54 protein-coding genes (2 of these 54 running past the window's edge) are annotated in these 55,952 nt (G+C 70.8%); 35 read left to right on the top strand and 19 right to left on the bottom strand.

Annotated elements, in window-relative coordinates:
- The 7 genes from ACT2CW_RS25835 to ACT2CW_RS25805 form a co-directional block, all read left to right on the top strand.
- On the top strand, window positions 1-132 hold the 3' portion of the coding sequence (locus ACT2CW_RS25835; RefSeq protein ID WP_445518405.1) for an MFS transporter. The gene continues 1,113 nt to the left of window position 1, outside the view; the window shows 132 of its 1,245 coding nt (coding positions 1,114-1,245); the start codon falls outside the window, past its left edge; its stop codon occupies window positions 130-132.
- Window positions 101-1,273, top strand: a complete 1,173-nt coding sequence (locus ACT2CW_RS25830; RefSeq protein ID WP_445518404.1) for an acetoin utilization protein AcuC — start codon at window positions 101-103, stop codon at window positions 1,271-1,273. The genes ACT2CW_RS25835 and ACT2CW_RS25830 overlap by 32 nt, the downstream gene beginning before the upstream one ends.
- Window positions 1,274-1,660: 387 nt before the next feature.
- Window positions 1,661-2,476, top strand: coding sequence for a phosphatase (locus ACT2CW_RS25825; RefSeq protein ID WP_414082262.1), 816 nt, complete (start codon window positions 1,661-1,663; stop codon window positions 2,474-2,476).
- Between the two features lie 129 nt (window positions 2,477-2,605).
- A complete protein-coding gene (locus tag ACT2CW_RS25820) occupies window positions 2,606-2,815 on the top strand; it encodes a helix-turn-helix domain-containing protein (protein WP_014053989.1) in 210 nt (69 codons plus the stop codon).
- Window positions 2,816-2,943: 128 nt separating this feature from the next.
- Window positions 2,944-3,042, top strand: coding sequence for a 30S ribosomal protein bS22 (locus ACT2CW_RS25815; protein WP_003948845.1), 99 nt, complete (start codon window positions 2,944-2,946; stop codon window positions 3,040-3,042).
- A 212-nt stretch (window positions 3,043-3,254) separates the two neighbouring features.
- Window positions 3,255-4,298 (top strand): NAD-dependent epimerase/dehydratase family protein, encoded by a 1,044-nt coding sequence (locus tag ACT2CW_RS25810; protein ID WP_137978961.1) that lies wholly within the window; start codon window positions 3,255-3,257, stop codon window positions 4,296-4,298.
- Between the two features lie 14 nt (window positions 4,299-4,312).
- Window positions 4,313-5,359 carry a lysophospholipid acyltransferase family protein gene (locus tag ACT2CW_RS25805; RefSeq protein WP_037955294.1) on the top strand — a complete coding sequence of 349 codons (1,047 nt, stop codon included), beginning with the start codon at window positions 4,313-4,315 and terminating at the stop codon, window positions 5,357-5,359.
- Window positions 5,360-5,410: 51 nt separating this feature from the next.
- Here ACT2CW_RS25805 and ACT2CW_RS25800 read toward each other — a convergent pair whose 3' ends face one another.
- The 4 genes from ACT2CW_RS25800 to ACT2CW_RS25785 all read right to left on the bottom strand — a co-directional run bounded on the left by ACT2CW_RS25800 (window position 5,411) and on the right by ACT2CW_RS25785 (window position 9,535).
- Window positions 5,411-6,655 carry a DUF5667 domain-containing protein gene (locus tag ACT2CW_RS25800; RefSeq protein ID WP_445518403.1) on the bottom strand — a complete coding sequence of 415 codons (1,245 nt, stop codon included), beginning with the start codon at window positions 6,653-6,655 and terminating at the stop codon, window positions 5,411-5,413.
- A 217-nt stretch (window positions 6,656-6,872) separates the two neighbouring features.
- Window positions 6,873-7,679: an ECF subfamily RNA polymerase sigma factor, BldN family gene (locus tag ACT2CW_RS25795; protein ID WP_086884617.1), complete on the bottom strand. Its 807-nt coding sequence runs from the start codon at window positions 7,677-7,679 to the stop codon at window positions 6,873-6,875.
- 537 nt (window positions 7,680-8,216) lie between these two features.
- A complete protein-coding gene (locus ACT2CW_RS25790; RefSeq protein ID WP_445518402.1) occupies window positions 8,217-9,140 on the bottom strand; it encodes an HAD family hydrolase in 924 nt (307 codons plus the stop codon).
- A 116-nt stretch (window positions 9,141-9,256) separates the two neighbouring features.
- A complete protein-coding gene (locus ACT2CW_RS25785; RefSeq protein WP_037955290.1) occupies window positions 9,257-9,535 on the bottom strand; it encodes a glutaredoxin family protein in 279 nt (92 codons plus the stop codon).
- Between the two features lie 385 nt (window positions 9,536-9,920).
- Here ACT2CW_RS25785 and ACT2CW_RS25780 point away from each other — a divergent pair, with 385 nt between their 5' ends.
- The 5 genes from ACT2CW_RS25780 to hemB are packed head-to-tail and all read left to right on the top strand — an operon-like array spanning window position 9,921 to window position 15,922.
- The gene (locus ACT2CW_RS25780) at window positions 9,921-10,742 is read left to right on the top strand and encodes a redox-sensing transcriptional repressor Rex (RefSeq protein ID WP_445518401.1); all 822 of its coding nucleotides are present in this window, start codon (window positions 9,921-9,923) and stop codon (window positions 10,740-10,742) included.
- A complete protein-coding gene (locus ACT2CW_RS25775; RefSeq protein ID WP_445518400.1) occupies window positions 10,739-12,274 on the top strand; it encodes a glutamyl-tRNA reductase in 1,536 nt (511 codons plus the stop codon). The genes ACT2CW_RS25780 and ACT2CW_RS25775 overlap by 4 nt, the downstream gene beginning before the upstream one ends.
- A complete protein-coding gene (gene hemC, locus ACT2CW_RS25770; protein ID WP_445518399.1) occupies window positions 12,271-13,260 on the top strand; it encodes a hydroxymethylbilane synthase in 990 nt (329 codons plus the stop codon). Before ACT2CW_RS25775 ends, hemC begins: the two co-directional genes overlap by 4 nt.
- A complete protein-coding gene (locus ACT2CW_RS25765) occupies window positions 13,257-14,921 on the top strand; it encodes a bifunctional uroporphyrinogen-III C-methyltransferase/uroporphyrinogen-III synthase (RefSeq protein WP_445518398.1) in 1,665 nt (554 codons plus the stop codon). Before hemC ends, ACT2CW_RS25765 begins: the two co-directional genes overlap by 4 nt.
- Window positions 14,918-15,922 carry a porphobilinogen synthase gene (gene hemB, locus ACT2CW_RS25760; RefSeq protein ID WP_182467505.1) on the top strand — a complete coding sequence of 335 codons (1,005 nt, stop codon included), beginning with the start codon at window positions 14,918-14,920 and terminating at the stop codon, window positions 15,920-15,922. The genes ACT2CW_RS25765 and hemB overlap by 4 nt, the downstream gene beginning before the upstream one ends.
- Before the next feature lie 104 nt (window positions 15,923-16,026).
- Here the strand turns inward: hemB and ACT2CW_RS25755 are convergent, their stop codons facing one another.
- Window positions 16,027-16,647, bottom strand: a complete 621-nt coding sequence (locus tag ACT2CW_RS25755; protein WP_414082258.1) for a nucleoside/nucleotide kinase family protein — start codon at window positions 16,645-16,647, stop codon at window positions 16,027-16,029.
- Between the two features lie 210 nt (window positions 16,648-16,857).
- Between ACT2CW_RS25755 and ACT2CW_RS25750 the strand changes: the two genes are divergently transcribed.
- Both ACT2CW_RS25750 and ACT2CW_RS25745 read left to right on the top strand, forming a co-directional pair.
- Window positions 16,858-17,757: a hypothetical protein gene (locus ACT2CW_RS25750; RefSeq protein ID WP_445518397.1), complete on the top strand. Its 900-nt coding sequence runs from the start codon at window positions 16,858-16,860 to the stop codon at window positions 17,755-17,757.
- Between the two features lie 177 nt (window positions 17,758-17,934).
- Window positions 17,935-18,816, top strand: a complete 882-nt coding sequence (locus ACT2CW_RS25745; RefSeq protein WP_051573346.1) for a D-alanyl-D-alanine carboxypeptidase family protein — start codon at window positions 17,935-17,937, stop codon at window positions 18,814-18,816.
- A gap of 86 nt (window positions 18,817-18,902) precedes the next feature.
- Here the strand turns inward: ACT2CW_RS25745 and ACT2CW_RS25740 are convergent, their stop codons facing one another.
- Window positions 18,903-19,490, bottom strand: a complete 588-nt coding sequence (locus ACT2CW_RS25740) for an AMIN-like domain-containing (lipo)protein (protein ID WP_445518417.1) — start codon at window positions 19,488-19,490, stop codon at window positions 18,903-18,905.
- 214 nt (window positions 19,491-19,704) lie between these two features.
- Between ACT2CW_RS25740 and ACT2CW_RS25735 the strand changes: the two genes are divergently transcribed.
- On the top strand, window positions 19,705-21,198 hold the full coding sequence (locus tag ACT2CW_RS25735; protein WP_445518396.1) for an alpha/beta hydrolase: 1,494 nt from the start codon (window positions 19,705-19,707) through the stop codon (window positions 21,196-21,198).
- Window positions 21,199-21,264: 66 nt separating this feature from the next.
- Here ACT2CW_RS25735 and argS read toward each other — a convergent pair whose 3' ends face one another.
- Entirely contained in the window at window positions 21,265-23,052 is a 1,788-nt protein-coding gene (argS, locus tag ACT2CW_RS25730; protein ID WP_445518395.1) for an arginine--tRNA ligase, read from the bottom strand.
- A gap of 176 nt (window positions 23,053-23,228) precedes the next feature.
- Here argS and lysS point away from each other — a divergent pair, with 176 nt between their 5' ends.
- Window positions 23,229-24,977 (top strand): lysine--tRNA ligase, encoded by a 1,749-nt coding sequence (gene lysS, locus ACT2CW_RS25725; RefSeq protein ID WP_164433359.1) that lies wholly within the window; start codon window positions 23,229-23,231, stop codon window positions 24,975-24,977.
- A 75-nt stretch (window positions 24,978-25,052) separates the two neighbouring features.
- Here the strand turns inward: lysS and ACT2CW_RS25720 are convergent, their stop codons facing one another.
- The 3 genes from ACT2CW_RS25720 to ACT2CW_RS25710 all read right to left on the bottom strand — a co-directional run bounded on the left by ACT2CW_RS25720 (window position 25,053) and on the right by ACT2CW_RS25710 (window position 28,431).
- A complete protein-coding gene (locus tag ACT2CW_RS25720; RefSeq protein WP_445518394.1) occupies window positions 25,053-26,534 on the bottom strand; it encodes a DUF2637 domain-containing protein in 1,482 nt (493 codons plus the stop codon).
- A 97-nt stretch (window positions 26,535-26,631) separates the two neighbouring features.
- Entirely contained in the window at window positions 26,632-27,336 is a 705-nt protein-coding gene (locus ACT2CW_RS25715; RefSeq protein ID WP_164433355.1) for a hypothetical protein, read from the bottom strand.
- Window positions 27,337-27,483: 147 nt separating this feature from the next.
- A complete protein-coding gene (locus tag ACT2CW_RS25710) occupies window positions 27,484-28,431 on the bottom strand; it encodes a DUF3558 domain-containing protein (RefSeq protein ID WP_445518393.1) in 948 nt (315 codons plus the stop codon).
- Between the two features lie 163 nt (window positions 28,432-28,594).
- On the opposite strand from ACT2CW_RS25710, the gene ACT2CW_RS25705 reads away from it, so the two are divergent.
- A complete protein-coding gene (locus ACT2CW_RS25705; RefSeq protein ID WP_164433353.1) occupies window positions 28,595-29,788 on the top strand; it encodes an RtcB family protein in 1,194 nt (397 codons plus the stop codon).
- 26 nt (window positions 29,789-29,814) lie between these two features.
- On the opposite strand, the gene ACT2CW_RS25700 is transcribed toward ACT2CW_RS25705, so the two are convergent.
- The 4 genes from ACT2CW_RS25700 to ACT2CW_RS25685 form a co-directional block, all read right to left on the bottom strand.
- Window positions 29,815-31,053 carry a cytochrome P450 gene (locus ACT2CW_RS25700; RefSeq protein ID WP_445518392.1) on the bottom strand — a complete coding sequence of 413 codons (1,239 nt, stop codon included), beginning with the start codon at window positions 31,051-31,053 and terminating at the stop codon, window positions 29,815-29,817.
- Between the two features lie 95 nt (window positions 31,054-31,148).
- A complete protein-coding gene (locus ACT2CW_RS25695) occupies window positions 31,149-32,537 on the bottom strand; it encodes an NAD(P)/FAD-dependent oxidoreductase (RefSeq protein ID WP_445518391.1) in 1,389 nt (462 codons plus the stop codon).
- Window positions 32,527-32,763 carry a ferredoxin gene (locus ACT2CW_RS25690; RefSeq protein WP_182467495.1) on the bottom strand — a complete coding sequence of 79 codons (237 nt, stop codon included), beginning with the start codon at window positions 32,761-32,763 and terminating at the stop codon, window positions 32,527-32,529. Before ACT2CW_RS25690 ends, ACT2CW_RS25695 begins: the two co-directional genes overlap by 11 nt.
- A gap of 162 nt (window positions 32,764-32,925) precedes the next feature.
- Window positions 32,926-33,681, bottom strand: a complete 756-nt coding sequence (locus ACT2CW_RS25685; RefSeq protein WP_445518390.1) for an SDR family NAD(P)-dependent oxidoreductase — start codon at window positions 33,679-33,681, stop codon at window positions 32,926-32,928.
- A 256-nt stretch (window positions 33,682-33,937) separates the two neighbouring features.
- On the opposite strand from ACT2CW_RS25685, the gene ACT2CW_RS25680 reads away from it, so the two are divergent.
- Entirely contained in the window at window positions 33,938-35,374 is a 1,437-nt protein-coding gene (locus ACT2CW_RS25680; protein ID WP_445518389.1) for a hypothetical protein, read from the top strand.
- Here the strand turns inward: ACT2CW_RS25680 and ACT2CW_RS25675 are convergent.
- Complete coding sequence (locus ACT2CW_RS25675) at window positions 35,364-35,696, bottom strand: YnfA family protein (RefSeq protein WP_020869425.1); 333 nt, start codon at window positions 35,694-35,696, stop codon at window positions 35,364-35,366. The genes ACT2CW_RS25680 and ACT2CW_RS25675 overlap by 11 nt on opposite strands.
- A 127-nt stretch (window positions 35,697-35,823) precedes the next feature.
- A complete protein-coding gene (locus tag ACT2CW_RS25670; protein ID WP_445518388.1) occupies window positions 35,824-36,849 on the bottom strand; it encodes an AsnC family transcriptional regulator in 1,026 nt (341 codons plus the stop codon).
- Between the two features lie 116 nt (window positions 36,850-36,965).
- Between ACT2CW_RS25670 and ACT2CW_RS25665 the strand changes: the two genes are divergently transcribed.
- Window positions 36,966-38,519, top strand: a complete 1,554-nt coding sequence (locus ACT2CW_RS25665) for an AbgT family transporter (RefSeq protein ID WP_445518387.1) — start codon at window positions 36,966-36,968, stop codon at window positions 38,517-38,519.
- A gap of 72 nt (window positions 38,520-38,591) precedes the next feature.
- A complete protein-coding gene (locus tag ACT2CW_RS25660) occupies window positions 38,592-39,764 on the top strand; it encodes a M20 family metallopeptidase (protein WP_445518386.1) in 1,173 nt (390 codons plus the stop codon).
- Window positions 39,765-39,907: 143 nt separating this feature from the next.
- Here the strand turns inward: ACT2CW_RS25660 and ACT2CW_RS25655 are convergent, their stop codons facing one another.
- The gene (locus ACT2CW_RS25655; protein ID WP_445518385.1) at window positions 39,908-40,456 is read right to left on the bottom strand and encodes a hypothetical protein; all 549 of its coding nucleotides are present in this window, start codon (window positions 40,454-40,456) and stop codon (window positions 39,908-39,910) included.
- 117 nt (window positions 40,457-40,573) lie between these two features.
- Here ACT2CW_RS25655 and hemL point away from each other — a divergent pair, with 117 nt between their 5' ends.
- The 7 genes from hemL to ccsB all read left to right on the top strand — a co-directional run bounded on the left by hemL (window position 40,574) and on the right by ccsB (window position 48,430).
- On the top strand, window positions 40,574-41,890 hold the full coding sequence (gene hemL / locus ACT2CW_RS25650; RefSeq protein WP_445518384.1) for a glutamate-1-semialdehyde 2,1-aminomutase: 1,317 nt from the start codon (window positions 40,574-40,576) through the stop codon (window positions 41,888-41,890).
- An 8-nt stretch (window positions 41,891-41,898) separates the two neighbouring features.
- Complete coding sequence (locus tag ACT2CW_RS25645) at window positions 41,899-42,585, top strand: histidine phosphatase family protein (RefSeq protein ID WP_182467490.1); 687 nt, start codon at window positions 41,899-41,901, stop codon at window positions 42,583-42,585.
- A 242-nt stretch (window positions 42,586-42,827) separates the two neighbouring features.
- A complete protein-coding gene (locus ACT2CW_RS25640; RefSeq protein ID WP_164433331.1) occupies window positions 42,828-44,015 on the top strand; it encodes a hypothetical protein in 1,188 nt (395 codons plus the stop codon).
- A gap of 120 nt (window positions 44,016-44,135) precedes the next feature.
- Window positions 44,136-44,753: a TlpA family protein disulfide reductase gene (locus ACT2CW_RS25635; protein ID WP_445518383.1), complete on the top strand. Its 618-nt coding sequence runs from the start codon at window positions 44,136-44,138 to the stop codon at window positions 44,751-44,753.
- A 6-nt stretch (window positions 44,754-44,759) separates the two neighbouring features.
- Window positions 44,760-45,524, top strand: coding sequence for a cytochrome c biogenesis CcdA family protein (locus ACT2CW_RS25630; RefSeq protein WP_164433327.1), 765 nt, complete (start codon window positions 44,760-44,762; stop codon window positions 45,522-45,524).
- Window positions 45,525-45,527: 3 nt separating this feature from the next.
- A complete protein-coding gene (gene resB / locus ACT2CW_RS25625) occupies window positions 45,528-47,339 on the top strand; it encodes a cytochrome c biogenesis protein ResB (RefSeq protein ID WP_445518382.1) in 1,812 nt (603 codons plus the stop codon).
- Complete coding sequence (gene ccsB / locus ACT2CW_RS25620; protein WP_182467486.1) at window positions 47,336-48,430, top strand: c-type cytochrome biogenesis protein CcsB; 1,095 nt, start codon at window positions 47,336-47,338, stop codon at window positions 48,428-48,430. The genes resB and ccsB overlap by 4 nt, the downstream gene beginning before the upstream one ends.
- 85 nt (window positions 48,431-48,515) lie before the next feature.
- Here the strand turns inward: ccsB and ACT2CW_RS25615 are convergent, their stop codons facing one another.
- Window positions 48,516-49,010 (bottom strand): PLD nuclease N-terminal domain-containing protein, encoded by a 495-nt coding sequence (locus tag ACT2CW_RS25615; protein WP_445518381.1) that lies wholly within the window; start codon window positions 49,008-49,010, stop codon window positions 48,516-48,518.
- Window positions 49,011-49,101: 91 nt separating this feature from the next.
- Between ACT2CW_RS25615 and ACT2CW_RS25610 the strand changes: the two genes are divergently transcribed.
- The 3 genes from ACT2CW_RS25610 to ACT2CW_RS25600 all read left to right on the top strand — a co-directional run bounded on the left by ACT2CW_RS25610 (window position 49,102) and on the right by ACT2CW_RS25600 (window position 52,229).
- Complete coding sequence (locus ACT2CW_RS25610) at window positions 49,102-50,553, top strand: menaquinone biosynthesis decarboxylase (RefSeq protein WP_164433321.1); 1,452 nt, start codon at window positions 49,102-49,104, stop codon at window positions 50,551-50,553.
- Complete coding sequence (gene mqnP / locus ACT2CW_RS25605; protein ID WP_164433319.1) at window positions 50,550-51,473, top strand: menaquinone biosynthesis prenyltransferase MqnP; 924 nt, start codon at window positions 50,550-50,552, stop codon at window positions 51,471-51,473. The genes ACT2CW_RS25610 and mqnP overlap by 4 nt, the downstream gene beginning before the upstream one ends.
- A gap of 81 nt (window positions 51,474-51,554) precedes the next feature.
- Window positions 51,555-52,229 (top strand): UbiX family flavin prenyltransferase, encoded by a 675-nt coding sequence (locus tag ACT2CW_RS25600; protein ID WP_138915985.1) that lies wholly within the window; start codon window positions 51,555-51,557, stop codon window positions 52,227-52,229.
- A gap of 11 nt (window positions 52,230-52,240) precedes the next feature.
- Here the strand turns inward: ACT2CW_RS25600 and ACT2CW_RS25595 are convergent, their stop codons facing one another.
- Window positions 52,241-52,417, bottom strand: coding sequence for a hypothetical protein (locus ACT2CW_RS25595; protein WP_166484023.1), 177 nt, complete (start codon window positions 52,415-52,417; stop codon window positions 52,241-52,243).
- A gap of 112 nt (window positions 52,418-52,529) precedes the next feature.
- Between ACT2CW_RS25595 and ACT2CW_RS25590 the strand changes: the two genes are divergently transcribed.
- The 5 genes from ACT2CW_RS25590 to ACT2CW_RS25570 form a co-directional block, all read left to right on the top strand.
- A complete protein-coding gene (locus ACT2CW_RS25590; protein WP_020869409.1) occupies window positions 52,530-52,991 on the top strand; it encodes an Lrp/AsnC family transcriptional regulator in 462 nt (153 codons plus the stop codon).
- Between the two features lie 46 nt (window positions 52,992-53,037).
- Window positions 53,038-54,216 (top strand): aminofutalosine synthase MqnE, encoded by a 1,179-nt coding sequence (gene mqnE / locus ACT2CW_RS25585; protein ID WP_164433317.1) that lies wholly within the window; start codon window positions 53,038-53,040, stop codon window positions 54,214-54,216.
- Window positions 54,217-54,279: 63 nt separating this feature from the next.
- Window positions 54,280-54,939, top strand: a complete 660-nt coding sequence (locus ACT2CW_RS25580; RefSeq protein ID WP_445518380.1) for a UdgX family uracil-DNA binding protein — start codon at window positions 54,280-54,282, stop codon at window positions 54,937-54,939.
- Between the two features lie 128 nt (window positions 54,940-55,067).
- Entirely contained in the window at window positions 55,068-55,592 is a 525-nt protein-coding gene (locus ACT2CW_RS25575) for a GNAT family N-acetyltransferase (RefSeq protein ID WP_182467896.1), read from the top strand.
- Window positions 55,593-55,701: 109 nt separating this feature from the next.
- Window positions 55,702-55,952: the 5' portion of a DUF4229 domain-containing protein gene (locus tag ACT2CW_RS25570; RefSeq protein ID WP_445518379.1), read on the top strand. It continues 37 nt past the right edge of the window; the window shows 251 of its 288 coding nt (coding positions 1-251); its start codon is at window positions 55,702-55,704; the stop codon falls past the right edge of the window.

The raw sequence follows: 55,952 nt of genomic DNA, 5'->3' as shown, positions 1-55,952 counted from the left end.
AACTACCGTGCGGCGATGCTGGTGCCGATGGCGCTCGTGCTGATGACGATCCGGTATGCGAGGTCGTTCAGCCCTGTACCAGCCGGATACGGTGACGGGCATGAGCGGCCGCGCACAGTTGATGTGGGATGAGGAAGTAACCGGATACGACTTCGGCGCCGGGCATCCGATGGACCCGGTGCGGTTGGCGCTGACCATGGGGTTGGTGCGGGCGTACGGGCTGGACCGGGCGGTCCGGGTGGTGGCCGCCAAGCCGGCCGGGGAGTCGACGCTGCGCCTGGTCCACGGGCAGGAGTACATCGAGGCGGTACGGCGCGCCTCGGCCGCCCCGGAGGCGGCGGACGGCTCGTACGGCCTCGGGACGATCGACGATCCGGCCTTCGCGGGGATGCACGAGGCATCCGCGCTGATCGCCGGGCAGTCGGTGGGCGCGGCCGAGGACGTCTGGAGCGGGGAGGCCCTGCACGCGGTGAACTTCGCGGGCGGGCTGCACCACGCGATGCCCCGGGGCGCGTCCGGGTTCTGCATCTACAACGACGCGGCGCTGGCGATCGCGCGGCTGCTGGAGCTGGGGGCCGAGCGGGTCGCGTACGTGGATGTGGACGTCCACCACGGGGACGGGGTGCAGGCGGCGTTCTGGGACGATCCGCGGGTGCTGACGATCTCGCTGCACGAGCACCCCCGGACGCTGTTCCCGCAGACCGGCTGGCCGGAGGAGGCGGGCGGGGAGGGCGCCGAGGGCTCGGCGGTCAATCTGGCGCTGCCGGCCGGGACCTCGGACGCGGGCTGGCTGCGGGCCTTCCACGCGGTGGTGCCGGAGCTGCTGGCGGCGTTCCGCCCGCAGGTGCTGGTGACCCAGCATGGCGCGGACACCCATGTCGAGGACCCGCTGGCCCACTTGGCGGTGACCGTCGACGCGCAGCGGGCGGTCGCCGAGAGCTGTCACCGGCTGGCGCACGAGCACGCGGACGGGCGGTGGGTGGCGCTCGGGGGCGGCGGCTACGCGGTGGTGGACGTGGTGCCGCGGTCCTGGACGCATCTGGTGGCGATCGCGGCGGGGCGGCCGGTGGAGGCCACGATGGCGGTGCCGGAGGAGTGGCGGCAGGAGGTGTATCGGCGGACTCGGATGGATGCGCCGCGGCGGATGACGGATGGGCGGGAGCCGGAGTGGGAGGACTTCCACGAGGCGGGGTACGACCCTGCGGATCGGTTGGACCAGGCGATTTTGGCGACGCGGCGGGTGGTCTTTCCGCACCATGGGCTGCTGCCGTAGATCGGCCCGTACGACGGCCGCGGCCCGGGGGTGGCCGGCGTTCCGGGACGCCTGCGGCGGGCTGCTCCCCTCCCCGCCCCTTCCCGGCACCTGACGATATGCGGCTCCGCCGCGTGGGGGGCTCCGCCCCAGACCCCGCTCCTCAAACGCCGGAGGGGCTGGAAGGTGGGGCTCCGCCCCGGACCCTGCTCCTCAAGCGCCGGAGGGGCTGGAAGGCGCGGCTCCGCCCCAAGGCCCCGCTCCTCAAGGGCCGGGGGCTGGAAAGCCCGGGGCCAGGGGCGAGGGCACTGCCGTGCGGTGGACGACCCGTAGTGGCCGTTACGCCAACCGTGGGGTCTGCTTGCGTATTCGGGCGGCCGACGGGGTGGGTCCGCCAGCATCGGGGGTGTGTTGAGTACCGCGGCGCTGCGTGCGCATCTGCTGGCGGCGCGGCTCGCCGGGCCCGTGGCCACGAGCCGGGAGGAGAGCCTGCGCCGCTATCGGCTCTTCGCGGCCCGGGACCCCCGGGTGCTGCTCGGGCTGGAGCCCGATGACGACTGGTCCTTTATGGAATTGCTCGGTCTGATGGGCGAGAAATGCGGGGTTTCGGTCGACCCGGCCCATGTTTCGGGGCCGGATGTGATCGATCCGGAGCTGACGATCGCCGCGTTGGACGCCTTCGCGGACCGGCTGCGCGGGGCCGCCCGGGACCGGGTCCCGGTGCTCCTCGGCACCGGCCATCCCCACCGTCTCCTCGGCTTCTACGCCGCGTTGGCGTCGGCGCTCTCGGCGGCGGGCTGCCGTGTCCTCACCCCCGCAGAGGGTAGATGTATCGACATAACGACGCGGTTCGGCGTACGTACCCACCGGCTCGCCTACGTACGAGGTGTCGCGATGGTGCGGGCGCCCGGCGCTCGTCCGACCGCGAGTGAGCCGGGCGCCCACAGCCATTCGCCGCTCCCGGTTCGGGTCGCTCTCGGCTGTGCCGCGGAGTCCGGCGGGCCCCTGCCGGGACTGGTCATCGGGGACCACGGATGGGTCTGCGGAGCAGGTCAGCTGGGCTTTGAGGCCATGGGTCCGGGTGACACGGACGACCCCGCGCTGTTCGTCGGGGAGGCCGAGGGACGGGTGTCCGTCGCCGTTCCGCTTGATGACGGTGTGCGGTCTGGTTACTACCGGCCGATTACTCGCTATGTACTCAATCGAGCGTGTCTGTCACAGTAGGCGTCCGATCGCTACTCCTCTTCCCCACTTGCATCACCCGCCCCTAACCTGGGGTGGAGCGCGCATGCGACAAGGAGTCACCGGAGGGGAAGCCGGTGCCCGACATGTGCGGAAGGTTCAGGTGTTGTCATGGCTGCTGGCGAACGGCCTCTGAACGAGGTTCAGTTTCTGACCGTGGCGGAAGTCGCCTCGGTGATGCGAGTGTCCAAGATGACCGTGTACCGCTTGGTGCACAGTGGTCATCTGCCGGCGATCCGGGTGGGCAGGTCTTTCCGGGTCCCAGAGCAAGCGGTTCATGAATACCTCCGCGAATCGTATGTGGGGGTGGAGTCCGCCTAGGCCGTTTCCGGGCCCGGGGAGGACCCTCGGATTACGTGGTTCGCTCGGCGCCGGGTAGGCTGGCCCGATGTAGGTCGTGTGGGCTCGGACGCCCCGCACCGAGTGAATCGAAGTGAGCGAGGGTAGTCGTGGGCTCTGTTATCAAGAAGCGGCGCAAGCGGATGGCGAAGAAGAAGCACCGCAAGCTGCTCAAGCGCACGCGCGTCCAGCGTCGCAACAAGAAGTAAGCAAGCGACGCTGTGTTCGTCCCGCAGCCCTTCCACCACCGGTGGGAGGGCTGCGGTGCGTGGGTGGCACCGGTCTGAAGCCACCCTCGCCCCTCCGGCCCCGGCTCAAAACGTCGCACCGCGCGGCGAGTGGTCATCACAGCGCAACACCGAGCGGTTACGGTGTTCGGCACAGCCCAGCTCGGACGAGGGTGGGAAGGAAGGCGCTGATCTTGGGAAAGGTCGTGCTCGTCACCGGAGTCGCTCGCCGGCTGGGAGGCCGTTTCGTCCGGCGCATACAGCGCGAACCCGATGTGGAGCGGGTGATCGGCGTGGACGCCGTACCGCCCGAACACCACCTCGGCGGCGCCGACTTCGTCCGGGCCGATATCCGTCATCCCACGATCGGGAAACTGCTCGCCGAATACGGCGTCCACACCGTCGTCCACATGGATATCAACGGCACTCCGCTGGGCGCGCGCGGCAATCGCGCCTCGGTCAAGGAGACCAATGTCATCGGCACCATGCAGCTGCTCGGCGCCTGCCAGAAGGCCCCGTCGGTGCAGCGGCTGGTGGTGAAGTCCAGCACCAATGTGTACGGCTCCGCGCCCCGCGACCCCGCCGTCTTCAGCGAGACCACCCCGCCCAAATCCCTCCCCAGCGGCGGCTTCGCCAAGGACACCGTCGAGGTCGAGGGGTATGTCCGGGGTTTCGCCCGGCGTCGCCCCGATGTCGCGGTGTGCGTGCTGCGCTTCGCCAACATCCTGGGGCCGTGCGCGGACTCCCCGCTCGCCGAGTACTTCGCGCTGCCGGTGCTGCCCACCGTCATCGGCTACGACCCGCGGCTCCAGTTCGTCCATGAGAAGGACGCCATCGAGGTGCTGCGGATCGCGGCCTCCGAGCCGCGCCGGTCCACGCTCAACAGCGGCACGTTCAACATCGCCGGAGACGGGGTGCTGCTGCTCTCCCAGGCCGCCCGGCGGCTCGGCCGTCCGACCCTGCCGCTGCTGCTGCCCACTCTGCGCTGGGCCCGCACCGCACTGCGGTCCCTCGGCATCACCGACTTCTCGCCCGAGCAGATCCGGCTGCTCACCCACGGCCGGGTCGTGGCCACCACCCAGATGCGCGAGACCCTGGGATTCGAACCCGAGCACACCACCGCCGGCGCCCTCGCGGACTATGCGCACAGCCGTGGCCCCGGGCTGCTCCCGCCCGAGACCCTCGCCCGTACCATCGACCGGCTCGCCGCGCTGCTGCCCGCCGGCGCCCAGCCTTAAGGAGCGCAACTACCATGGCGGACGCCAAGGTCATTCCGTTCGGCGAGGAACCCCGGTCGTCCCGGAGGAAGGTCCCCCGGCTGGGCCGTGGCGGCCGCTCCCAGGGCTCGCTCAAGCCCGTACCGCAGCAGCGCGACGAGGCGCTCGAGCAGCGCCCCCAGACGGCGGCCGCGGCCGTGCCGCCGCTGCCGCCCGACCCGCCCAAACCCGCTCCGGGCAGCGGCGACTGGGAGCGCAAGCTGGCCCACGGGCTGAGCTTTCTGCGCCGCCGGATCACCGGGGACTACGAGGTCGACGACTTCGGCTACGACCACGATCTGACCGAGCAGGTGCTGATGTCCCTGCTGCGCCCGCTGTCCGACAAGTACTTCCGGGTCGAGGTGAAGGGGATCGAGAACATCCCCGACAGCGGCGGCGCGCTCGTCGTCGCCAACCACTCCGGGGTGCTCCCGCTGGACGGGCTGATGCTCCAGGTGGCCGTGCACGACAACCACCCCGCCAAGCGCCATCTGCGGCTGCTCGCGGCCGACCTGGTCTTCGTGCTGCCGGTCATCAACGAGCTGGCCCGCAAGGCCGGGCACACCCTCGCCTGCGCCGAGGACGCCCAGCTGCTGCTGGAGCGCGGCGAGGTGGTCGGGGTGATGCCGGAGGGCTTCAAGGGGATCGGCAAGCCGTTCTCGGAGCGGTACAAGCTCCAGCGCTTCGGGCGGGGCGGCTTCGTCTCGACGGCGCTGCGCGCGGGGGCGCCGATCGTGCCGTGCTCGATCGTGGGCGCGGAGGAGATCTATCCGATGGTGGGGAACGCGAAGACCCTGGCCCGGCTGCTCGGCATTCCGTACTTCCCGATCACGCCGACCTTCCCGCTGCTCGGGCCGCTGGGCGCGGTGCCGCTGCCGACGAAGTGGACCATCCAGTTCGGCGAGCCCATCCCCACGGACGGGCATCCGCCGGAGGCGGCGGACGACCCGATGCTGATGTTCAACCTGACCGACCAGGTACGAGAAACGATCCAGCACACGCTCTATAAGTTGCTCGTGCAGCGGCGGTCGGTGTTCTTCTGAGGGCTTGCTCCCGGGGGGTGGTGTGCGCTGTACACCACCCCCCGGGCTTTTTCACCTCGTGTCGTCGCCGTCGATGCTCAGGCCCGGCAGCAGGTCCGGCAGCAGCGGGGGAATCGTGATGTCCGGCTGGGACGGCTTGCTGCCCTGGTCGCCCTTGCCCGTGGACGGACTGGGGCTTGATCCGCCGCCGAGCGGTGGGTCCAGCAGATCGCCGGCCCCGCCCACCAGGCCGCCGCTCTGGCTGTGGGTGCTCGCCGAGGACGACGGGTGCGGGCGGGGGGCCGTCTTCTCGTCCGTGCGGCTGCCGCTCGGGGTGGCCGAGGCGGACGCCGGGCGGTCGTCCGGGTCCGGCCCGCCCGCGCGCTGCGGTGCATGGCCGGTCTGCGGACCGGACTGGGCCTGCTGCTCCTTCTTCGTGGGCAGCAACGCCCGCAGCGGACCGACCTCTTGGTCTATGGCGTCGAAGACCGAGCTCACCTCGTCGCCCACGTCCATGAGCTGGACCGGCAGCTGCTCGCGCAGCCGGCTCCAGCCGTCGCGGTGGGCCTGCGAGAAGGTGGACAGCTGCTGGATCGGGCCGAGCGAGCCGTCGCGCTCATAGACCTGGTGCAGCAGCCGGTGGCCCTCTGAGGCGTCATGGCGCATTCCGGCGAGGACCCGGCGGATCTCGCCCAGCGAGTCATGGTCCAGATCGCCGGTGCGGGTCCGCTCCATCAGCCGGCGCGCCTCGCTCATCCGCGTGGACGCCTGGTCCAGATAGATCCGGCCCCGGTCGGCGTCGCCGTCCGCCATCTCCAGCTTGAGGTCTTCCATACCGCGCTTGAACCCGTAGAGGGTGTCGCCCGGCAGCGCGTTCGAGCTGGCCGCGGCGACGCCGCCGAACGCGCCCGCCGCCACGCCGACCGTGAGCCCCCCGGCCGCGAGCCCCTTGGACCAGCGGGAACGGGGGCGGAATCTTGCCACCGGAGGTTTGGCCCGGTGGGCGCCGCTGGGGCGGCGGCGCTGCTCGGGCACGCGCGGCGCCCCCTCGGCGAAGGCCGCCTCCATGGCGGCGAGCAGCTGCGCCCGCTGGGTGGCGCGGACCTCCGGGTCCAATGTCGGTGCCGGCAGCTCGCCCAGCCCGCTCGCCAGGGCCAGCAGCCGTCTCCGCTCGGCGCTCTCCGCCGATGGGGAACCTGGCTGTTGCTGCGGCGTCTCGTCCCGGGCGGCCTGGTGGTTGCTCTCCAGGGCCTCCAGGGCCTCCAGGGCCTTGGCGAAGGCGTTCGCCCGCCGGTGTGCCGATACGTTCGCGATCACAGGCGGCACCTCCTCTCGTCGTGACGGTCGACTCCCCAGGACACCCGAGGGTTCCGTGCCATGCGCGCGTCCACCCGATCGAGTGAGTGGATCACTGGCAGGGTACGACCACAAGGCGCCTGCATCCCCCACAACGAGCGGCGCAGCACCCGGGTTACGCCCTCCCCGAGGGCCCTCCCGGCGGGCGGACGTACCGTGGCCGGGAGGCTACGGGCGGTCAGCGGGCGTCGTCCGGAAGAAGCCGGGCCAGCGTGCGTACGGCCCGGTACTGAAGCGTTTTGATCGCGCCCTCGTTCTTCCCCATGACCCGGGCGGTCTCGGCGACCGAGAGGCCCTGGAGGAAGCGGAGCGTCACGCACTCCTGCTGCTGCGGGTTGAGTTTTCGCACCGCTTGGAGCAGGGCGGCGTTGGACAGCGATTCGAGGACGGAGTCCTCGGGGCTGCGCTCGACCTCGTTGGCGTCCAGCATCTCGCCGGTGGTGACCTCCAGCCGGAAGCGGCTGGACTTGAAGTGGTCGGCGACGAGGTTGCGGGCGATGGTCACCAGCCAGGCGCCGAAGTCGCGGCCCTGCCAGGTGAAGGTGCCGATGCGGCGCAGGGCGCGCAGGAACGTCTCGCTGGTGAGGTCCTCGGCCGTGGCCCGGCCGCCCACGCGGTAGTAGATGTACCGGTAGACCGTGTCGGCGTACTGGTCGTAGAGCCGGCCGAACGCCTCGGCCTCCCCGGACTGGGCGCGCTCGACGAGGTCCATCATGCGGCGGCTGTCGCTGTCGGCGCCGGGGCGCCGGGCGGTGGGGGTGGAGCCGCGGGAACGTCTGCCGACCGCGGCGCCGCCGTCCGCCAGGGCGTAGCACGGACCGGCCTGGCCGGGGCGGTCGACCGTGCCGACGGCCGGGCTGACGGGCTGTGGGGTGGCGAGGGCGGGAACGGCATACGCGGTGGGGACGAAGCCGCGCAGACAGTCGAGGACCGTTGCGCGCAGCGTAGCCAGGCCCGAGGCGTCAACCCCGACGTGTGGGTACACGGGACTCCCAGAGGCAGAGCTTCCATCACGTGCAGTACGGGACCGTCACCCGCCGTAGGGACGCGTGGGTACCGGTTTGCGTCTAAGGAGAATAACGCTTCGTACAGGCGGCACTACACCCAGTTGCTCAAATCATCGTTTCCGTTCGCTCTGTTATGGATTGATGACGCATCAAGTATCGAACGTGTACCGCCAATTGACCGGAACCGTTCGTGGATTGTGCGATTGTGTGGCGTGTTGTGACAAAGCGGCGGTAAGGGGACTGGCGGGGGCGCTGTGGGGTAGGAAGCGCGGAATGACCGAAACAGGGCGGGTGCGTTCGGTTGGTGACCCTGTGCATCGATGGGCACGTCGTCACGGAGCGCGATCGGCGGTCAGGCTTGACCGTCCTCGGTCACGGTCGTACGAAGGCGGTCAGCACCGCCCGAACGGGGCACTCCGCAAGGGGTTCAACGGGAGGTCAGGCAGGGGGTCGGCGATGACGCCAGGCGGGCGAGCGGGCCTCGGCCGCCGACGGTCAGCGGAAGCCGCCGGTGGTCAGCGGCGCCTGCGGTGCAGGGCCACGGCGGCCGCAGTACCGCCCGCCACCGCGCCCACCCCGGCCGCCGCCGGGATGCCGATCTTGGCCGCTTTACGCCCGGTGCGGTAGTCGCGCAGCCGCCAGCCGTGCTCTCGGGCGTGCCTGCGCAGCCGTGTGTCCGGATTCACCGCGTACGGATGGCCCACGATCGACAGCATCGGGATGTCGTTCGCGGAGTCGCTGTAGGCCGCGCAGCGGGTCAGGTCCAGCCCCTCGGCCCCCGCCAGCGCCCGTACGGCCTCGGCCTTGGCCGGGCCGTGCAGCGGCTCGCCGACCAGCCGGCCGGTGTAGATGCCGCCCACCGACTCGGCCACCGTGCCCAGCGCCCCGGTCAGCCCCAGCCGCCGGGCGATGATCGTCGCGGTCTCGACCGGCGCGGCGGTCACCAGCCAGACCCGCTGCCCGGCGTCCAGATGGGCCTGGGCGAGGGCCCGGGTGCCGGGCCAGATGCGGTCGGCCATGTACTCGTCGTAGATCTCCTCGCCGATCGACATCAGCTCGGAGACCCGGTGGCCCTTGACGATGGACAGGGCGCTGCTGCGCACGTCCTCCATGTGCGCCGGGTCCTCGACCCCGGCCATCCGGAACCAGGCCTGCTGCCAGGCGAAGCGGGCGAGTTCGCGCTTGCGGAAGAAGTGCCGCTTGTAGAGGCCGCGGCCGAAGTGGAAGAGCGCGGCGCCCTGCATGACCGTGTTGTCCAGGTCGAAGAAGGCGGCGGCCCGCTCGTCGCCGACGACGGGGAACTCCGGCTCGGCGGGGGTCTGCGGTGCGGGGGCCTCGGCCGACGACTTGCGCGCGGCCTCGGCCGATGCCTCTCCGGCGAGGACACTCCGCTCGGTGGCGGGCTGTCGACGTCGGGTGAACCATCCCAGTGCGGCCATGGGGCGAGCATAGCCAGCGCTCCGGCGCATCCCGTTACGCCCGGGTGTCGGGCCGATTCAGGTTACGCGAAAGGGAGGCGCGCAAGGGCGGAACGGCCCCGGTCCGGCGGCCGGAATCAGCCGCCGAGCGCGGCGCGCAGCCGCTGGGGGTTCACCCGCCAGAAGTCGTGCTGCTCGCCGTCGATCAGCACCACCGGGATCTGCTCCCAGTAGGCGCGGTACAGCTCCTCGTCCTGGGTGATGTCCTTCTTCTCCCAGGGGGTGCCCAGCTCGCCGCAGACCTCCTCGACCACGGCCTCGGCGTTCTCGCACAGATGGCAGTCGGGCTTGCCGATCAGCGTGACCGTGCGCTCGGTGGGCTTCTTCCGCGGGGTGCGGCGCAGCAACGGGCTCATGGCCCCCAGTGTGCCCGCCCGCGTGTGCCCGCCCGCGCGGGCGGGCGGGTTCCGATGAGTCCGGGCCGGTTCCGGCGGGTTCGGAAGTGGGCTCTCGGTCGATTACGATCGTGGGCGTTTTGTTGCTGTCCGGGGGTAAAAAGGTGAGGAGTGAGGGCCTGTGCTCCCGTCGGCGGCCCAGCGGGGCGAGCGTGCCCGCGGGGAACGGTGCGACGCAGGTAGTGGTTCCGCGGCTGGCTCGATAAGGCGCGTGACACCGGTCACTTTGCACGGACAAAGCGGACACCATCTTTGTGCACGCGTTCACAAAGACATAGCCTGCTGTCGATGGGGCGGTCATGAAACACCCGGCCGCCCGCAGCCTCGCTCTACCCGCAGGAGCACCGTGGCAACTGGCCGAACTCACCGACCGGCGACCCGCAGCCGAGGGATCCCCGAGGCCACCGTCGCCCGGCTACCGCTGTATCTGCGTGCGCTGACCGCTCTCTCCGAGCGCTCGGTGCCCACAGTGTCCTCGGAGGAGCTGGCCACCGCGGCCGGCGTCAATTCGGCCAAGCTGCGCAAGGACTTCTCCTATCTCGGTTCGTACGGCACCCGCGGTGTCGGCTACGACGTCGAGTACCTCGTCTACCAGATCTCGCGGGAGCTCGGGCTCACCCAGGACTGGCCGGTTGTGATCGTCGGCATCGGTAACCTCGGCGCCGCGCTCGCCAACTACGGCGGCTTCGCCTCCCGGGGCTTCCGGGTCGCCGCGCTGATCGACGCCGACCCCGCGATGGCCGGGAAGCCGGTCGCGGGCATCCCGGTGCAGCACACCGACGAGCTCGAGAAGATCATCACGGACAACGGCGTCTCGATCGGCGTGATCGCCACCCCGGCGGGCGCGGCCCAGCAGGTCTGCGACCGGCTCGTGGCCGCCGGGATCACCTCGATCCTCAACTTCGCGCCCACCGTGCTGTCCGTTCCGGACGGGGTGGACGTGCGCAAGGTCGATCTCTCGATCGAGCTCCAGATCCTCGCCTTCCACGAGCAGCGCAAGGCGGGCGAGGAGGTCGGCGCCCCCGAGGAGGCCGCGGGGGCGGTGCCACCGCCGCCCGTGACGCCCCATCGAGCGCCCACCGGTGCCCCCGGCGCCCCTGGCGCTCCCGGCGCCGACAGCGGCCGCCAAGGACCTGACGGGGATGTGCCCGCCGTGATGCCGGCATGAGTCTCCTCGTCGTCGGACTGAGCCACCGCAGCGCGCCCGTGAGCGTGCTGGAGCGCGCCGCCCTGGTGGGGGACGAGCAGGCGAAGCTGGTGCAGGACACCCTCGCCGCCGAGCCCGCCACCGAGGCCGCGGTGCTGGCCACCTGCAACCGCATCGAGCTCTACGCCGACGTGGACAAGTTCCACGCCGGGGTCGCCGAGCTGTCCACGCTGCTCGCTCAGCACACCGGCGTCGGGCTGGACGAGCTCACCCCGTACCTCTACGTCCACTACGAGGACCGGGCCGTCCACCACCTGTTCTCGGTGGCCTGCGGGCTGGACTCGATGGTCGTGGGCGAGGGCCAGATCCTCGGCCAGATCAAGGACGCGCTGGCGCTGGGGCAGGAGCTGCACACCGCGGGGCGGCTGCTGAACGATCTCTTCCAGCAGGCGCTGCGGGTCGGCAAGCGGGCCCACAGCGAGACCGGGATCGACCGGGCGGGCCAGTCGCTGGTCACCTTCGGCCTGGAGCAGCTGGCCCAGGGCGCGCCGGTGGCGGAGTGGGCCCGGGGCAGGCGCGCGCTGGTGATCGGCGCCGGTTCGATGTCCTCGCTGGCCGCGGCGACGCTCGCGCGCGCCGGTGTATCAGAACTGGTGATCGCCAACAGGACGTTGGAGCGGGCGCTGCGTCTGGCCGAGTCCCTGGCCCAGCAGCACGCCGCCACCCCGGCCGCGATCATCCCCGCCGGTGAGGACGGTTCCGCCAGTGCGGAAACCGGTACGGAAACCGGTACGGAAACCGGTGCGGAAACCAGTGCGGAAACGTTGCGCGCGGGCCTGGTGGCCCGCGCCGTGCCCCGGGACCGGGTCTCCGCCGAGCTGCCGCACGCCGACATCGTCGTGTCCTGTACGGGCGCGACCGGGCTGGTCCTGACCGCCGCCGAGCTGCGCACCGCGCTCGCCCAGCGCGCGGCCTGCCCGCCCGCGGCGTACCCCGCCGCGGCGGACGTCTCGCTGCTCGACCTGGCGATGCCGCGCGACATAGACGCGGCGGCGCACCGGATCGAGGGGCTGCACCTGGTCGACATCGAGTCCCTCGCCGAGGCGGCCGCCGAGCCGTCCGGCGCGCCGGGCTCGTCCGCCGGGGCGATGGCCGCCGACGTGGACAAGGTGCGGACCATCGTCTCCGAGGAGGTGGCCGCCTTCGGGGCGGCCCAGCGCGCCGCGCACATCACCCCGACGGTGGTCGCGCTGCGTACCATGGCGGCGGACGTCGTCGCCAGTGAGATCGCCCGCCTCGACGGGCGACTGCCCGATCTGGACGACAAGCAGCGGGCCGAGATCACGCAGACCGTGCGCCGGGTGGTCGACAAGCTGCTGCACGCGCCCACCGTGCGGGTCAAGCAGCTCGCGAGCACTCCGGGCGGCGCCGGTTACGCGGACGCGCTGCGGGAGCTCTTCGACCTCGACCCGCAGGCGGTCGCCGCCGTCAGCCGCGCCGACGGCTCGGCCCGCGCCGCGGAACCGAACGACCCGAAGGGAGGCCGGGCATGAACGCCACCCCCTCACCCACCGCCTCCGGCGGCGCTCAGCCGCTGCGCCTGGGCACCCGCCGCAGCGCGCTCGCCATGGCCCAGTCCGGCCTGGTCGCGGACCTGGTCCGCGAGGTCACCGGGCGCCCCGTCGAGCTTGTCGAGATCACCACGTTCGGCGACACCTCGCGGGAGCACCTCGCCCAGATCGGCGGCGCCGGCGTCTTCGTCTCGGCGCTGCGCGAGGCGCTGCTCAGGGGCGAGATCGACCTGGCCGTGCACTCGCTGAAGGACCTTCCCACCGCGGAGCCGGAGGGGCTGACGCTGGCCGCGGTCCCGCGCCGCGAGGACCCGCGCGACGCGCTGATCGCCCGGGACGGGCTCACCTTCGCCCAGCTTCCGCCGGGGTCCCGGATAGGCACCGGGTCCCCGCGCCGCGCGGCCCAGCTGAACGCGTGGGCCCGCTCCTTCGGCCTCGACATCGACACCGTGCCGATACGCGGCAATGTCGACACCCGCATCGGCTACGTCCGCTCGGGACGGCTGGACGCCGTGGTGCTCGCCGCCGCCGGCCTGATCCGCCTGGGGCGGATCGGCGAGGCGACCGAGCTGCTCGATGCCGACCATGTTTTGCCCGCCCCCGGCCAGGGGGCCCTGGCAGTGGAGTGTGCCGCGTCCAACGTGGCGCTCGCTGCCCGGCTCGCCGAGCTCGACGACCCGTCCACACGGGTCGCCGTGACCGCCGAGCGATCCCTGCTCGCCGCCCTGGAGGCCGGCTGTAGCGCACCCGTGGGGGCGCTGGCCGACCTGTTGGGCGACGGTCAGGCTGTCACCGAAATGCGCCTGCGCGGCGTCGTCGGCACGCTCGACGGCACGACGCTGGTGCAGCTGTCCACCACCGGTCCCGTACCCGCGTCGCCCAGTCAGGCCGCGGACCTCGGTTGCGTACTCGCCGCCGAGATGCTCGCCAAGGGTGCGGCCGGTCTTATGGGGGAGCGAGCACTTTGAACCCCACCGCCCCGAATCACCCCGGCTGCGGACACGTCACCTTCCTCGGTGCGGGCCCCGGAGATCCGGGCCTGCTGACCTTGCGCGCCGTGGAGGCACTCGCCACCGCGGACGTGTTGATCGCCGACCCTCAAGTGCTCGACGTGGTGCGCAAGCACGTCAGGCCGGGCGTGGCCGCGGACGCTCAGGGCACACCGCAGCAGGCGGACGCTGATGGGTCATCAGCCACCGCCACCGTCCCCGTACTCAGGGACAGTGCCAATCTTGTCATGACGGCCGCGCGCGGCGGCAAGCGGGTCGTGCGCGCGGTCGCGGGCGACCCCGGCCTCGACGGATACGCCGCCGACGAGATGCTCGCCTGCGCGGCCGAGGGCATCGTCTTCGAGGTGGTGCCCGGTGTGGCCGCCGCGGTGGGCGTGCCGGCCTACGCGGGGGTGCCGCTGCGGGACGCCCACAGCGCGGATGTGCGCTTCGTGGACGCCCTGAGCGCCGACGAGCGCTGCTGGAGCGAGATCGGCTCGTCCGACGCGACCGCCGTGGTCTCCGCGACCCTGGAGACGGTGGCCGCCGCCGCGGGCGAGCTGGTGGCCGCGGGCCGCAAGCCGGACACCCCGCTCACCGTCACCGTCGCGGGCACCACCACCCGCCAGCGGACCTGGACCGCGACGCTCGGGACCATCGCCCAGGTGCTGAAGGCGGCGAAGGTGCTGCCGTCGCCGCAGGGCGCGCAGCCGGTGATAGCCGTGGTCGGCGAGCAGAGCGCGGCCGGCCGGCGCGATCAGCTGTCATGGTTCGAGTCCAAGCCGCTGTTCGGCTGGAAGGTCCTGGTGCCGCGCACCAAGGAGCAGGCCGCCTCGCTCTCCGATCAGCTGCGCGGCTACGGCGCGGTGCCCAGTGAGGTGCCGACCATCGCCGTGGAGCCGCCGCGCACCCCGCAGCAGATGGAGCGCGCGGTCAAGGGCCTGGTCACCGGGCGCTATGAGTGGATCGCCTTCACCTCGGTCAACGCGGTCAAGGCGGTGCGCGAGAAGTTCGAGGAGTACGGGCTCGACGCCCGCGCGTTCGCCGGGATCAAGGTCGCGGCGGTGGGCGAGCAGACCGCGAAGTCGCTGATCGAGTTCGGGGTGAAGCCGGATCTGGTGCCCAGCGGTGAACAGTCCGCGGCCGGGCTGCTGGAGGACTGGCCGCCGTACGACCCGGTGTTCGACCCGATCGACCGGGTGTTCCTGCCGCGCGCCGACATCGCCACCGAGACCCTGGTCGCCGGGCTGATCGAGCTGGGCTGGGAGGTTGACGACGTGACCGCGTACCGCACGGTGCGCGCCTCGCCGCCGCCGGCCGAGACCCGTGAGGCCATCAAGGGCGGTGGGTTCGACGCGGTGCTCTTCACCTCGTCGTCCACCGTGCGGAACCTCGTCGGCATCGCGGGCAAGCCGCACAATGTCACTGTCATCGCCTGTATCGGCCCGGCCACCGCGAAGACCGCGGAGGAGCACGGGCTGCGGGTGGACGTGCTGTCGCCCGAGCCCTCGGTGCTCAAGCTGGCCGAGGCGCTCGCGGACTTCGGGGCGGCGCGGCGGCAGGCCGCGCTCGAGGCCGGGGAGCCGGTCACCCGCCCGAGCGAGCGACGGCCCGGTTCGCGAAGGAGGGCACGCTCTTGAGCATCTCGTACGGCAGCTTCCCCGGTACGCGGCCGCGTCGGCTGCGCACCACGCCCGCGATGCGGCGCATGGTCGCGGAGACCCGGCTGCACCCGGCCGAGCTGATCCTGCCCGCGTTCGTCCGCGAGGGCGTGACCGAGCCGGTGCCGCTCCAGTCGATGCCGGGCGTGGTCCAGCACAGCCGGGACACCCTGCGGAAGGCGGCGGCCGAGGCGGTCGCCGCGGGGCTCGGCGGGATCATGCTCTTCGGGGTGCCGGAGGAGTCCAAGAAGGACGCGGTCGGCACCCCCGGCACGGACCCGGACGGGATCCTCCAGGTGGCGATCCGCGATGTGCGCGCCGAGGTCGGCGACGACCTCGTGATCATGTCCGACCTCTGTCTGGACGAGCACACCGACCACGGTCACTGCGGCGTCCTGGACGCCGAGGGCCGGATCGACAACGACGCCACCCTGGAGCGCTACGCCGAGATGGCCCGCGCCCAGGCCGACGCGGGCGTCCACACGGTGGGCCCCAGCGGCATGATGGACGGTCAGGTCGGCGTGGTCCGCGAGGCCCTGGACGGCGCCGGGCACCAGGACGTCTCGATCCTCGCCTACACCGCGAAGTACGCCTCCGCCTTCTACGGCCCGTTCCGCGAGGCGGTGGGCTCCTCGCTGAAGGGCGACCGCAAGACGTACCAGCAGGACCCGGCCAACGCCCGTGAGTCGCTGCGCGAGCTGGAGCTGGACCTGGCCGAGGGCGCGGACATGGTCATGGTCAAGCCGGCCCTGCCGTACCTGGACATCCTGAGCCGGATCGCCGACGCCGTGGACGTGCCGGTGGCCGCGTACCAGATCTCCGGTGAGTACGCGATGGTCGAGGCGGCCGCGGCCAACGGCTGGATCGACCGCGACCGCGCCATCATGGAGACGCTGACCTCGGTCCGGCGCGCGGGCGCGGGGATGATCCTCACCTACTGGGCGACCGAGGTGGCCCAGCGGCTGAACCGCGGGGAGTAGTTCTCCCTCGTGCTCTGTGGGCCGGACGCGCGCCTGTCGCGTCCGGCCCGGCTGCCGAGCCGAGCGTGCCGGTCATCACTGGCCCCTGACCACGCCTGCCGGTATCACCGGCCCCTGACCACGAGGTCGGCGGCCGCCCGTCCGGGGGCCACCAGCCGGGCGTTGGCCTCGTCGGAGGCGAGGACGAAGCGCTCGGCCTCGTCATGCGGCTTGCCGAACCGCTCATGGCGCTCGATCAGCCGGCGCACCCGCTCCTCGGTGTCCAGGTCGACCCACCAGGTCTCGTCCAGCAGCTCGCGCACCGGGAGCCAGGGCGCCTCGTCCAGCAGCAGATAGTTGCCCTCGGTGATCACCAGCGGGACCTCCGGCGGCACCGGGATGGTGCCCGCCACCGGCTGCTCGAGCTCGCGGTCGAACCCCGGCGCGTAGACGACCTCCCCGGCGCGCGGCGCCCGCAGCCGCCGCAGCAGCGCGGTGTAGCCGTACGGGTCGAAGGTCTCCGGCGCGCCCTTGCGGCCGGTCAGGCCGAGCCGGCGCAGCTCGGCGTCGGCGAGGTGGAAGCCGTCCATGGGCACCAGGACGGCCCGGTCGGCGCCGAGGGCTTCGGCCAGGTGCTCGGCGAGGGTGGTCTTGCCGGCCCCGGGCGGTCCGGCGATACCGAGCAGACGGCGGCCGCCTGCGTCGGCCAGGCGCTGGGCGCGCTCAAGGAGGTGCTGGGGAGTCATGGCGGGCACTTTCGGCACGTCGGGTTCGGTGCGCCAGGCAGGCTATCCGGAGACGGCGACGCGGCGGTGGTCGACTGCCAACTGTCGTAGGCCCGCGCTAGGTTGAGGCCGTTCGCTCCCTTCGCGTTCCTCAGCAGAGAGGCAATGCTTGTGCGCTCACGCACCAGATGGAGACGTATCGTCTCGTCCGCCGCCACCGGCCTCATCGCGGTGACGGGACTCCTCGGGGCCGTCGCCGCCCCGGCTCACGCGGCCCCCGCCGCGGACACCACCCCGCAGGCCAGTACCTCCTTCAGGTACACCAGCGAGCGCGGCGACTGGGTGGGCCGGGGTGAGACGGGGTCGTACGCCGCGCCCGCCGACACCCTCAAGGCCACCGGCACCGCCGAGTACCTCACCGTCCAGGTCTCCACCGGCGCCCTGCGGTCCTGGACCATCGAACTCGCCGCGCCGAAGGGCGAGACCCTGCACCCGGGCGTCTACCGCGACGCCGAGCGCGCCGGATTCCGCACCGGCCGCGCCCCCGGGCTGGACGTCTCGGGCCTCGGACGCGGCTGCAACGAGGTGTACGGGCAGTTCGCCATCGACCAGATCGAGACGGACGCCTCCGGCGCGGTCACGATGCTGGATGCCACCTTCACCCAGCGCTGCCAGGAAGCCGCCCCCGCGCTCAACGGCACCGTGAAGATCAACGCCCATCCGCTGTCGTACGGCTACACCAGCGACGAGGGCGATCCGCTGGGCGGCGGCCGGTCCGACGTCCACACCGGCTCCACCAGCCTCTTCACCATCGCGGGCACCGGCGTCGGCCATATCGACTTCGGCGTCACCGGCAAACGCCAGTACTGGTCGGTGACGATGGCCGCGCCGGACGGCGAGGCGGTGGAGGTCGGCAAGACCTATCAGGCGACGCGCCTGGGCATGGACGGCACGGCGACGCTGGACGTCTCCGTGACGGGAGGCGGCTGCAACGAGAGCCGCGGCGAGTTCACCATCACCGAGCTCTCGCACGACGCGGCGGGCGACATCGACGCGCTCGCGGCCACCTTCACCCAGCACTGCGAGGGCGTCGAGCCCGCGCTGCACGGCACGATCCACTACCTGGCCTGACGCCCCCGGCGCACAGGCGCGCGCCCCGGCGCCCGGGGCGCGCCACCCGGGGGAATTTCCAGGAAATCTCGGCAGAGGGCACATCCATCGGGCCCTCTCGGACGTCTGACCAGGGAGCGGCCCTGTGATGCGGCCGCAGGCCAGGGGCATTTGGAGATATTCACGTTGAAAACCGGCATGAAGGGTCTACGTCGCGTATCCGCGGTCACGATCACCGCTGGAGCCGTGCTGACGGCGGGGGCGTTCACCGCCTCCGCGCAGGCCGCGACGACCGCAAGTCCCACGATCGCCGCCAAGGGCGGGTTCGTGATGAACAACGCCACGGGGAAGAGCCTGTTCACCAAGGCCGCGGACACCCGTCTGTCCACCGGCTCCACCACCAAGATCATGACCGCCCGGGTGGTGCTCGCGCAGCCGAACCTCAACCTGGACGCCAAGGTCACGGTCCAGAAGGCGTACAGCGACTACATCGTCGACAACAACTGGGCCTCCTCGGCCAAGCTGATCGTCGGCGACAAGGTCACCGTCCGCCAGCTGCTGTACGGGCTGATGCTGCCGTCCGGCTGTGACGCGGCGTACGCGCTGGCGGACAAGTTCGGCACCGGTTCCACCCGGGCCGCGCGGGTGAAGTCGTTCATCGGCAAGATGAACACCACCGCCAAGTCCCTCGGGCTGACGAACACCCACTTCGACTCGTTCGACGGCATCGGGCACGGCGCCAACTACTCGACGCCGCGCGATCTGACCAAGCTGGCCAGCAGCGCGATGAAGTACTCCACGTTCCGTTCGGTCGTGAAGACGAAGTCGACCAAGCAGAAGGTGACCACGAAGAGCGGCGGCTACCGCTACATGTCGTGGACCAACACCAACAATCTGCTGGGCAGCTACTCGGGCACCATCGGCGTCAAGACCGGTTCGGGTCCGGAGGCCAAGTACTGCCTGGTCTTCGCCGCCACCCGGAGCGGTAAGACGATGATCGGCACCGTCCTCGCCTCCACCTCGGTGGACGCCCGCACGAAGGACGCGAAGAAGCTGATGGACTACGGCTTCAGCAGGTAGTCGTCATCCGTAAGGACAGCGAGGGGCCTGCCCCGCGAACCCATCGGGTCGCGGGGCAGGCCCTTGTCGTGGCCCCGGCGCCGTGCTCAGCGCACCGCGTTCCAGGAGTGCGCCACGTCCACCACGACATGTCCGTCGGTCTGGAAGACCCGGAACGGCAGCCGTGCCCGCACCCCGAGGCCGACCTGGGTCTCACCCTCGAAGCTGGCGCCGAAGCGGGTGTCCCGGAAGGTCTGGTAGCCGGAGATGTCCACCCCCGGCAGCGGCTTGCGCGCCCGCCCCGGGTACGACTCCGCGCCGCTGCCCGGGTCGTAGCTCGGCGCGGACACATGGATGTCCAGGATCGCGCCGCCGCGGACCGGGATCTCCTCGCCCGAGCCGTCCTGGTACAGGGTGTTCACATACCCCACGCGGTAGCCGACGCGATCGGCGGCCATGGCCCCCTTCACGTCGAACACGATGCGGTCGTAGCACGCGTGCCGGCCCGTCCTGATGTTCCCCAGCGGTGCGTGTCCCGCCGGCTGGGCCGTCTTCTCGCCGCTGCCCCAGCCGGTCTCACAGGTCGTCGCCGCCTTGGCCGCGGTCGGCGTGACGGCCCCGGCCGTCCCCGCCGTCGCCGCCAGCGCGCCGCCCGCGAGCGCCATCGCCGCGAGTGCGGTCCCCCACCGTCGCATGGTCAAGCCCCCAATAATCCGTTGTCCGTTGATGACAGGTGATTCACGGGGTTGGACGGGCCGGGGCGGTGAGAGGTTGTCCCGGTCCGGGAAATCTGTCCCGAATGCTACGTGCGCGGGGGCATTCCTGGCGGTCGCCCGGGGGTTTTCCCCCGAGCGGGTCGGCCTGTTGCCCGGATGGGGCGGGAGGGCCGGTTCGACAAGGCTTGTGCACATGAGACCGACGACCGGCAGAACCGCCGCACTGGCCCTCGCCACCGCCGCCACCGCCTCCCTCCTCGGGGTCGCGTCCGCGAATGCGACCCCGGACCCGCCGGCCGACCCGACCGCCGCCGCGCCCGACTGGGGCGCCTGCGAGGGCACCGGGCTCGACCCCCGTCAGGAATGCGCCACGCTCAAGGTGCCGCTTGACTACCGCGACCCCGGCGGCAAGCGGATCTCCCTCGCCGTCTCCCGCATCCCCAGCGAGCGGCCGGAGGCCCGCCGGGGCACCCTGCTGCTGATCCCGGGCGGCCCCGGATCGCCGGGCCTCGCCCGGCCCAGCACGCTCGGCAAGCGGCTGCCGAAGTCGGTGCGGGACGCGTACGACATCGTCAGCTTCGACCCGCGCGGCCTGGGGAAGTCCACGCACACCGGCTGCGATCTGAACCCGGCCGATCTGTCGCTGCTCGCCTCCCGCCCCTGGCCCGCCCCCGGCGGGGACATCACGCGGAACATCTCCACCGGCCGCCGGATCGCCGACACCTGCGCCCGCAACGGCGGCGAACTGCTGCGCACCATCAGCACCGTCAACGAGGCGCGGGACATCGACAGCGTCCGCCGGGCGCTCGGCGAGCGGAAGCTGTCCGCCTGGGGCGTCTCGTACGGGACGTATGTGGGCTCCGTCTACGCGCAGATGTTCCCCGAGCACACCGACCGCTGGGTGCTGGACAGCAATGACGACCCGAACCCGGAGCGGGTGGAGCGCGGCTGGCTGGCCAACTACGCCGTGGGCGTCGAGGACACCTTTCCCGACTTCGCCCGCTGGGCCTCCGCGCCCGACAGCCCCGTGCGGCTCGCGGAGACCTCCGACGGGGTGCGGCGGCGGGTCCTGGACCTGGCCGCCCGGCTGGACGCGAAGCCGCTGCCGTGGCCCGGCGCCAACCCGCCCGAGCTGAACGGCAACGCGCTGCGCCAGAGCATGTTGGACGCCCTGTACTCCCGGGACGACTTCGAGAGTCTGGCCCGGCTGATCGTCGACGCGGACGCGGGCAAGGTGCCCGCCGATCCGCCGGCCGACCCCCCTCAGGACGCCGCGGCCGTGTCCCTCGCGACCATCTGCAACGACGTGGACTGGCCCACCTCCCTGCCCGGCTATGCGCGGGATGTCGCCGCCAGCCGTAAGAGCCACCCGCTCACCGCGGGCATGCCGGTGAACGTCACGCCATGCGCGTTCTGGCATGACGAGCCGCGGGACAAGCCGGTGCGGATCACGGATCAGGGGCCGTCGAACGTCCTGCTGGTGCAGAACAAGCGGGATGTGGCCACCCCGTACAGCGGGGCGCTGGGCCTCCGGCGCGCTTTTGGCGACCGGGCCCGGATGGTCGGTGTGGACGCGATGGGGCATGGCGCGGCGTATGTGGCGAACGGCAGCGGCTGCGCGGACCGGAGGGTGACGGACTTCCTGCTGACCGGTGAGCGGCCGAAGCGCGATGTGCTCTGCCGGTGACGCTGACGGTGTACGTGAAGAGCCCCGCCCCGGCTTCCCGGGGCGGGGCTCTTCACATGCTGTGGCTCAGAGGCGCTCGGGGGTGCGGATGCCCAGCAGGGACATGCCCTGCCCCAGCGTGCGCGCCGTGATGTCGCACAGGAAGAGGCGGTTCTCCACCTGGGCCGGGCCGCCCTCGGCCTTCAGCACCGGGCACTGGTCGTAGAAGGTCGTGTAGAGCGAGGCCAGCTGGTAGAGATACCCGGCCAGCTTGTGCGGCTCGTACCCGGCGGCCACCTCGCGCAGCGTCTCCCCGAACTGGTCGAGGTGCAGGCCCAGCGCCCGCTCGGCCGGGGCCAGCGGAAGCTCCGGGTGGGCCAGCGGCCGCTGCCCCTCCTCGGCGCGGCGCAGGATCGACTGGATCCGGGCGTACGCGTACTGGAGGTAGACCGAGGTGTCCCCGTTGAGCGAGACCATCTGGTCGAGGTCGAACTTGTAGTCCCGCGAGGCGGAGGTGGACAGATCCGCGTACTTCACCGCGCCGACGCCGACCTGGGCACCGCGCTCGAGGACCTCCTCCTCGGTGAGGCCGAGCTTCTCGCTCTTCTCCCGGACCACGGCCGCGGCCCGCTCGGTGGCCTCGTCCAGCAGGTCCTCCAGCCGCACCGTCTCGCCCGCGCGGGTCTTGAACGGCTTGCCGTCCTTGCCCAGGACGGTGCCGAAGGCGAGCTGCACGGCGTGCACCTGGTCATTGAGCCAGCCGATCCGGCGGGCGGTCTCGAAGACCATCTTGAAGTGCAGCGACTGCCGGGCGTCCACCACATACAGCAGGGTGTCGGCCTTCAGATGCTGCACCCGGTCGCGGATCGCGGAGAGGTCGGTGGCCGCGTACCCGAAGCCGCCGTCGGACTTCTGGACGATCAGCGGCACCGGATTGCCCTCGGGGCCCTTGATGTCGTCGAAGAAGACGCACAGCGCACCCTCGGAGCGCACGGCGACACCGGACTCCTCCAGCAGCCGGCAGGTCTCGGCCAGCATGTCGTTGTAACCCGACTCGCCGACCACATCGGGGTCATGGATCTCGATGTCCAGCTTGTCGAAGACCGAGTAGAAGTAGATCTTCGACTCGTCCACGAACTTCCGCCACAGGGCGACGGTCTCCTCGTCGCCCGCCTGGAGCTCCACCACCCGCCGCCGGGACCGCTCCTTGAACTCCGCGTCGGAGTCGAAGAGCGCACGCGCGGCCTTGTAGAGCCGGTTCAGGTTGGACATGGCCTCCTCGCCGGAGGAGGCGTCCTTGTGGTCCAGCTCGTGCGGGTGCTCGATCAGATACTGGATGAGCATGCCGAACTGGGTGCCCCAGTCGCCGATGTGGTGGCGGCGGATCACCTTCTCGCCCGCGAACTCCAGGATCCGCACCACCGCGTCGCCGATCACCGCCGAGCGCAGATGGCCGACGTGCATCTCCTTGGCCACATTGGGCTGGGCGTAGTCGATCACGGTGGTGCCGGGCGCCTGCGCGAACGGCACGCCGAGGCGGTCGTCGGCGGCGCGGGCGGCGAGGGTCGCGGTGATCGCGGAGTCGGCGATCGTGATGTTGAGGAAGCCGGGGCCGGAGACCTCGATATCGGCGATCACCGGATCGGGGTCGGCCGAGGTGGCGGCGACCGGAAGGTGCGCCACGACCTTGCCGGCCAGCTCACGGGGGTTTCCCTTGAGCTGCTTGGCCAGCGCCAGCATCCCATTGGCCTGGAAGTCGGCCCGGTCGCTTCGTCGCAGCAGCGGGTCCGCGGAACCGGCCTCCGGCAGGGCAGCCGAGAGGGCGTCCGCGACGCGCTGATGGACCGTAGCGGCGAGGGAAGGGACCGAAGCCATGGAGTGCCATTCCGATAGTGGTGGTATGGACAACCCAGTATTTCACGGCGGGTCCAACGATTTCCCCGGCCTGTGGACAACCCGGGCCCGCCCGGTGTGGACAACCCGGGCCCGCCCGGCGGGCCCTGTGGGCGAATCCGGAGGGGCCTGTTCCGTCTGGGACAATGGGCGGTGCCATGCCCGCTAGGAAGGAAGTGCCGACCGTGGCTCAGAGCACCGAGACCGACTGGGTCTCCCGATTCGCCGACGAGGTCATTGCCGAGGCGGAGCGCCGCGCCCCGGGCAAACCTGTCGTCGTCGCCTCGGGCCTCAGCCCGTCCGGCCCGATCCACCTCGGCAATCTGCGCGAGGTCATGACCCCGCACCTGGTCGCCGACGAGATCCGGCGCCGGGGCCGCGAATGCGTTCACATCCTGTCCTGGGACGACTACGACCGGTACCGCAAGGTCCCGGCCGGGATCGACCCCTCCTGGTCCGAGCACATCGGCAAGCCGCTCACCTCGGTCCCGGCCCCGCCCGGGTCCCCGTATCCGAACTGGGCGGAGCACTTCAAGGCACCGATGGCCGAGGCGCTGCGGGAGATGGGCATCGAGTTCCACCCCATCAGCCAGACCGAGATGTACACCTCGGGGGCGTACCGGGAGCAGATCCTGCACGCGATGCGCCACCGCCGGGAGATCGACGCCGTCCTGGACCGGTACCGCACCAAGGACAAGCCCGGCGCCAAGAAGCCCAAGCAGCAGCAGAAGCCGGTGGACGAGGCCGAGCTGGCCGCCGCCGAGGGCTCGGGCGCGGCCGCCGAGGACGACGGCAGCGCGGGCGCGGCGGGTTACTACCCGTACAAGCCGTACTGCTCGGTCTGCGACCGCGATGTGACCACGGTGACGTCGTACGACGACGAGACCACCGAGCTGGCGTACACCTGCGCGTGCGGCCACGGCGAGACCGTCCGGCTGAGCGAGCACAACCGCGGCAAGCTGGTCTGGAAGGTCGACTGGCCGATGCGCTGGGCGTACGAGGGCGTGGTCTTCGAGCCCTCGGGCGTGGACCACTCCTCGCCGGGCTCGTCCTATGTGGTCGGCGGCCAGATCGTCCGCGAGGTCTTCGGCGGGGAGCAGCCCATCGGCCCGATGTACGCGTTCGTGGGCATCAGCGGCATGGCCAAGATGTCCTCGTCCAAGGGCGGTGTGCCCACCCCGGCCGACGCGCTGGAGATCATGGAGGCGCCGCTGCTGCGCTGGCTGTACGCCCGCCGCCGGCCCAACCAGTCCTTCAAGATCGCCTTCGACCAGGAGATCCAGCGGACCTACGACGAGTGGGACGCGCTGGAGCGGAAGATCACCGAGGGCACGGCCCAGCCCGCGGACGCGGCCGCGTACCGCCGCGCGACCCGCACCGCCACGGGCGAGCTGCCCAGCACCCCGCGCCCGCTGCCGTACCGCACGCTGGCCTCGGTGGTGGACATCACCACCGGCCATGACGAGCAGACGCTGCGCATCCTCGGCGAGCTCGACCCCGACAACCCCGTGAAGTCCCTGGAGGAGACCCGGCCCCGGCTCGACAAGGCCGAGCGCTGGATCACCACCCAGGTCCCGGCCGATCAGCGCACCCGGGTCCGGGACGAGCCGGACACGGAGCGGCTGGCCGCGCTGGGCGACACCGAGCGGGAGTCGCTGCGGCTGCTGCTGGACGGCCTGGACGACCACTGGTCGCTGGACGGCCTCACCACGCTGGTCTACGGGGTGCCCAAGATCCAGGCGGGGCTGTCGCCGGAGGCCAAGCCGACGCCGGAGCTGAAGGTCGCCCAGCGGTCGTTCTTCGCGCTGCTCTACACCCTGCTGGTCGGTCGGGACACCGGCCCGCGGCTGCCCACGCTGCTGCTGGCGGTGGGGGCGGACCGGGTGCGCAAGCTGCTCGCGGCCTGACCTCCGCGACTTCCGGGCGCCGGGCGGCCGGCCTTACGGCCGCCGCCCGGCGTTCCGCCTTTGCGGCAGGGGCGGCTACGGGATGGCCTCGCGCTCCAGGCGGACGCGCTCCTTGAAGTCCTCGACATACCCGGCCAGCTCGCTGTTGCTGAGGTCGGTCACGCCGTAGGTCTCCCGCAGCCGCTGCCCGAACTGGTACGCGGAGGGGTACCGGCTGTGGTCGGCGAGGAACTGGCGGAAGGTCGCGTAGTAGACCTCCTCGCGCGGCACATCGTCCGGCAGCTGGTTCAGCTGCTGCTCCGGCTGCGGCTCCTCGTAGGCGAACCGCTCGGGCTCGCGCTGCTCCGGTACGTAGACGCCCTGATGGCTCCCCACGCCCTCACCGCCGAGCGGCCGCACCCGGCCGCCGGGCCCGACCGGCACGGTCAGCTGGGGCTGCTGGGGTTGCTGGAGCTGCTGCGGCTGCTGGGGCTGACGCTGCTGGAATTGCTGCGGCTGCTGCTCGGGCTGCGGCGCCTGGCCCGGGATCTGCTGGTCCTGCGGCTGGAGCTGCTGCGGCTGCTGTGCCTGCTGCGGGTGCTGGAACTGCTGGGGCTGCTGCTCGACCGGCGCGGGGTGGGCGGCCGCCGGGTCGAAGGGCACCGCGTTCCGGCCGTCATGGCCCTGCCCGGCGGGCTGCTGGTACACCGGCAGGGGCAGCGAGAGCGGCAGCTCCTGCGTCTGGGGCTGCTGGGGGTGCTGCTGCGGGCCCAGGTCCGCCGCGGCCCCCGGCGCGCCGTACGGGCCCGGCTGGGCCTCCAGGGAGGCGTTCTTGGGCCCCGTCTCGTCCGCCGCGGCCGACCGGCCCGAGGGGAGCGCGGTCGCCGACACCGTGGACGGGTCGAGACCGGCCGCCGCGAGCCCCGCCGGGGCGGTGTCCGCCAGCGGCACCCCGTATCGCGCCAGCCGCAGCGGCATCAGGGACTCCACGGGCGCCTTACGGCGCCAGGACCGCCCGTAGCGCGCCCGCAGCCGGGCCTGGTAGACCAGCCGGTCCTGCTCCAGCCTGATGACCTCCTCGTAGCTGCGCAGCTCCCACAGCTTCATCCGGCGCCACAGCCGGAAGGTGGGCACCGGCGCGAGCAGCCAGCGGGCGATGCGGACCGACTCCATGTGCCGGTCGGCGGTGATGTCGGCGATCCGGCCGACCGCGTGCCGTGCCGCCTCGACGGAGACGACGAACAGGATCGGGATCACGCCGTGCATGCCGACGCCGACCGGGTCCGGCCAGGCGGCCGCGCCGTTGAAGGCGATGGTGGCCGCGGTCAGCAGCCACGCGGTCTGGCGCAGCAGCGGGAAGGGGATGCGGATCCAGGTGAGCAGCAGATCCAGCGCGAGCAGGACCACGATCCCCGCGTCGATGCCGATCGGGAAGACATTGGCGAACTTGCCGAAGCCCTTGTCGAGGGCGAGATCGCGCACCGCGGCGTAGGAACCGGCGAAGCCGATCGCGGCGATCACCACCGCCCCGGTCACGACCACGCCGGCCAGTATTCGGTGCATCCGTGTCAGTTGCATCGCGGCCACCCGCGACCCCTCCCCGTCCTCAACAACAGCCGCATCAGCGTCGCATACACGTCAAGGCTCAGGGGCGGGAAGGGGTCGTGTCGGCGACTTAGGCGCCGCTCTTGGCGCCCTTACCGATGGCGCCGACGGCCTCCTTGGCCGCGGACTTGGCGTCCTTGAGCAGGTCGGCCGCGTCCGGGGCCTTGGCGGTCTCATAGCCCGCGCCGTCGTACTGGAGGGTGATGACGACATTGGCGGTGCGGACCACGACCGTCTGGTCGCGGAAGTCGTCGCCGTCCTTCTTCTCCTTGGTGCTGACCGTGGTCGCCTCGTCGCCGATGCCCGCGACCTTCTCGGTCTTGGGGTCGGTCACCTTGCCGGCGGTGGCGGCCCTGCTCGCCTGCTGGGCGGCGTACTCCCCGGCGCGCTTGTCGCCGGAGCCGAGCCCCGGGTCGGAGCGGAACAGCTTGAGGGAGACGGTCAGCGAGCGGTAGTCGAACTTGTCGAGGCCGCTCCACAGGCAGCTGGCCGACGTATTCGTGTCGGCCGAGGGAAGGGCCTTGCCCTTCTTGTTCTGCGCCTTGGGGACGAGGTCGTCGACCGTCTTCCCGGAAAGCGTGGAGCACACATCGGGCAGCTTGCTGAACTTCGCTGCCGCGACGGTGGGAGAAGCGCTGGGCGAGCCGGGTCTCGCTGAGCCACCGGCGTTCTTGTCGTCCTTCTTGTCCGAGCCGGAGGAGCAGCCGGCGACGAGCACCACCGGTACGGTCGCGCAGGCGAGTATTCGGGCGAGTCGCGGGGCTGAACGGTGCATGGGTCCTTCGCTCATTCTCTGTCGATGGGCGGACGTGCCGCCCGCGTCATTAGTCGGCACGGTACGCGGCCGACGCGCGGGCGTCCCAATTTCCGAGGTCTCCGCGGGGTGGGGACGGGGTGCTCGCGGGGCTGCGGCGAGGACCCGTTATTCGTTGAGGCGACCGGTCAGTTCATCGGCCAAGTCCTGGGCGTTTTCCTGGAGTTCCTGGCTGCTGGGAATGTGCTTCTTGTCGGTCGTCCACTGGTCGTACTCAATGGTGGCAATCACATTCGAGGACCGGAACACGACGGTGATGTCGCGGTGGATACCCGAGTCCTTGGTGATCAGTTGGTCGTTGAGAAAGGCGTCGTCACCGAGGTCGTCCAGCCGGCGCGGGGCGGTGTCCTCCGAGGCGGTGTCACTTTCGTCACTTCCGCCGCTCGCATCGGCGCCCGCGGAGGGACTATCGGTGCTTTCGCCCCCCTCGTCGGTCTTGTCGCCCTTACCGGCTTCGTCGCCCTTGTCGCCCTTGCTGCTCTTACCGGGCTCATCGGCGCTCGAACTCGCGGAGGCGGAGGAGCCGCCCGCGTCGCCTGAGCCGCTCTCCGAGCCGCTCTCCGAGTCGGAGGGGCTTGACGGAGGAGGACTCGTGGCGTCCGGGATATCGGCGGCGACGGCCTTCTTCTCGTACGTCTCCTGGGCCCGGTCGTCATCACTGACCGAGGGGTCGTACGAGACCACCCGCTGGAAGTCGATCGTGAGATAGCGCGTGCCGCTCGTGGTCTCGACCTTCCAGCGGCAGCCGTCCCGGCGGTCTATGTCATACGTCACGGCCGCCTGGCCGTCGTACACCTTGTCGTCCTGCTCGGCGCCGGGCAGCAGGGCCTGGAGGGTCTTGCGGCTCACCGCGCCGCATGCCTCGGGCAGGGTCCGGTAGCGGCCGGGCTCGGCCGAGACGGCCGTCCCGGAGTCGCCGGAGGCGCCGTCGTCCGGGTCGGCCGTCGAATCGGAGCCGGTGCATCCGCCGAGCCCCGCGGCGGCGAGCACGGTGATGAGCACGGCGACGGCCGGGGTGGCCCGCCGTCCGTACGCCCTTCGCTGCGCTGGCTGCACTGTCGGTGTCCCTTCGAGCGACGGAAAACTCCTTGCCGCCCGTAGGCGGAGGCTGGACACAATGTCTATCGCACGCACTGCCGTGCCTGCCGGTCGCCCGCCGTCTATGGGGCATTGGCCCGGCTTTTGCGTTTTCAGTCTTTTACGGGGGAATGAGTACATCATGTCGTATGTCGAGGTGCCCGGCGCGCAGGTGCCGATCCGGATGTGGACCGACCCCGCGACGGTCGAGGGCGTGGCCATGCAGCAGCTGCGCAATGTGTCCACGCTGCCCTGGATCAAGGGCCTCGCCGTGATGCCGGATGTGCATTACGGGAAGGGTGCCACGGTCGGCTCGGTGATCGCGATGCAGGGCGCGGTGTGCCCGGCGGCGGTCGGGGTGGACATCGGCTGCGGGATGTCGGCCGTCAAGACGTCGCTGACCGCCGACGACCTTCCGGGGGATCTCTCGCGGCTGCGGTCCCGGATCGAGCAGGCGATCCCGGTGGGGCGCGGTATGCACGACGACCCGGTGGACCCGGGGCGGCTGCACGCGTTTCCGACCACGGGGTGGGACGACTTCTGGAACCGGTTCGGGGGAGTGGCCCAGGCGGTCAGGTTCCGCCAGGAGCGGGCCGTCAAGCAGATGGGTTCGCTCGGATCCGGAAACCACTTCATCGAGTTCTGTCTCGATGACGAGGGCTCGGTCTGGCTGATGCTGCACTCCGGCTCCCGCAACATCGGTAAGGAGCTCGCCGAGTACCACATCGGCGAGGCCCGGAAGCTGCCCCACAACCAGAATCTGGTCGACCGCGACCTGGCCGTCTTCATCGCGGACACCCCGCAGATGGCCGCGTACCGGCACGATCTCTTCTGGGCGCAGGAGTACGCGAAGTACAACCGCGCGATCATGATGGCGCTCTTCCAGGACGTGGTGCGCAAGGAGTTCAAGAAGGCCCGCCCGGTCTTCGAGCCGGTGATCAGCTGCCACCACAACTACGTGGCAGAGGAGCGCTACGAGGGCATGGACCTTCTCGTGACCCGTAAGGGCGCCATCCGCGCCGGGAGCGGGGATTACGGGATCATCCCGGGCTCCATGGGCACCGGTTCGTACATCGTGCGCGGTCTGGGGAACGAGGCGTCGTTCAACTCGGCCTCGCACGGAGCGGGCCGGAAGATGAGCCGTAACGCGGCGAAGAAGCGCTTCTCGGCCCAGGACCTGGCGGAGCAGACGCGGGGTGTGGAGTGCCGTAAGGACTCCGGCGTCGTGGACGAGATCCCGGGGGCCTACAAGCCGATCGAGAAGGTCATCGACCAGCAGCGGGACCTCGTCGAGGTGGTGGCGCGGCTCAAGCAGGTGGTGTGCGTGAAGGGCTGAGACACAGCTTCATCGCTTGCGGCCCGCTAGCGCTTCAGGCCGTCGTAGGCGACGGCCAGGTGCCGCGGGCCTCTGAGGACGGCGTTCCGGCGGTACGGGGGCGGGTCCTCGACGAGGCGCGGGTTGTCCAGCCGGCGGACGAGTTCGGTCAGGGCGGCCTGCGCCTCGAGGCGGGCCAGGGGCGAGCCGATGCAGTTGTGGATGCCGCTGCCGAAGCCGAAGTGCTGGTTGTCCGGGCGGTCGGGGAGGAAGCGGTCCGGCTCGGGGAAGCGGTGGGGGTCCCGGTTCCCCGAGGCCGGGACGAGCCACAGGGAGGCGCCCTTGGGGATGGTGGTGCCGCCGATCTCGATGTCGTCGAGCGTGGTGCGCTCGGGCAGCAGCTGTACGGGCGGTTCGAACCGCAGCAGCTCCTCCACCAACGGATAGATCATCTCGGGGTCCTCGCGCAGCTGCTTGAGGGCGTCGGGGTGGCGCAGCAGGGTGAGCATCCCGTTGGTGATCAGGTTGACGGTGGTCTCATGGCCGGCGATCAGCAGCAGCGTCAGATTGCTGAGCATCTCGGACAGGGACATCGGACTCTCGTCGGTCCCGCGCTCGGTGGCCAGGCCGGAGATCATGTCGTCCCGGGGCGCGCGGCGGCGCTGCTCGATCAGACCGGAGAGATAGGCGGCGAGCTGGTGCCGGGCGTCCCGGATGGCCTCCTGGTGGGCCTGTTGCTCCTCGGGCGTGCCGGAGGGCGGCTCGAGGGCGGTGGCCACGGTGTCGGCCCAGCCGTGGAAGCGCTGCTCGTCCTCCGGGGGGACGCCGAGCAGACGGCAGATCACGGTCACGGGGAAGGGGTAGGAGAAGTCCTCGACCAGGTCGATCCGGTCCCGCCCCTGGAAGCGGTCGATGAGGCCGGAGACGATTCCGGAGATCTCGCCGCGCAGGTCGTAGACCCGCCGGGGGGTGTGCGGAGGGCCGTACGTCCGCATGATCAGCCGGCGCAGCCGGTCGTGGTCGGGCGGGTCGAGCCGGATGAAGCTCGGCGGCAGGTCGGGGTCGTCGGTGCCGGCGAGGGTTCGCGCCCCGGGGGCGAGATGGCGGACGTCGGAGCTGACCCTGGGGTCGTGGAGCAGGCCGTGGATCTCCCAGTAGGTGCTGACCAGGTAGGGGCCGGACTCGTCCCGCACCACGGGGGTCCTGCGGAGCTCGGCGTACAGCGGGTACGGGTCGGCGCGGTTGGCGTGGTCGAGGATCTGGCCCAGGAGTGCGACCGACGTCATGGCGATGCTCCTTCCGGGTGCGGTGCCGGTGGTGTCCGCGTCGGGCGGGGGCCGAGGCGGCGCGGGTGGCGCGGGTGGCGCGCGTGGCGCCCGCGTCAGGCGGGGGTGAACGTGACGCGCTGGTCGGTCGGGGAGTGGCCGCTGACGGTGACCTCGGGGCCGTGGGTGGGCACCGAGGGGTCGGGGAACCCGGCCGGCACCGGCCGCATGCCCTCGGTCCGCCGGTCGACGGTGGTGAACGGCAGCGGGAAGGGCGCCGCCTGCTCGATCTGCCGCTGGTAGAACTCCAGCCATTTGGCCTGGTCGAAGGCGACGGCGGCGATGACGCGGCCCTGGTAGCCGTAGGCCGCGGTGAAGCGGTGCTCGCTCAGCGACCCCTGGCCGACGAGGATCTGGTCGGCCATGTTCGGCACCCCGACGGACTTGATGTTGACGCCGAACTGGGCCGACCAGAAGTACGGCGTCCACAGATGCGGGCGGCGCCGCTCACCGGGGCTGATCATGTTGTGGGCCGCGACCTCGGCCTGCGCGACCGCGTTGCCCCAGTGCTCCAGGGACAGGAACTGGTACCCGAACAGCGGATGCGGGGAGCGGGCCACGTCCCCCGCGACGAAGACGTCGTCGGAGACGATGCCCCGTACGTCGAAGGCCCGGCAGCCCGCGTCGCAGGCGATCCCGCGCGGCCCGGCGGCCAGTCCGGAGCCCGCGAGCCATTCGGTGTTACGCGTCGCCCCCAGGACGACGACGGCCACCTCCGCGTCCAGCGCGGCGCCGTCGGAGAAGTGGGCCCGCCGCAGCCTGCCCGCGCCGTCGCCCTCCAGCCCGGTCACCATCACACCGCAGCGCAGATCGACGCCGTACTGGTGCTGAAGCTCGGCGGCCACCTCGCCGATCACGCCGCCCAGGGCGCCCACCAGGGGAGCCGGGCCGCGTTCTGCGACCGTGACGGGCAGTTCCCGCTCCCGGCAGACGGAGGCGATCTCCGAGCCGGTGAACCCGGCACCGATCACCAGCACCCGGCGGGGTCCGGCCCGCAGCCGGTTGACCAGCCGGGCGGCGTCGTCCGTGGTCCGCAGCACGAAGACGCCGTCCAGGCCGGCCTCCAGTTCGTTCGGCCACGGACGGGAGCGCACACCGGTGGCGATCAGCAGCCGGTCGTACTCCACCGAGGTGCCATCGGCGAGCGCCACCCGCTTGGCCGCCATGTCCAGCGCGGTCGCGGCGACGCCCAGCCGCCACCGCGCGTCGAGCGCACGGCGGCGGGGGAGGACCGTTTGGTCGACCGGCACCAGGCCGAGCAGGACCTGCTTGGACAGCGGCGGGCGGTCGTACGGCTCGTACGGCTCGTCACCGATCATGGTGAGCGTGCCGGTGAAGCCCTCCTCCCGGAGCGTCTCGGCGGCCCGCAGCCCCGCCAGGGAGGCACCCACGACGACGATGCGGCCCTCGCGCCTGAGCCGCTCCAGGGAGCCGTCAAGCGCCATCGGAGGCACCCGCCCGGTCCGCCGTCCACCTGCCGCCCGCGCCCTCCACGGTGATGGCCCTGACCGGGCACGCCGCCACCGCCCGCAGCACATCCGCGCGCCGCGCGTCGTCCGGCCGCGCGTCGTACAGCAGCGCCTCCTCCCCGTGCATCGCGAACACGTCCGGCGCGAGGAAGGCGCACTGCGCGTAGCCCTGGCACCGGTTGAGATCGACGACAATCCGCATGACGCCTCCGCTCCACCGCGAGGTGACGGCCGCTCCCAGCATCGGAGCGCCCCCGGGACGGCGCATACGCATTGAGCCGAACGGGGGACGGCGGGCTGTCGCGGCAGGCCTGTCGCGGAGGGCGGTGAGGAGCTGTGGAGGACGAGGGAGGACGCGACGGGCTCAGCGCTCGCGGTGGACCTTGTGCTGGGCGGCCTGGGCGCGGGGGCGGATGACCATCATGTCGATGTTCACATGCGAGGGGCGGGTAACCGCCCACTCGACCGTGTCGGCCACGTCATCGGCGGTCAGCGGCTCGGCCACGCCCTCGTAGACGGCCGCGGCCTGGCTCTCGTCGCCGCGGTAGCGGTTCACCGCGAACTCGTCGGTCCTGACCATGCCCGGGGCGATCTCGATCACCCGCACCGGCTCACCGCACAGCTCCAGGCGCAGGGTGGCCGCGATGGCGTGGGCGCCGTGCTTGGCCGCCACGTAACCGCCGCCGCCCTCGTACGCCACATGGCCCGCCGTGGAGGACAGTACGACGATCGTGCCGTCGCCGGAGGCGGTGAGGGCGGGCAGCAGCGCCTGGGTCACCTGGAGCACGCCCACCACATTGACCTCGTACATCGCCCGCCAGTCGGCCGGGTCGGCGGTGGCCACGGTCTCGGCGCCGACCGCGCCGCCCGCGTTGTTCACCAGGACGTCGCAGCGGTCCAGACCGGCGGCGAAGGACTCCACGGCGGCGCGGTCGGTGACGTCCAGGACGTACGCCTCGGCCTGGTGCCCCGCCTCGGCCAGCTCGGCGGCGAGCGCCTCGATGCGCTCCTTACGGCGGGCGGCGAGGACGACGCGGAATCCGGCGGCCGCCAGGCGGCGCGCGGTCGCGGCTCCGATCCCGCTGCTCGCGCCGGTGATCACTGCGGTACGGGTGGTCATCGGCCCTCCAGAGGCGACGTGGCGCAGACGGTGGTGTGTGCGCATGATCCATATGCAGGATATGACGGCCCGATTTACCTCCAACCGGGGGACTGAAGATAGGAATCCGCTAGGGGCTCTCGGGCTCGGGGAAGGGTGCACTTCGTCCGGCGCGGCGCCGGTAGTTGGAGCACCCATGCCCAAGGAGTGAATTCAGGTAATGACCCAGCAGAGCAGATTCCTTCAGCGGTCCCGTCGTTCTTTCCGACGCTGGGGCGTGGCCTCAGCGGGCGCCATCGCGGCGGCCGCTCTGGTCACCGGTGCTCCGGGAACCGCTTGGGCCTCGCCCAGCACCCCCGACCCGCACTCGTCGCAGGGCAACCACTGTGCCCAGGACCGGGCGCACGGTGACAACAAGGGGAACCACGACAAGGGGAACCACGAGAGCGGGCGTCACGAGGACAAGAAGAACCACGAGAACGGTCGTCACGACGACAAGAAGGATCAGCACGAGCACGGCCGCTACGAGGCGAAGGACCCGAACGGCCGTCACGAGGACAAGAAGGGCCGCCACGAGGACAAGAAGGGCGACCACGAGCAAGGGCGCTACGACGACAAGAAGGACCAGCACGAGCACGGTCGCTACGAGGCGAGCAGCCACGAGGACTCCAACGGCGGTCGCCACGACGACCACGCCCGGGACGACCAGGAGGGCCGTCACGACGAGGGCGGGGGTTACGAGAAGAAGGAGAGCGACCCGCGCGAGGAGAGCGACGAGCGCGAGGACCACGGCCAGCGCGAGGACCACGGCCAGCGCGAGGACCACGGCCGGTACGACGAGAAGGTGGACAGCGGTCGCGAGGACAGCGGCAGCGAGGAAGAGGGCCGCGAGGAGGAGAGCCGCGAGGAGGACACCGGCAAGGAGGAGAGCCGTAAGGAGGACAGCGGCAAGGAGGAGCACGGCCAGCGCGAGGACCAGGGCCGTATGGACCCGACCCGCTACTTCCCCACCGGGAAGTACTGGCCCGGTATGCAGGGCCGCAGCGCGGCGCGCCCCGAGCAGGCCGCGCAGCCGGAGCAGGCGGCTCAGCCCGAGCAGGTAGCCCAGCCGGAGCAGGTAGCGCAGCCGGAGCGGGCCGCTCAGCCGGAGCAGGCCGCCCAGTCCGGTGAGGAGGCCCAGGACCGCGGTGCCGTCCGCCCCGTCACCGTTCCCGTCCACGGCGACGACCAGGCGCGCCACGGCCAGGAGCACCAGGAGCAGAAGAAGCAGGAGCAGAAGAAGAACGACCCGGTGACGCTCGCCGAGGCGGTCGAGATCGCCGAGTGCGAGGTCGGCGGCCAGGCGGTCAGCGCCGAGCTGGTGGACTGCCCCGAAGATGACCCGCACCACAAGGGCAAGCACGAGGACGGCCGCAAGGACGACCGTAAGGACGACCGCAAGGACCCGCGCCACCACGACGACCGGCGCAAGGACAAGCAGCGCAAGGACGAGTACAAGGACCCGCACAAGCAGGAGGTCAAGCAGGTGTGGGTCGTGGAGGTCGAGTGCGACCACACCATCACGACCGTGTTCATCGACCCGGACACCGGTTGCGTCCTCGGCACGGAGCAGGAGCAGGACGACCACCACGGTGACCACGGCAAGCAGGGCAAGGACCACCACGGCGACCATGAGGGCAAGGGCGGCCACGGCCGGCCGATGGTTACCTCCTAGGCACGTACATGATCACAGCGACTCCGGCCAGACAGATCAGCGCTCCGAGCACATCGAAGCGGTCGGGCCGGTAGCCGTCGGCGACCATGCCCCAGGCGAGCGATCCGGCGACGAACACGCCGCCGTACGCCGCGAGGATGCGACCGAACTCCGCGTCCGGCTGGAGCGTTGCCACGAATCCGTAGGCGCCAAGGGCGATGACTCCGGCGCCGATCCACGCCCACCCCCTGTGCTCACGCACGCCCTGCCAGACGAGCCAGGCGCCGCCGATCTCCAGGAGCGCGGCCACGGCGAACAGAGCGATGGAACGTGCGATGAGCATGGGGGAAGGGTAGGGCCCGCCCAGGGTTGGCCCAGGGTTGGCCCAGGGGCCGCCCAGGGTCGGCCCATGACGACGTCGACCACATCCCGATGTGGCCTTACCGCGCGGGCAGTTGAGCCCCGGTGATCTACAGCAGTGTCGGCGCGTGGAACTCCCCGAGCCCCGAGAGCAGGTCCCGGTCCAGCCAGTAGCGCCGAGGCTCGGCCAGCATGACGTCGACGCTGACGCCGAGGATGCCGGGGATCGTGGCGAGCTCGTTGTCTATGAAGACTGCCAGCGCGGAGCGGTCGGTGACCATGCCGGAGCACAGGACGGACAGGTCGCTGGCGACGTGGACGGCGAGCCGGGTCTGGGGGAACTGGTCGAGGCGGCGCATGACGTCGGGGGTCTGGCCAGGCGCGACCCGCAGGCGTAGCACGAAGGAGGTCTGGAAGCCCAGCCACTCCGACACCACCTCCAGCCGGGGTTTGACCCATCGCTCGTCGAGGACCCGGCGCACAACGCGGTGCGCGGTGGAGGTGGCGAGACCGGCGGCTCGGGCGATGCTCGCGGAAGACGCCCGGCCGTCCCGTATCAGCTGGGCGACCACGGTGCGTTCGGCCTCGCTGAGGGGTTTGGCGGGGGGTGTCGCGGTCGCGGTCCCTTCGGGGTGGGCGCCGGCGAGCTTCAGCAGGTCGGCCCGTTCGGTGTCGGTCAGGAATTGGGGGTCCCAGGCGATGCCCCGGCGCAGGGTGCGGAGCGCGGGCAGGGCGTTGACGCGGCGCACCCCGGCGATCGAGAACATCCGGTCGATGGCCTCGCTGGTCGCCGCCTCGGAAGGGGCGTGGACGACGGTGTAGAGCGGGTAGCCCCCGGAGATCTGCGCGAGGAGCTGCAAGTGGGGGAGCGCGCGGAGCCGGTCGAGGACGGCGAGCGGGGTTTCGCCGGTGATGTCCAGGAAGACGTGGACCGGCATCGCCGTGGAGTGCATACCCCAGTCGGCCTGCCCGATCACGCGGACCATCCGGGCCTCGTACAGCCGGTCGAAGCGGCGTTTGAGGGTGCTTGCGTCGGCGGACAGGATCGCACCGATGTCGTCCCAGGTGGCCCGGGGCGCCAGGTGAAGCGCCCCGATGAGGCGCCGGTCGAGCTCGTCGAGCAGAGGGCGAGTCATGTTCCTACACATTAGACTGCTACTTAATCCCAATGTTACTTCCTAGGTCTAGTGAATCTCCCATAGCGCTGCGATGGTTTGCGGGAACGTCCCCCTCATGTGTGAAGAGGTAGGCCATGAGTGCCACCGCGACCGAACCCCAGCCGACCGAGCCCCCCTCGAGAGTCCTGCGCGCCGCGTTCCGAGGTTTCGCGGCGATCGAGAGAGTTGGCAACAAACTGCCCAATCCCTTCTGGCTGTTCTGGATACTTGCCGGGGTCGTCGCCGTCCTCAGCGCCGTGCTGGCGGCGAATGGCGTCAGCGCCGTGAACCCCGGGACGCACGAGACCCTGAAGGTGCAGAGCCTGCTCAGCCAGGCCGGGCTCACGACGATGGTCGAAGGGGCCGTCGACAACTTCGCGGCCTTTCCGCCGCTGGGCACGATCCTCATCGTGGGCTTCGGCATCGCCGTAGCCGAGGCGAGCGGGCTGTTCACGACCCTGCTGCGCCGCATGGTCGCCCGGGTGCCCGGCAGGTACCTCACCTTCGCCCTGTCGATGACGGCGATGGTCGCCCACGTCGCCGGCGACGCCGCCTACGTCACTCTCATCCCGCTCGGCGCGCTCATCTACCGCGCGGCGGGCCGCAGCCCGGTGCTCGGCTGCATCGTCGCCTACGTCTCCATCTCCGCCGGCTACGACGCCTCGCCGTCCCTCACCACGACCGACACCTTGCTGTCGTCGATCTCCACCGCCGCCGCCCGCACCATCGACTCCCACTACACCGTCACCCCGGTGGCCAACTACTTCTTCGCACTCGCCTCCTCCGTCCTGGTCGCCCTGGTGATCACCCTCGTCGTCGACAAGGTCATCGCCAAGCGCTCGGACCTGGACCCCGATGAGCCGGTCACCGCGCTGAGCGCCGCCGAAGTCAAGGCGATGGAGGTCACCCCGGAGCAGCGCCGCGCGCTGCGCCTCACCGGACTGGTCGCCCTGGGCTTCGTCGCGCTGCTCGTGGCGGCCATGATCCCGGCGTCCTCACCGCTGCGCGGCAAGGGCGGCTCCCTCGTCGAGTCGCTGGTGGTCTCGGGCATGTCGCTGGTGCTGTGCGTGTTCTTCACCCTGGTCGGCTGGGTCTACGGCCGGGCGGCCGGTACCTTCCGCGCCGCCCGCGACATCGTCGAAGCCCTGGCCGAGGGCACCCGCACCTACGCCCCGATCCTCGTCCTGTTCTTCGCGATCTCCCAGTTCCTCGCCTACTTCAAGTGGACGAACATCGGCGACATCCTCGCCATCAAAGGCGCGGAGACCTTGAAGGACCTTCAGCTGAACGGCTGGACCGTACTGGTCGGCGTCGCCGTGCTGATCACCTTCATGAACCTCGTCATCACCAGCGGCTCCGCCCTGTGGGCGCTGGCAGCACCCGTCATCGTGCCCATGCTGATGCTCGTCGGCATCGAACCGGAGACCACGCAGGCCATCTACCGCGTCGCCGACTCGGTCACCAACTGCGTCACCCCGATGAGTCCGTACTTCGCGATGGCCCTCGGCTTCATCCAGCAGTACCGGAAGTCCGCCGGCATCGGCACGCTGGCCTCCTTCACCATCCCGATAGCCGCCGTGGTCTGGATCGTCTGGGTCGCCTTCTTCGTCGTCTGGTACCTGCTCCGGATCCCCCTCGGCGTCAGCTGACCCCGTCCCCGGCGAACGAACCCATCCCCACCGAACAACGCCACCTCCCATCTTCGTACGAGAAAGCCGGTCATGACCACATCGCCCACCCCCGCCCTCACCGCCCGCGCCCAGGAGGTTTCGCCGGAGATCGTCACCGACATCCTGAGCCTCGTCCGCCAAGAGACCGGCAGCTACGACCTCTCCGGCCTCGCGGCGGGCCTGGACCTCCTGCGGGAACTGGCCGTCCACCGGCTCGGGCCGCCCGACCACGAGCACCGTTACCCCGGCGGCGAGTACGGCGACACCCTCACCCTGACCTACACCGGCACCGGCACCGGGCACGTCGCGCTCGTCGGCCACTACGACACCGTATGGCCGACCGGCACCCTCGCCGGCTGGGAACAGCCGGCGACGGACGGCAGGGAGAAGGTCAGCGGACCGGGCATCTTCGACATGAAGACCGGCCTGGCCCAGGGCATCTGGGCGCTGAAGCTGGCAAGGGAGACCGGCACACCCCTCCCCACCGTCACCTTTCTCTTCAACGGCGACGAGGAGATCGGCTCCCTCTCCTCCCGTCCGGTGATCGAGGAGGTGGCACGGAAGGTCGACGTCACGCTGGTGCTGGAGCCGACCGCGCACGGTGCCGTCAAGACCGCCCGCAAGGGCTCCGGGATCTTCCAGGCCACCGCCACCGGCATCGAGGCGCACGCCGGGCTCGCGCCTCAGGACGGGGCGAGCGCGATCACCGCGCTGGCCGAGTTCGTCCTCGCCGCCGCGGCCATGGCCGCCCCCGAGAGGGGCACCACGATCAACACCGGGCTCATCAAGGGCGGCAGCGCCACCAACGTCGTCGCCGGGCAGGCCACCGCCGGCATCGACATCCGGGTCACCAGCCAGGCCGAGCAGGACCGTGTCGACGCCGAGTTCGACGCCATCAAGGTCAGCGACCCCCGCGTGGCCATCGACATCGTCCGCGACTGGAACCGGCCGCCGATGACCCTGAACGCCGCCTCCGTCCCGCTTCTCGGCCTCGCCCGTGAGGTCGCCCGTGAACAGGGCCGCGACCTGGCCGACACCGCGGTCGGCGGCGCCAGCGACGCCAACTTCGTCGCCGCCCTCGGGCTGCCGGTGCTGTGCGGCATGGGCGCGGTCGGCGACGGTGCCCACGCCCAGGGCGAGTTCATCTACCCCGACACCGTGCCCGCCCAGACGGCACTCGTCGCCGGATTGCTGGAACGACTGGCACAGCCACTGCGCGGCTGAACGCCGCGACGACGAACACCCGACGGCGAGGGCACTTCAGTGCCCTCGCCCGGACCCATATGCCCTGGCCGCCTGATGCTCCCTCCCGGCATATGACGAGGGCGGAGCCCGAAAGCTCCGCCCGCCATCTACGAAACCCCAGGTCAGGGCCAGACGAGGCAGTACGGCTGGTGCCCCGCCTCGTGCAGCCGGTGGCTGAAGTCCTGCCACTCGTGCAGCAGTTGATAGACCGTGAAGGCGTCCCGGGGGCCGCCGCGGTCGGGGACCGTGGACCAGATGAAGGCCGCGGCGCCCACGGCCTCCTCGCCCACGCCGCGCAGCGGATCCACGGCGGTCATCGGGAGCTTGACGACGGCGTAATCCGGGTGCAGGACGACCAGTTCGAGCGGGGGGACCTTGTGGAGCGGGACGCCCTCGATACCGGTGAGGACCATCGCCGCCACCGTCTCCGGCTTGATCTTCGTGAACATGCCGTGGCCGAGCTCGTCGCCGCCGAGCTCCTCGGGGCGCATGGAGATGGGGACCCTGGCCGCGGTGGCGCCGTCCGGCGCACCGAAGTACTTGTAGGTCACCCCCATGCGGCCCCCGCTTCTGCCTGCCCTGCCCGCCTCGCCCCGCCGATGGCGTCCGGGCCGGGCACGCTCGGGGCCTCGGTCGTCAGTCCCTTCACCCAGTTCGCCACCGCGATGCATATCTCCACCCGACCACTCGCGGCCACTACCGCGCAACCCGATCTCTGTTCACAGAGACCTCCCCCACCATAGAGCTGTGAAACGCCCGGCCGCGGGAGTACGTCCGCCTCTGACAACATGGCTTGTGTGAGCTATCCGTACGCAGCCCCAGTTTCGCAGACGCTTTTCGATCGCGCGGCCGCCGTGACGCCCGGCGGCGTGAATTCTCCGGTGCGGGCGTTCCGCGCCGTGGGAGGTACGCCCCGCTTCATGGTGTCCGGGGACGGTCCGTACCTCACCGACGCCGACGGACGCGAGTACGTGGACCTCGTGTGCTCGTGGGGACCGATGATCCTCGGCCATTCCCACCCCGAGGTCACCGCGGCCGTGCAGGCCGCCGTCGCCCGCGGTACGTCGTTCGGCACGCCGGGGGAGGGCGAGGTCGAGCTCGCCGAGGAGATCGTGGCGCGGGTCGCCCCGGTCGAGCAGGTGCGCCTGGTGTCGTCCGGCACCGAGGCGACGATGTCGGCGATCCGGCTGGCCCGTGGGTTCACCGGGCGGTCGAAGGTGATCAAGTTCGCCGGTTGCTACCACGGGCATGTGGACGCCCTGCTGGCCGCGGCCGGGTCCGGGGTGGCGACCTTCGGGCTGCCGGACACTCCGGGGGTGACGGGAGCGCAGGCGGGGGAGACCGTGGTGCTGCCGTACAACGACCTGGAGGCGGTCCGGGCGGCCTTCGCCGCGCACCCCGGGGAGATCGCCTGTGTGATCACCGAGGCGTCGCCGGGCAACATGGGCGTGGTGCCGCCGCTGCCCGGGTTCAACGCGGGCCTCAAGCAGCTCTGCGCCGAGCATGGCGCGCTCTACATCTCCGACGAGGTCATGACCGGCTTCCGGGTCTCCAGGGCCGGGTGGTTCGGGCTGGACGGCGTGGAGCCGGACCTGATGACCTTCGGCAAGGTCATGGGCGGTGGCTTCCCGGCCGCGGCCTTCGGCGGGCGCGCCGACGTCATGGAGCGGCTGGCCCCGGCCGGCCCGGTCTACCAGGCGGGCACCCTGTCCGGGAACCCGGTCGCCACGGCTGCGGGCGTCGCCCAGCTGCGGCTGCTGGACGACGCGGCGTACGGACTGGTCGACGCGGCGTCCGAGCGGCTGCGGGCCATGGTGACGGAGGCGCTCTCCAAGGAGGGCGTGGCGCACCGGGTGCAGGCCGCGGGCAACATGTTCACGGTCTTCTTCACCGCCGACGAGGTCACCGACTACGCGAAGGCCAAGGCGCAGGAGGCGTTCCGCTTCACCGCCTTCTTCCATTCGATGCTGTCCCAGGGCGTCTACCTCCCGCCGTCCGCCTTCGAGTCGTGGTTCGTCTCCACGACGCACGACGAGAAGGCGCTGGAGCGGGTGGCGGCGGCTCTGCCGGGGGCGGCGCGGGCCGCCGCCGAGGCCACTGAATGATGGGTGACATGACACAGAGCGAGAACGACATCACCGTCGTCCATGTGATGCGCCACGGCGAGGTCCACAACCCGGAGGGGGTGCTCTACGGCAGGCTGCCCGGCTACCACCTCTCCGAGCTGGGGCGGCAGATGGCCGACCGGGTCGCCGAGCACCTCGCCGACCGTGACATCACCCATGTGGTCGCCTCCCCGCTGGAGCGGGCGCAGGAGACGGCGGCGCCGATCGCCAAGGCGCACGGCCTGGACGTGGCCTCGGACGAGCGGCTGATCGAGGCGGCCAACGTCTTCCAGGGCAAGACCTTCGGGGTCGGCGACGGCGCGCTGCGCAAACCGGGCAACTGGCGTCATCTCACCAACCCGTTCCGCCCGTCCTGGGGTGAGCCCTATGTCGACCAGGTGGTGCGGATGATGGCGGCGCTGGGCCGGGCGCGGGACACCGCGCGCGGGCACGAGGCGGTGTGCGTCAGCCATCAGCTGCCGATCTGGATCGTGCGCAGCTTCGTGGAGCGGCGGCGGCTGTGGCACGACCCGCGCAGGCGGCAGTGCACGCTGGCCAGCCTCACCAGCTTCACCTTCCGCGGCGACCGGATCGTCTCGGTGGGCTACAGCGAACCGGCCCGTGATCTCGTTCCGCCTCATCTGCGCGCGGGCGCCAAGCCGGTGAAGGGGGCCGCCAAGGGCTACGGCGCCTGAGCGGTGCGCCCGGCCGCGGCCGGGTCGGGGGTGCGGGCCGCCTGTGTGCGGCCCGCTATGTTCGTGACGGGCACATGGCCGTGGGGTGACCGCTGGGGCATGCGGTGTGCCACCGAATGGAGACATTGTGTCCGCCGTGTAATTGACCGCGTTCTTTCGGAACCTCGCTATTCGCCTCGCCATCTCCAGGGTTGTCCGGACACCCCGGGCAATCAGAACGGCGAGTGCGAATTGAGGACGTTATGCGTGAGGTCAGCCGGAGGGGGATCCTCGGTCTTGGTATGGGAGCGGCGGCATCACTGGCCGTCGCCGGCTGTTCCTCGGGGTCCGGATCCGGTACGCCGAAGCCCTCGAAGACGACCCAGGCGAAGCCGATCGGTGACGGCTCCACTTCGCACGGTGAGCGGCGTAAGGAGGCCCCGAAGCCGGAGCGGCTGGAACCGGGGCAGAAGCCGCCGCAGTTCGTGGTGTTCTCGTGGGACGGTGCGGGAGAGGTCGGTAACGGTCTCTTCCCGCGATTCCGCAAGCTGGCCGAGGACCACGGCGCGACCATGACCTTCTTCCTCTCCGGCATCTACTGCCTTCCGGAGTCGAAGAAGTCGCTCTACCGGCCGCCGAACAACCCGGTGGGCGCCTCCGACATCGGCTATCTCACCGATGACCACATCAAGGCCACGCTGCGGAACGTGCGCGAGGCGTGGCTCGAGGGCCATGAGATCGGCACCCATTTCAATGGCCACTTCTGCTCCGGAAGCGGCTCGGTGGAGAACTGGACGTCCGCGCAGTGGAAGTCCGAGATCGACCAGGCCATGTCCTTCGTCACGGAGTGGAAGACGAATACGCGCTTCACCGATGTGGATCCGCTGCCCTTCGATTACCACAAGGAGCTCATCGGCGGCCGCACGCCATGTCTGAAGGGGCAGACCAATTTGCTGCCGACCGCCCGGGAGCTCGGCTGGCGCTATGACGCCAGTTCGCCGGGCGGACTTCAGGTGTGGCCGTCGAAGAAGCAGGGTGTGTGGGACTTCCCGCTTCAGCAGATTCCCTTTCCCGGGCACTCCTTCGAGGTGCTCTCGATGGACTACAACATCCTGGCGAACCAGTCGAAGAATTCCACCAATGCGCCGCCCGCGAACTACCCGGGCTGGCGCAAGCAGGCCGCCGAGGCGTACATAGCCGGTTTCAAGCGGGCCTATGAGACCAATCGCGCCCCGTTCTTCATCGGAAACCACTTCGAGCAGTGGAACGGCGGTATCTATATGGACGCCGTCGAGGAGGCGCTCAAGCACATGGCCGACGAGCGGCACAAGGACGTCCGGCTGGTCTCCTTCAAGCAGCTCACCGACTGGCTGGACGCACAGGACCCCGCGGTCCTGGCCGATCTGCGCGGGCTCGGCGTGGGCCAGGCGTGGAGCGCGAACGGCGGCTGAGGGCGCCGGTGGGCGCGGGGCGCACCAGGGGCGAGTCGGGCGCGGGGCCCCGCGGGGCCTGGCGGGATGCCCGGAGGGGGGTGGCGAAGATCCCCAAAAGGGCCATGCGAAACTTTTCACATGAGTGCCTGCCGTGCCCCTCGGGGCCTCGCGACCCGTCGTCGCGCAACCGTGCTGGCCGTCGGGGCCACGGTTGCCGCGCTGTCCCTGACCGCCTGCGGCGGGGGCGGCACCTCGGGCGGCTCCGCCGACACCAAGTTCGTCCAGGGCAAGGGCGGCGTGGACACCGTCGCCAAGGAGAACCGCAAGGACGCGCCCCAGCTCTCGGGCAAGAGCCTGGAGGGCAAGCCGCTGGACGTGGCGGACTACAAGGGCAAGATCGTGGTCCTCAACGTCTGGGGCTCCTGGTGCGCCCCCTGCCGGGCCGAGGCGTCGAACCTCGCCAAGGTGGCCAAGGACACCAAGGCCAAGGGCGTGCAGTTCATCGGGATCAACACCCGTGACTCCAACCGCGCTCCCGCGATCAGGTTCGAGAAGGAATACGGCGTCGACTATCCGAGTCTGTACGACCCGATCGGGAAGCTCATGCTGCGCTTCCCCAAGGGGAGCCTCAACCCGCAGGCCATCCCCTCGACGATCGTGCTGGACCGGGAGGGCAGGATCGCGGCCCGCGCTCTGACGCCGCTCAGCGAGGAGCGCCTGCGCACCATGGTCAACCCGCTGATCGCGGAGAAGTGACCTTCCGTGAACACGCTGGCCGCCGCGACCGATCCCAACCAGACCGTCCTGACCGGGGCGCTGCTGCTGGCGCTTCCGGTCGCCCTGCTCGGCGGACTGGTCTCCTTCTTCTCCCCCTGTGTGCTGCCGCTTGTACCCGGCTATATGTCGTACGTCACAGGGGTTACGGGCACGGATCTGGCCGAGGCCAAGCGCGGCCGGATGGTCGCGGGCGCCTCGCTCTTCGTGCTCGGCTTCACCGCGGTCTTCGTCTCCGGGGGCGCGCTCTTCGGCAACTTCGGCTGGACGCTCCAGGAGCACAAGGAGACCATCTCCAAGGTCCTCGGGGTCGTCACGATCGTGATGGGCCTCGCCTTCATGGGGGTGCTGGGGGGCTTCGGACAGCGGGAGTTCCGCTTCCACATCAAGCCCACGCTGGGGCTCGCGGGGGCGCCGGTGCTGGGCGCCCTGTTCGGCGTCGGCTGGACGCCGTGCCTGGGGCCGACGCTCACCGCCGTCAACGCCCTGGCGTTCAATGAGGCGAGCGCGGGGCGCGGGGCCCTGCTCACCGCCGCGTACTGCGTGGGGCTCGGGCTGCCGTTCGTGGTGGTCGCCGTGGCCTACCGCCGGGCGCTGGGTGCCTTCGGCTGGGTGAAGCGGCACTACGTCTGGGTGATGCGAGCCGGGGGCGGCATGCTCGTCGCTCTGGGGGTGCTGCTGCTCACAGGTGTCTGGGACACCATGATGGGCTCCATGCAGACCTGGGCTCAGGGCTTCAACGTTGGGATCTGATCGATGTCCACCACCGATACCGACACCGCGGCCGGCAAGGAGGCCGGCACGCCGCCCGAGGGTGGCGCGACCGCCGAGGAGCGCGAGCTCGGCGCCGCGGGGTCGCAGCTGTCCACCGCCCCGGCCGAGGAGATCAACGTCCCCTCGCTGGGGCCGCTCGGCTGGGCCCGGTGGTTCTGGCGGCAGCTGACCTCGATGCGGGTGGCGCTGCTGCTGCTCCTGCTGCTCACCCTCGCCACGATCCCCGGCTCGCTGGTCCCGCAGACCAGCATCGACCAGCTCAAGGTGCAGGACTTCCAGAAGCGGCACGAGACGCTCACCCCGATCTACGAGAAGCTCCAGCTGTTCCACGTCTACAGCTCGGTGTGGTTCTCGGCGATCTACCTCCTGCTGTTCATCTCGCTCATCGGCTGCATCGTGCCGCGCACCTGGCAGTTCATCGGCCAGCTGCGCGGCCGCCCGCCGGCCGCGCCGCGCCGGCTGACCCGGCTTCCCGCGTACACCACCTGGCGCAGTGAGGCCGAGCCCGAGCAGGTGCTGGCGGCCGCCCGGAAGATCATGAAGGGGCGCCGCTTCCGCATCGAGACCTCGGGTGACGCGGTGGCCGCGGAGAAGGGCTATCTGCGCGAGGTGGGCAATCTGCTCTTCCATACCGCGTTGATCGTGCTGCTGGTGTCCTTCGCCGCCGGGCAGCTGTGGAAGACCGAGGGCAGCAGCCTGATCACCGAGGGCGGCGGCTTCTCCAACAGCCTCACCCAGTACGACGACATCAAGACGGGGCAGTTGTTCAACAGCGACGACCTCGCCCCCTTCGGCTTCCAGCTGGACCGCTTCACCGCGACCTATGAACGCAGCGGTCCGCAGATGCGCACCCCGCGCACCTTCCGCGCCGATGTGAGCTACTGGGACGGCGCGGACGGCGCCAGCCACAAGACCTCGATCAAGGTGAACGAGCCGCTGGAGATCGCGGGCTACAAGGTCTTCCTGCTGAACCACGGCTACTCGCCGGTCGTCACCATCCGGGACGGCAAGGGCGATGTGGTGCACCAGGGCCCGGTGGTCGGCCTGCCGATCGACGGGGCCAACCTCACCGAGAGCATGGTCATCAAGGTCCCGGACTATCGGGACAAGAACGGCAAGAAGGATCAAATCGGCTTCCAGGGGCAGTTCCTGCCGACCTGGGTGCGCAGCAAGGGCATGTTCTCCGTCTTCCCGGCGCTGGACAACCCGACGCTGGTCCTGACCGCCTACCACGGCAGCCTCGGTGTGGACGGCGGCACTCCGCAGAGCGTGTACCAGCTGGACAAGTCGCGGATGAAGCAGTTCCTGGAGCCCGACGGCAAGACCAAGTTCGCCCGGGCGCTCAAGGTCGGCGACACCATGAAGCTGCCGAACGGCGCCGGAACGCTGTCGTTCGACGGCGTCAAGGAATGGGCCAGCTTCCAGATCTCGCACAAGCCGGGTGACCAGGGCGCCCTCATCGGTGCCGTGGCCGCCCTGGTGGGCCTGGCCGCCTCCCTGTTCATCCAGCGCCGCCGGGTGTGGGTGCGCGCGGTGCGGGGCGACGACGGCACCACCGTGGTCGAGATGGCGGGGCTCGGCCGCAGTGAGTACGCCAAGCTGCCCGAAGAACTCGCCGATCTGGCCGTCCGTCTCCAGACGGACGCACCCCCGGCCCCGGAAGCGGAACCCGACCCGGAGCCCGGCCGGAACTCCACCGAGGACTCCGCCAAGGAATCCACCGAGGACTCCGCCTCGGAATCCGCATCCGACACCGCAGATCCCGCAGATCCTGCCGAAGGAGCGCGCGCGTGAACCTCGCCGCCGAAGTCAACGAGAACCTGGCTCATTACAGCAACGTGCTGATCTACTCGGCGATGGCGGTCTACACCCTCGCCTTCCTGGCGCATATCGCCGAGTGGGTGTTCGGCAGCCGCAGCGCCGTCGGCCGCACCGCCGCCGCGATCACCGCCGAATCCGAGGCCGCCCAGCGCGCCAAGGTGACCGTGCGGGTCGGCGGGCAGGGCGGTGGCACCGCCGTCCTGGAGCGACCGAAGATCGTCACCCGCTCCGCGGCGGGCAGCCGCGACGTCCCGGACGGGCCGGGCGCCGCGGGCGGCACCGAACAGGGCGATGTGTACGGCCGGATCGCGGTCGGCCTGACCGTACTGGCCTTCCTCTTTCATGCCGTGGGTGTCCTCTTCCGCGCGCTGTCGGTGCGGCGGGCGCCGTGGGGCAACATGTACGAGTTCTCCACGACCTTCGCCATGGTCGCGGTGGCCACATACCTGGTGCTGCTGGCGCTGAAGAAGAATGTGCGCTGGATCGGGCTGCCCCTCGTCACCACGGTCCTCCTCGACCTCGGTCTCGCCGTCTCTGTCTTGTACACCGCGAGCGACCAATTGGTTCCGGCCCTGCACTCGTACTGGCTGTGGATCCACGTCAGCTGCGCGATCGTCTCCGGCGCCTCGCTCTACATCGGGGCCGTCGCCACGCTGCTCTACCTCTTCCGCGACCGCTACGAGGTCCAGCTGGAGAACCCGGAGGGCAAGCAGTTCGGCCGGTTCGCCAAGTCCGTTCTGGAGCGGGTGCCCTCGGCGGCGTCGCTGGACAAGTTCGCGTACCGCATCAACGCCACGATCTTCCCGCTGTGGACTTTCACGATCATCGCGGGCGCGATCTGGGCCGAGGCCGCCTGGGGCCGCTACTGGGGCTGGGACCCCAAGGAGGTCTGGTCCTTCATCACCTGGGTCGCCTACGCCTGCTACCTGCACGCCCGCGCCACCGCCGGCTGGAAGGGCCGCAAGGCCGCCTACCTCGCGCTGATCGCCTTCGGCTGCTACCTGTTCAACTACTACGGCGTCAACATCTTCATCACCGGCAAGCACTCCTACGCCGGGGTCTGACACCGCACAACGCGACGGCCGGTTCCCCCGACCCATGTCGGGGGAACCGGCCGTTGTCGCGCTTCTCCGGCCGCCTGGCCGCTCCTCAGGACGCGGCCGGCGGGGTGTCCTCCGGACCCGACCCGGAGCCGGAACCGGAACCCGAACCGGAGCCCGGCCCCTCGCCCTTGCGGCGCAGCTCCTCCTCGCGGCGGCGGAGGTCGGCCTCCCAGTCCCTCAGCCGCTCCTCGTCGCTCTCGCGGTCGCCGGGCGTGTCGGCCGGTCCGTCCCCGTCGTCCTTACGGCCCTTGTCGTTGAGGGACTTGAGGAACTCGGGGTTGTCGTCCGGCGCGACCCAGCCGCCCCCGCCCCTGCCGCCGCCCGTGCCCCGGACGCCGGGCCGGCCGGCGCCTCCGGGGACGGCGCGCTTGCGTCCCGTGATCAGCCAGGAGACGGAGCCCACGATGGGGAACAGCAGGACGAGGATCGCCCAGATGGGCTTGGGGAGATAGCGGATGTCCTGTTCGTCGGTGGTGATGCAGTCGATGAACGCGTAGATGCTCAGTGCCAGCGGCACCAGGATCATCAGCACCCGTAGCATGAGGCGATTCCCCCCTGCGTGTGGTGTTCGGGGCGGTGGCTCGGGCCCCCAGTTACGGGACCAGGGTAGTGCGTACCGGATACTGGGACGTATGGCTTATGACGATCTTCGTTCCTTTCTGCGGGCGCTCGACAGGGAAGGCGACCTCAAGAGGGTCAGGGCCGAGGTCGATCCCCATCTCGAGGTCGGGGAGATCGTCGACAGGGTCAACAAGGCGGGCGGCCCCGCGCTGCTCTTCGAGAACGTCAAGGGCTCGGCGATGCCGCTGGCCATGAATGTCTTCGGCACCGACCGCCGCCTGCTGAAGGCCCTGGGACTCCGCTCGTACGACGAGATCAGCGAGAAGATCGGCGGGCTGGTCAAGCCCGAGCTGCCGCAGGGGTTCGTCGGCCTGCGCGAGGCGTTCGGGAAGCTGGGCTCGATGGCCCATGTGCCGCCGCGGAAGGTGAAGGAGGCGCCCGTCCAGGAGGTGGTCCGCACCGGCGAGGACGTCGATCTGGACCAGCTTCCGGCGCTGTTCACCTGGCCCGAGGACGGCGGGTCGTTCTTCAACCTCGGCCTGACCCACACCAAGCACCCGGAGACCGGGGTGCGCAACCTCGGCCTCTACCGCCTCCAGCGCCACGACCGCCGCACCATCGGCATGCACTGGCAGATCCACAAGGACAGCCGCAACCACTACCAAGTGGCCGCCCGGCGCGGGGAGAAGCTCCCGGTGGCGATCGCGTTCGGCGCGCCGCCCGCCGTGACCTACGCCTCGACCGCGCCGCTGCCCGGCGACATCGACGAGTACCTCTTCGCCGGGTTCCTCCAGGGCCGGCGGGTCGAGATGGTCGACTGCAAGACGGTGCCGCTCCAGGTCCCGGCGGCCGCCGAGGTCGTCATCGAGGGCTGGCTGGAGCCCGGGAAGATGCTGCCGGAGGGCCCGTTCGGCGACCACACGGGCTTCTACACGCCCCAGGAGCCGTTCCCGGCCCTGACCATCGACTGTGTGACGATGCGGCGGCGGCCGCTGCTCCAGTCGATCGTGGTGGGCCGTCCGCCGACCGAGGACGGGCCGCTGGGGAGGGCGACCGAGCGGTTCTTCCTCCCGCTGCTCAAGATCATCATCCCGGACATCGTGGACTACCACCTCCCCGAGTCCGGCGGGTTCCACAACTGCGCGATCGTCTCGATCGACAAGAAGTACCCCAAGCACGCGCAGAAGGTGATGCACGCCATCTGGGGCGCGCACATGATGTCGCTCACCAAGCTGATCGTCGTGGTCGACGCCGACTGCGATGTCCACGATCTGCACGAGGTTTCCTGGCGCGCTTTGGGGAACACCGACTACGCCCGCGATCTGACCGTGGTCGAAGGCCCCGTCGACCATCTCGACCACGCCTCGTACCAGCAGTTCTGGGGCGGTAAGGCGGGCATCGACGCCACCGCGAAATGGCCCGAGGAGGGCTATACGCGCGACGGCGGATGGCCGCGCATGGTCATGTCCGATCCGGAGACCGCCGATCGGGTGACGAAGCGATGGAAGGAGTACGGGCTGTGAGCGCCGATTCCGCGACCCCCGATCTCTTCGGCCCCGAACCGGCGCCGCCCGGCCGGGTCCGCGCCTTTCTGCGGCTGGTGATGATCGAGCACTCGGTCTTCGCGCTGCCCTTCGCCTACATCGCCGCGCTGACCGCGATGCACCTGTGGGACTCCACCGTCCACTGGACGCGGCTGCTGCTGATCACGATCGCCATGGTGGGCATGCGCACCTTCGCCATGGCCTGCAACCGGATCATCGACCGCGAGATCGACGCCCGCAATCCTCGCACCGCCGGCCGTGAGCTGGTCACCGGCGCCGTGTCGGTGCGCACCGCGTGGACCGGCGCGCTCATCGCGCTCGCCGTCTTCCTGGGCTCGGCGGCGCTCCTGAACCCGCTCTGCCTGGCGCTGGCGCCGCTCGCGGTGGTGCCGATGGTGGTCTATCCGTACGGCAAGCGGTTCACCGACTATCCGCACGCCATCCTGGGCGTGGCCCAGGCCATCGGCCCGGTCGGCGCCTGGATCGGGGTCACCGGCGAGTGGTCGTGGGACGCGGCCGTCCTGGGGCTCGCGATCGGCGTCTGGATCGGCGGCTTCGACCTGATCTACGCCTGCCAGGACGTGGCGGCCGACCGGGCGCACGGGGTGCGGTCGGTGCCGGCCCGCTTCGGCATCGCGGGCGCCCTCTACGGGGCGCGCGTCTGCCATGTGGTCACCACGGCCCTGCTGGTCTGGTACGCGCTGGCCACGGACGCCGGGGCGTTCTTCTGGGTCGGGCTGGCGATCGTCGCGGCGGCGTTCGCGTATGAGCACACCATCGTGCGGCCGGGTGATCTGTCCCGGCTGAACCGCGCCTTCTTCACGGTCAACGGCTTCATCGGGATCGCCCTGTTCTGCTGCGCGCTCCTCGACCTGGTGGTGCGGGGCCTCGGCCTGTGAGACCCGCCGGATAGGCTCGGTGACGTGGAGACGCCGCACGAGCCTTACGGGCCGCATGAGCCGTACGGGCCGCACGAAGAAGTGGGCGGGCGCCGTCCCTGGGTGGTCGGTGTGTCCGGCGCGTCCGGGACGCCGTACGCCGCCTCGGTGCTGCGCGCGCTGCTGGCGGCGGGCGAGGCGGTCGACCTGGTGGTCAGCCGGGCGTCACGGCTGACGCTGCTGGACGAGACGGGGATCGGGTTCCGGGACGCCCACTGGCGTGACGATCTGCGCCGCTGGCTGGCGCGCGGCGCGGACGGCACACCCGACGCCTTCGAGGTGCCCGCCGAGGTGGCGGACGTGTCCCACTGGTCGCCCGGGGACCTGGCGGCCGGGCCGTCCTCCGGCTCGTATCCGGCCAAGGGGATGCTGATCGTCCCGGCGAGCACCGCGTGTGTGGCCGGGGTGGCGCTCGGGCTGTCGAAGGATCTGCTCCAGCGGGCCGCGAGCGTCACGCTCAAGGAACGGCGCAAGCTCGTGGTGGCGGTGCGCGAGACACCGTTGAGCGGACAGACGCTGAAGGCTCTGGTGACGTTGGACGAGGCGGGCGCGGTGGTGCTGCCCGCCTCGCCGGCGTTCTACGCGGGGGCGACGCACATCCAGGATCTGGTGGACTTCGTCGCGGGGCGGGTGCTGGACGCGGCAGGGGTGCCGCACAAGCTGTACCGCCGGTGGGAGGGGGAGCTCGGTGGGGACCGGGACCGGGGAACGGCCTAGGGTCTGTCGCCCTAGCGGGTCCAGCGCCGCCTGGCGCGCGCGGTGCGGGCCGCGACGACGGCCGCGCGGCGGGCCGCACGGGAGACGGGCCGGTCGGTGGTACGGGCTGCACGCGAGCGGCTGGCCAGGTCCCGCAGCTCGAGCATGCGGGCCTCGAGGCCCTCGATCGTGTACACGGTGAGTCTCATCTCCTGAGGGATGGTCGATCGCCTAAAAGATTTACAGGGCTTGTGGCCCTGATGCCTTAGATTCTACATGTAATCTCGCTCAAACCTTGAATAATGGAAGGCGTACGTGCTTATGGACGCGGTGGACAGGCAGCTCATCCAGGCCCTGCGGGAGAACGGCCGGGCCTCCTACGCCGAGCTCGGCAGGCTCGTCGGCCTCTCCGGGCCCAGCGTCACGGACCGGATCAACCGCCTGGAGGCCGCCGGGGTGATCACCGGCTATCGCGCGACCGTGGACGCCGCCTCCCTGGGACTGGGCGTCACCGCGCTGATCGGCATCCAGCTCTCGGACGCCACCGACCACGAGGAGGTGGCCCACCGGCTGCGCGAGCTCGCCGAGATCGAGGACTGCTGGTTCATCGCGGGCGACGACTCGTACATGCTCAAGGTGCGCGCATCCGACGTGGACGGCCTGGAGCGGACCATCCGCCGGCTCTCCGGCACCAAGGGCGTCTCCCGCACCCGGACCACGATCGTGCTGTCCACGAAGTGGGAAAACCGGGTCGGCGAGCTTCCGGAGGACATCGAGGCGTAGTGTCGGCCAAGGCTGACATCAGCAGACGTAATGGGAGGCGACCGGGGTGACGGGGACCACACACGACGTGGGTTTCAAGAGGGAGTTGGAGCAGAAGGTCCGCGCGGGCGAGCGGCTCTCCCGGGAGGACGGCATCGCCCTCTACGAGTCCGACGATCTGGCCTGGCTGGGCGGTCTCGCCCATGAGGTGCGCACCCGTAAGAACGGCGACGTCGTGCACTTCAACGTCAACCGCCACCTCAACATGACGAACGTGTGCACCGCGTCCTGCGCGTACTGCTCCTTCCAGCGCAAGCCCGGCGAGAAGGACGCCTACACGATGCGCATCGAGGAGGCCGTCCGCCTCGCCAAGGCGATGGAGAACGAGAACCTCACCGAGCTCCACATCGTCAACGGCCTGCACCCGACCCTCCCCTGGCGCTACTACCCGCGGTCGCTCAAGGCGCTCAAGGAGGCACTTCCGCAGGTCTCCCTCAAGGCGTTCACCGCCACCGAGATCCACCACTTCGAGAAGATCTCCGGCATGCCGGCCTCGGAGATCCTCGACGAGCTGATCGACGCCGGGCTCGAGTCGCTCACCGGCGGCGGCGCCGAGATCTTCGACTGGGAGATCCGGCAGCACATCGTCGACCACGAGACCCACTGGGAGGACTGGTCGCGCATCCACCGGCTCGCGCACGAGAAGGGGCTCAAGACCCCGTGCACGATGCTCTACGGGCACATCGAGGAGCCCCGCCACCGGGTGGACCACGTGCTGCGCCTGCGTGAGCTCCAGGACGAGACCGGCGGCTTCCAGGTCTTCATCCCGCTGCGCTACCAGCACGACTTCGTGGACATGAAGGACGGCAAGATCCGCAACCGCCTCCAGGCCCGCACCACCATGGCCACCGGCGCGGAGGCGCTGAAGACCTTCGCGGTCTCGCGGCTGCTCTTCGACAACGTGCCGCACGTCAAGGTCTTCTGGGTGATGCACGGCGTGCAGACCGCGCAGCTCGCGCTCAACCACGGCGCGGACGACATGGACGGGTCGGTCGTCGAGTACAAGATCACCCACGACGCCGACGACTACGGGACGCCCAACAAGCTCACCCGTGACGACCTGCTCGACCTGATCCGGGACGCCGGGTTCCGGCCGGTGGAGCGGAACACCCGCTACGAGGTCATCCGCGAGTTCGAGGGCCCGGACCCGGCCCGCCGCGAGACCCCGCAGCCGATGCGGGTGTGATCCGTATCGCCCTCCGCCCGGCGGCCGCTGTCTGACGGCCGTCGAGCGGGGCACTCGGGGGCCATGGCCGGTACGAAGAGCCCCGAGGACGCGTACACCGCAGCCCCCTTCGTCCCGGAGGGCGCCGACCTGGGCGCGCTCCGGGAAGCGGCGGCCGGATGCCACGGCTGCCCGCTGCACCGCGACACCACGCAGACCGTCTTCGGCGCCGGGGACCCGGACGCCCGGGTCGTGCTCGTCGGCGAGCAGCCGGGCGACCAGGAGGACCGGCAGGGCAAGCCCTTCGTGGGCCCGGCGGGCAAGATCCTCGACCGGGCCCTGGACGAGGCCGGGATCGACCCGGACGAGACATACATCACCAACGCGGTCAAGCACTTCAAGTTCACCCACGTCCCCGAGCGCGGCAAGCGGCGCATCCACAAGCCGCCGAGCCTGCGCGAGCTCTCCGCCTGCGGGCCCTGGCTGGAGGCCGAGCTGGAGCTGATCGAGCCCGAGGTGGTCGTGGCGCTCGGCGCCACGGCGGGGAAGGCGCTGCTGGGCTCGTCGTTCCGGGTGACCAAGCAGCGCGGCACGCGGCTGGAGGGCGACCCGTCGGGACCGGCGCGCGGCGCCCTGATCGTCCCCACGATCCACCCCTCCGCGGTGTTGCGGGCCGATGACCGGGAGGCGGTGTACGGGGGGCTGGTGGCCGATCTGAGGGTCGCGGCGGAGGTACTGGGCTGAGCGGCCGGACCGCGGTGGCGTACGAGACCGGCCGGACGCGGTCGGGTACGAGACCGGCCGGACCGCGGCCGGGTACGGACTCGGGGCGCGCGGGGGCGCTGACAGACCCCCTGGGTATCGTCGATCGCATGCCCCTGCGCTGTGAACTCGACCCCGAGACCACCCCCGAGCTGCTCGACTCCGTCTGCGCCCTCTGGACCGACGTCTCGAACGCGGGCGGCGCCGTCGGCTTCGTACCGCCCGTGGTCAAGGACGACATACGCCCCGAGCTGATCAAGCACCTCGCCGCGATGACGGAGGGCCGGACCCGTCTGCTCCTCGGCCGCGACGAGGACGGCGCGGTGGCCGCCACCGCCTTCTTCACCTTCAACACCCACCGGCTGATGCGCCACTGGTGCTGGCTCTACACCGTGATGGTGCACCCCTCCCACCAGGGCAAGGGATACGGCCGCGCCCTTATGGCCGCCGCCGAGGACGCCGCGCGCGATATGGACGGCATCCGGGGGATACGGCTCACCTGCCGCGGCGGCACCGGGGCGGACCTCTTCTACGAGCGGTGCGGCTACAAGGAGGTCGGACGGGTGCCCGGTGCGATCAAGGTCGCGGACGACGACTTCCGGGACGACGTCACCATGTGGCTGCCGCTGAATTGATCAGAAACCGGCCGTGGTTCACTGGGAGGACAGGTTCTCCCGGTGGTGGCCACCGGAGGACCTCGCAGCAGAACTCCCCACAGAACTCCCAGGAGAGAGAGGACGAGTCGTGTCCTTCACGCCGAGCGCCGCGTTCCGCTACACCCTCATGCGCCTGGGAATCTTCGTCGGATCGTTCCTGGTCATCTGGGCCCTGGTCTACTTCCGGGTGCTGCCCTCCGGCCTCGGCAGCTCCAACCTCTTCTGGGTGATGCTGCTCGCGCTGGTCGTCTCCGCGCCGCTCAGCTGGATCGTGCTGCGCAAGCAGCGGGACGCCCTGGCCGTCGAGGTCGCCGAGAAGGTGGACCGCGCCAAGGAGCG

The sequence above is a fragment of the Streptomyces sp. NEAU-174 genome (genome assembly GCF_052665095.1).
This window is presented reverse-complemented; position numbering and strand designations above follow the sequence as displayed.

Excerpts from the sequence above, each read along its gene's own strand:
- resB (WP_445518382.1), top strand. The coding sequence starts at position 45,528 with ATGTCCACCACCGATACCGACACCGCGGCCGGCAAGGAGGCCGGCACG.
- ACT2CW_RS25670 (WP_445518388.1), bottom strand. The coding sequence starts at position 36,849 with ATGACTCGCCCTCTGCTCGACGAGCTCGACCGGCGCCTCATCGGGGCG.
- ACT2CW_RS25575 (WP_182467896.1), top strand. The coding sequence starts at position 55,068 with ATGCCCCTGCGCTGTGAACTCGACCCCGAGACCACCCCCGAGCTGCTC.
- ACT2CW_RS25715 (WP_164433355.1), bottom strand. The coding sequence starts at position 27,336 with ATGCACCGTTCAGCCCCGCGACTCGCCCGAATACTCGCCTGCGCGACC.
- ACT2CW_RS25690 (WP_182467495.1), bottom strand. The coding sequence starts at position 32,763 with ATGCGGATTGTCGTCGATCTCAACCGGTGCCAGGGCTACGCGCAGTGC.
- ACT2CW_RS25675 (WP_020869425.1), bottom strand. The coding sequence starts at position 35,696 with ATGCTCATCGCACGTTCCATCGCTCTGTTCGCCGTGGCCGCGCTCCTG.
- ACT2CW_RS25685 (WP_445518390.1), bottom strand. The coding sequence starts at position 33,681 with ATGACCACCCGTACCGCAGTGATCACCGGCGCGAGCAGCGGGATCGGA.
- ACT2CW_RS25735 (WP_445518396.1), top strand. The coding sequence starts at position 19,705 with ATGAGACCGACGACCGGCAGAACCGCCGCACTGGCCCTCGCCACCGCC.
- ACT2CW_RS25820 (WP_014053989.1), top strand. The coding sequence starts at position 2,606 with ATGGCTGCTGGCGAACGGCCTCTGAACGAGGTTCAGTTTCTGACCGTG.
- ACT2CW_RS25830 (WP_445518404.1), top strand. The coding sequence starts at position 101 with ATGAGCGGCCGCGCACAGTTGATGTGGGATGAGGAAGTAACCGGATAC.
- ACT2CW_RS25785 (WP_037955290.1), bottom strand. The coding sequence starts at position 9,535 with ATGAGCCCGTTGCTGCGCCGCACCCCGCGGAAGAAGCCCACCGAGCGC.
- ACT2CW_RS25615 (WP_445518381.1), bottom strand. The coding sequence starts at position 49,010 with ATGCTACGGGTGCTGATGATCCTGGTGCCGCTGGCACTGAGCATCTAC.
- argS (WP_445518395.1), bottom strand. The coding sequence starts at position 23,052 with ATGGCTTCGGTCCCTTCCCTCGCCGCTACGGTCCATCAGCGCGTCGCG.
- ACT2CW_RS25635 (WP_445518383.1), top strand. The coding sequence starts at position 44,136 with ATGAGTGCCTGCCGTGCCCCTCGGGGCCTCGCGACCCGTCGTCGCGCA.
- ACT2CW_RS25755 (WP_414082258.1), bottom strand. The coding sequence starts at position 16,647 with ATGACTCCCCAGCACCTCCTTGAGCGCGCCCAGCGCCTGGCCGACGCA.
- ACT2CW_RS25610 (WP_164433321.1), top strand. The coding sequence starts at position 49,102 with ATGGCTTATGACGATCTTCGTTCCTTTCTGCGGGCGCTCGACAGGGAA.
- lysS (WP_164433359.1), top strand. The coding sequence starts at position 23,229 with ATGCCCGCTAGGAAGGAAGTGCCGACCGTGGCTCAGAGCACCGAGACC.
- ACT2CW_RS25590 (WP_020869409.1), top strand. The coding sequence starts at position 52,530 with ATGGACGCGGTGGACAGGCAGCTCATCCAGGCCCTGCGGGAGAACGGC.
- ACT2CW_RS25700 (WP_445518392.1), bottom strand. The coding sequence starts at position 31,053 with ATGACGTCGGTCGCACTCCTGGGCCAGATCCTCGACCACGCCAACCGC.
- hemL (WP_445518384.1), top strand. The coding sequence starts at position 40,574 with ATGGCTTGTGTGAGCTATCCGTACGCAGCCCCAGTTTCGCAGACGCTT.
- ACT2CW_RS25580 (WP_445518380.1), top strand. The coding sequence starts at position 54,280 with ATGGCCGGTACGAAGAGCCCCGAGGACGCGTACACCGCAGCCCCCTTC.
- hemC (WP_445518399.1), top strand. The coding sequence starts at position 12,271 with ATGAACGCCACCCCCTCACCCACCGCCTCCGGCGGCGCTCAGCCGCTG.
- ACT2CW_RS25805 (WP_037955294.1), top strand. The coding sequence starts at position 4,313 with ATGGCGGACGCCAAGGTCATTCCGTTCGGCGAGGAACCCCGGTCGTCC.
- ACT2CW_RS25740 (WP_445518417.1), bottom strand. The coding sequence starts at position 19,490 with ATGCGACGGTGGGGGACCGCACTCGCGGCGATGGCGCTCGCGGGCGGC.
- ACT2CW_RS25790 (WP_445518402.1), bottom strand. The coding sequence starts at position 9,140 with ATGGCCGCACTGGGATGGTTCACCCGACGTCGACAGCCCGCCACCGAG.
- ACT2CW_RS25640 (WP_164433331.1), top strand. The coding sequence starts at position 42,828 with ATGCGTGAGGTCAGCCGGAGGGGGATCCTCGGTCTTGGTATGGGAGCG.
- ACT2CW_RS25660 (WP_445518386.1), top strand. The coding sequence starts at position 38,592 with ATGACCACATCGCCCACCCCCGCCCTCACCGCCCGCGCCCAGGAGGTT.
- ACT2CW_RS25655 (WP_445518385.1), bottom strand. The coding sequence starts at position 40,456 with ATGCATCGCGGTGGCGAACTGGGTGAAGGGACTGACGACCGAGGCCCC.
- ACT2CW_RS25705 (WP_164433353.1), top strand. The coding sequence starts at position 28,595 with ATGTCGTATGTCGAGGTGCCCGGCGCGCAGGTGCCGATCCGGATGTGG.
- ACT2CW_RS25595 (WP_166484023.1), bottom strand. The coding sequence starts at position 52,417 with ATGAGACTCACCGTGTACACGATCGAGGGCCTCGAGGCCCGCATGCTC.
- ACT2CW_RS25775 (WP_445518400.1), top strand. The coding sequence starts at position 10,739 with ATGAGTCTCCTCGTCGTCGGACTGAGCCACCGCAGCGCGCCCGTGAGC.
- ACT2CW_RS25745 (WP_051573346.1), top strand. The coding sequence starts at position 17,935 with ATGAAGGGTCTACGTCGCGTATCCGCGGTCACGATCACCGCTGGAGCC.
- ACT2CW_RS25720 (WP_445518394.1), bottom strand. The coding sequence starts at position 26,534 with ATGCAACTGACACGGATGCACCGAATACTGGCCGGCGTGGTCGTGACC.
- ACT2CW_RS25695 (WP_445518391.1), bottom strand. The coding sequence starts at position 32,537 with ATGGCGCTTGACGGCTCCCTGGAGCGGCTCAGGCGCGAGGGCCGCATC.
- ACT2CW_RS25665 (WP_445518387.1), top strand. The coding sequence starts at position 36,966 with ATGAGTGCCACCGCGACCGAACCCCAGCCGACCGAGCCCCCCTCGAGA.
- ACT2CW_RS25645 (WP_182467490.1), top strand. The coding sequence starts at position 41,899 with ATGACACAGAGCGAGAACGACATCACCGTCGTCCATGTGATGCGCCAC.